Source organism: Micromonospora sp. NPDC005553 (assembly GCF_042871765.1).
GTDB lineage: Bacteria > Actinomycetota > Actinomycetes > Mycobacteriales > Micromonosporaceae > Micromonospora.
Window position 1 is genome coordinate 1,444,170 of record NZ_JBIAJD010000001.1, and the last position, 57,671, is coordinate 1,501,840.

44 protein-coding genes, 1 tRNA gene and 1 pseudogene (1 of these 46 only partly in view) are annotated in these 57,671 nt (G+C 70.6%); 20 read left to right on the plus strand and 26 right to left on the minus strand.

Annotated elements, in window-relative coordinates; all coding sequences use genetic code 11:
* Positions 1-31: 31 nt before the first annotated feature.
* A complete protein-coding gene (locus tag ACFYPG_RS06440; RefSeq protein ID WP_355008373.1) occupies positions 32-388 on the plus strand; it encodes a nuclear transport factor 2 family protein in 357 nt (118 codons plus the stop codon).
* A gap of 267 nt (positions 389-655) precedes the next feature.
* Here ACFYPG_RS06440 and ACFYPG_RS06445 read toward each other — a convergent pair whose 3' ends face one another.
* From ACFYPG_RS06445 to ACFYPG_RS06455, 3 genes are read right to left on the minus strand one after another with little or no spacing between them, the layout of a single operon-like run.
* A complete protein-coding gene (locus ACFYPG_RS06445) occupies positions 656-1,552 on the minus strand; it encodes an NAD(P)-dependent oxidoreductase (RefSeq protein WP_387350688.1) in 897 nt (298 codons plus the stop codon).
* Positions 1,553-1,597: 45 nt separating this feature from the next.
* Positions 1,598-2,230, minus strand: a complete 633-nt coding sequence (gene wrbA, locus ACFYPG_RS06450; protein WP_355008375.1) for an NAD(P)H:quinone oxidoreductase — start codon at positions 2,228-2,230, stop codon at positions 1,598-1,600.
* A gap of 49 nt (positions 2,231-2,279) precedes the next feature.
* Positions 2,280-5,552: a BTAD domain-containing putative transcriptional regulator gene (locus ACFYPG_RS06455; RefSeq protein WP_355008376.1), complete on the minus strand. Its 3,273-nt coding sequence runs from the start codon at positions 5,550-5,552 to the stop codon at positions 2,280-2,282.
* Between the two features lie 166 nt (positions 5,553-5,718).
* Between ACFYPG_RS06455 and ACFYPG_RS06460 the strand changes: the two genes are divergently transcribed.
* Entirely contained in the window at positions 5,719-6,942 is a 1,224-nt protein-coding gene (locus ACFYPG_RS06460; protein WP_387350690.1) for an MFS transporter, read from the plus strand.
* Between the two features lie 98 nt (positions 6,943-7,040).
* Here ACFYPG_RS06460 and ACFYPG_RS06465 read toward each other — a convergent pair whose 3' ends face one another.
* Entirely contained in the window at positions 7,041-7,541 is a 501-nt protein-coding gene (locus ACFYPG_RS06465; protein ID WP_387350905.1) for a zinc-binding dehydrogenase, read from the minus strand.
* Between ACFYPG_RS06465 and ACFYPG_RS06470 the strand changes: the two genes are divergently transcribed.
* Positions 7,507-7,752, plus strand: coding sequence for a hypothetical protein (locus ACFYPG_RS06470; RefSeq protein ID WP_387350922.1), 246 nt, complete (start codon positions 7,507-7,509; stop codon positions 7,750-7,752). The genes ACFYPG_RS06465 and ACFYPG_RS06470 overlap by 35 nt on opposite strands.
* Positions 7,753-8,004: 252 nt before the next feature.
* Here ACFYPG_RS06470 and ACFYPG_RS06475 read toward each other — a convergent pair whose 3' ends face one another.
* Positions 8,005-11,100 carry a BTAD domain-containing putative transcriptional regulator gene (locus ACFYPG_RS06475; RefSeq protein WP_387350692.1) on the minus strand — a complete coding sequence of 1,032 codons (3,096 nt, stop codon included), beginning with the start codon at positions 11,098-11,100 and terminating at the stop codon, positions 8,005-8,007.
* Positions 11,101-11,340: 240 nt separating this feature from the next.
* Between ACFYPG_RS06475 and ACFYPG_RS06480 the strand changes: the two genes are divergently transcribed.
* Both ACFYPG_RS06480 and ACFYPG_RS06485 read left to right on the plus strand, forming a co-directional pair.
* Positions 11,341-11,943: a hypothetical protein gene (locus ACFYPG_RS06480; protein ID WP_387350694.1), complete on the plus strand. Its 603-nt coding sequence runs from the start codon at positions 11,341-11,343 to the stop codon at positions 11,941-11,943.
* Positions 11,944-11,959: 16 nt separating this feature from the next.
* On the plus strand, positions 11,960-12,532 hold the full coding sequence (locus ACFYPG_RS06485; RefSeq protein ID WP_355008381.1) for an OmpA family protein: 573 nt from the start codon (positions 11,960-11,962) through the stop codon (positions 12,530-12,532).
* 1,483 nt (positions 12,533-14,015) lie between these two features.
* Here the strand turns inward: ACFYPG_RS06485 and ACFYPG_RS06490 are convergent.
* The 9 genes and pseudogenes from ACFYPG_RS06490 to ACFYPG_RS06530 all read right to left on the minus strand — a co-directional run bounded on the left by ACFYPG_RS06490 (position 14,016) and on the right by ACFYPG_RS06530 (position 20,785).
* Positions 14,016-14,921: a hypothetical protein gene (locus tag ACFYPG_RS06490; protein ID WP_387350696.1), complete on the minus strand. Its 906-nt coding sequence runs from the start codon at positions 14,919-14,921 to the stop codon at positions 14,016-14,018.
* Complete coding sequence (locus tag ACFYPG_RS06495; protein WP_387350698.1) at positions 14,918-16,015, minus strand: hypothetical protein; 1,098 nt, start codon at positions 16,013-16,015, stop codon at positions 14,918-14,920. Before ACFYPG_RS06495 ends, ACFYPG_RS06490 begins: the two co-directional genes overlap by 4 nt.
* An 11-nt stretch (positions 16,016-16,026) precedes the next feature.
* Positions 16,027-16,473, minus strand: a complete 447-nt coding sequence (locus ACFYPG_RS06500; protein WP_357194291.1) for a DUF4188 domain-containing protein — start codon at positions 16,471-16,473, stop codon at positions 16,027-16,029.
* Entirely contained in the window at positions 16,470-18,011 is a 1,542-nt protein-coding gene (locus ACFYPG_RS06505; RefSeq protein ID WP_387350700.1) for a phenylacetate--CoA ligase family protein, read from the minus strand. Before ACFYPG_RS06505 ends, ACFYPG_RS06500 begins: the two co-directional genes overlap by 4 nt.
* 150 nt (positions 18,012-18,161) lie before the next feature.
* Positions 18,162-18,668: an NUDIX hydrolase gene (locus ACFYPG_RS06510; RefSeq protein WP_387350701.1), complete on the minus strand. Its 507-nt coding sequence runs from the start codon at positions 18,666-18,668 to the stop codon at positions 18,162-18,164.
* 71 nt (positions 18,669-18,739) lie between these two features.
* Positions 18,740-18,844: pseudogene (locus tag ACFYPG_RS06515) on the minus strand (IS5/IS1182 family transposase); the annotation flags it as partial.
* 62 nt (positions 18,845-18,906) lie between these two features.
* Positions 18,907-19,566 (minus strand): hypothetical protein, encoded by a 660-nt coding sequence (locus ACFYPG_RS06520; protein ID WP_387350703.1) that lies wholly within the window; start codon positions 19,564-19,566, stop codon positions 18,907-18,909.
* A gap of 144 nt (positions 19,567-19,710) precedes the next feature.
* Complete coding sequence (locus tag ACFYPG_RS06525) at positions 19,711-19,983, minus strand: hypothetical protein (protein ID WP_387350705.1); 273 nt, start codon at positions 19,981-19,983, stop codon at positions 19,711-19,713.
* Between the two features lie 169 nt (positions 19,984-20,152).
* Entirely contained in the window at positions 20,153-20,785 is a 633-nt protein-coding gene (locus tag ACFYPG_RS06530) for a DUF7002 family protein (protein ID WP_387350707.1), read from the minus strand.
* A gap of 269 nt (positions 20,786-21,054) precedes the next feature.
* Here ACFYPG_RS06530 and ACFYPG_RS06535 point away from each other — a divergent pair, with 269 nt between their 5' ends.
* Positions 21,055-21,648, plus strand: coding sequence for a DUF4240 domain-containing protein (locus ACFYPG_RS06535; RefSeq protein WP_387350709.1), 594 nt, complete (start codon positions 21,055-21,057; stop codon positions 21,646-21,648).
* Positions 21,649-22,140: 492 nt separating this feature from the next.
* On the opposite strand, the gene ACFYPG_RS06540 is transcribed toward ACFYPG_RS06535, so the two are convergent.
* The 3 genes from ACFYPG_RS06540 to ACFYPG_RS06550 form a co-directional block, all read right to left on the minus strand.
* A complete protein-coding gene (locus tag ACFYPG_RS06540; RefSeq protein ID WP_387350711.1) occupies positions 22,141-22,770 on the minus strand; it encodes a hypothetical protein in 630 nt (209 codons plus the stop codon).
* A 534-nt stretch (positions 22,771-23,304) separates the two neighbouring features.
* A complete protein-coding gene (locus ACFYPG_RS06545; RefSeq protein WP_387350713.1) occupies positions 23,305-24,198 on the minus strand; it encodes a CU044_5270 family protein in 894 nt (297 codons plus the stop codon).
* 235 nt (positions 24,199-24,433) lie between these two features.
* Positions 24,434-25,348 carry a DUF4041 domain-containing protein gene (locus ACFYPG_RS06550; protein ID WP_387350715.1) on the minus strand — a complete coding sequence of 305 codons (915 nt, stop codon included), beginning with the start codon at positions 25,346-25,348 and terminating at the stop codon, positions 24,434-24,436.
* A gap of 935 nt (positions 25,349-26,283) precedes the next feature.
* Here ACFYPG_RS06550 and ACFYPG_RS06555 point away from each other — a divergent pair.
* The 3 genes from ACFYPG_RS06555 to ACFYPG_RS06565 are packed head-to-tail and all read left to right on the plus strand — an operon-like array spanning position 26,284 to position 27,794.
* Positions 26,284-26,862 carry a hypothetical protein gene (locus tag ACFYPG_RS06555; RefSeq protein WP_387350717.1) on the plus strand — a complete coding sequence of 193 codons (579 nt, stop codon included), beginning with the start codon at positions 26,284-26,286 and terminating at the stop codon, positions 26,860-26,862.
* The gene (locus tag ACFYPG_RS06560) at positions 26,792-27,079 is read left to right on the plus strand and encodes a recombinase family protein (RefSeq protein ID WP_387350907.1); all 288 of its coding nucleotides are present in this window, start codon (positions 26,792-26,794) and stop codon (positions 27,077-27,079) included. Before ACFYPG_RS06555 ends, ACFYPG_RS06560 begins: the two co-directional genes overlap by 71 nt.
* Before the next feature lie 43 nt (positions 27,080-27,122).
* Entirely contained in the window at positions 27,123-27,794 is a 672-nt protein-coding gene (locus ACFYPG_RS06565) for a zinc ribbon domain-containing protein (RefSeq protein WP_387350718.1), read from the plus strand.
* 7 nt (positions 27,795-27,801) lie between these two features.
* Here ACFYPG_RS06565 and ACFYPG_RS06570 read toward each other — a convergent pair.
* Positions 27,802-27,885, minus strand: a tRNA-Leu gene (locus tag ACFYPG_RS06570).
* A 231-nt stretch (positions 27,886-28,116) separates the two neighbouring features.
* Here ACFYPG_RS06570 and ACFYPG_RS06575 point away from each other — a divergent pair.
* The 6 genes from ACFYPG_RS06575 (at position 28,117) to ACFYPG_RS06600 (ending at position 39,102) form a co-directional block, all read left to right on the plus strand.
* Positions 28,117-30,780 carry a tetratricopeptide repeat protein gene (locus tag ACFYPG_RS06575; protein WP_387350720.1) on the plus strand — a complete coding sequence of 888 codons (2,664 nt, stop codon included), beginning with the start codon at positions 28,117-28,119 and terminating at the stop codon, positions 30,778-30,780.
* Between the two features lie 193 nt (positions 30,781-30,973).
* A complete protein-coding gene (locus ACFYPG_RS06580; protein WP_355008382.1) occupies positions 30,974-33,589 on the plus strand; it encodes a fibronectin type III domain-containing protein in 2,616 nt (871 codons plus the stop codon).
* A gap of 27 nt (positions 33,590-33,616) precedes the next feature.
* A complete protein-coding gene (locus ACFYPG_RS06585) occupies positions 33,617-34,612 on the plus strand; it encodes a MoxR family ATPase (RefSeq protein WP_355008383.1) in 996 nt (331 codons plus the stop codon).
* Between the two features lie 14 nt (positions 34,613-34,626).
* Positions 34,627-35,799: a DUF58 domain-containing protein gene (locus tag ACFYPG_RS06590; RefSeq protein WP_387350722.1), complete on the plus strand. Its 1,173-nt coding sequence runs from the start codon at positions 34,627-34,629 to the stop codon at positions 35,797-35,799.
* Positions 35,793-38,150 carry a transglutaminaseTgpA domain-containing protein gene (locus ACFYPG_RS06595; RefSeq protein ID WP_387350723.1) on the plus strand — a complete coding sequence of 786 codons (2,358 nt, stop codon included), beginning with the start codon at positions 35,793-35,795 and terminating at the stop codon, positions 38,148-38,150. Before ACFYPG_RS06590 ends, ACFYPG_RS06595 begins: the two co-directional genes overlap by 7 nt.
* Before the next feature lie 148 nt (positions 38,151-38,298).
* Entirely contained in the window at positions 38,299-39,102 is an 804-nt protein-coding gene (locus tag ACFYPG_RS06600; protein WP_387350724.1) for a class I SAM-dependent methyltransferase, read from the plus strand.
* Positions 39,103-39,106: 4 nt separating this feature from the next.
* Here ACFYPG_RS06600 and ACFYPG_RS06605 read toward each other — a convergent pair whose 3' ends face one another.
* The gene (locus ACFYPG_RS06605) at positions 39,107-39,898 is read right to left on the minus strand and encodes an SDR family oxidoreductase (protein ID WP_387350725.1); all 792 of its coding nucleotides are present in this window, start codon (positions 39,896-39,898) and stop codon (positions 39,107-39,109) included.
* The gene (locus ACFYPG_RS06610) at positions 39,895-40,878 is read right to left on the minus strand and encodes an LLM class F420-dependent oxidoreductase (RefSeq protein WP_387350909.1); all 984 of its coding nucleotides are present in this window, start codon (positions 40,876-40,878) and stop codon (positions 39,895-39,897) included. The genes ACFYPG_RS06605 and ACFYPG_RS06610 overlap by 4 nt, the downstream gene beginning before the upstream one ends.
* Before the next feature lie 154 nt (positions 40,879-41,032).
* Between ACFYPG_RS06610 and ACFYPG_RS06615 the strand changes: the two genes are divergently transcribed.
* Both ACFYPG_RS06615 and ACFYPG_RS06620 read left to right on the plus strand, forming a co-directional pair.
* A complete protein-coding gene (locus tag ACFYPG_RS06615; RefSeq protein ID WP_387350726.1) occupies positions 41,033-42,253 on the plus strand; it encodes a low temperature requirement protein A in 1,221 nt (406 codons plus the stop codon).
* Between the two features lie 47 nt (positions 42,254-42,300).
* Complete coding sequence (locus ACFYPG_RS06620) at positions 42,301-43,164, plus strand: DUF1028 domain-containing protein (RefSeq protein ID WP_355008389.1); 864 nt, start codon at positions 42,301-42,303, stop codon at positions 43,162-43,164.
* A 36-nt stretch (positions 43,165-43,200) separates the two neighbouring features.
* Here the strand turns inward: ACFYPG_RS06620 and ACFYPG_RS06625 are convergent, their stop codons facing one another.
* Positions 43,201-44,088, minus strand: coding sequence for a phosphatase PAP2 family protein (locus ACFYPG_RS06625; RefSeq protein WP_355008390.1), 888 nt, complete (start codon positions 44,086-44,088; stop codon positions 43,201-43,203).
* 170 nt (positions 44,089-44,258) lie between these two features.
* Here ACFYPG_RS06625 and ACFYPG_RS06630 point away from each other — a divergent pair, with 170 nt between their 5' ends.
* A complete protein-coding gene (locus tag ACFYPG_RS06630) occupies positions 44,259-44,927 on the plus strand; it encodes a DUF3159 domain-containing protein (protein ID WP_387350911.1) in 669 nt (222 codons plus the stop codon).
* A gap of 364 nt (positions 44,928-45,291) precedes the next feature.
* On the opposite strand, the gene ACFYPG_RS06635 is transcribed toward ACFYPG_RS06630, so the two are convergent.
* Positions 45,292-48,198 (minus strand): glycoside hydrolase family 48 protein, encoded by a 2,907-nt coding sequence (locus tag ACFYPG_RS06635; protein WP_387350728.1) that lies wholly within the window; start codon positions 48,196-48,198, stop codon positions 45,292-45,294.
* Positions 48,199-49,047: 849 nt separating this feature from the next.
* On the opposite strand from ACFYPG_RS06635, the gene ACFYPG_RS06640 reads away from it, so the two are divergent.
* Positions 49,048-50,391: a GH1 family beta-glucosidase gene (locus ACFYPG_RS06640; protein ID WP_387350730.1), complete on the plus strand. Its 1,344-nt coding sequence runs from the start codon at positions 49,048-49,050 to the stop codon at positions 50,389-50,391.
* A gap of 79 nt (positions 50,392-50,470) precedes the next feature.
* On the opposite strand, the gene ACFYPG_RS06645 is transcribed toward ACFYPG_RS06640, so the two are convergent.
* The 3 genes from ACFYPG_RS06645 to ACFYPG_RS06655 all read right to left on the minus strand — a co-directional run bounded on the left by ACFYPG_RS06645 (position 50,471) and on the right by ACFYPG_RS06655 (position 54,936).
* Positions 50,471-50,884 (minus strand): roadblock/LC7 domain-containing protein, encoded by a 414-nt coding sequence (locus tag ACFYPG_RS06645; protein ID WP_355008432.1) that lies wholly within the window; start codon positions 50,882-50,884, stop codon positions 50,471-50,473.
* 5 nt (positions 50,885-50,889) lie between these two features.
* A complete protein-coding gene (locus tag ACFYPG_RS06650) occupies positions 50,890-53,424 on the minus strand; it encodes an ATP-binding protein (RefSeq protein WP_355008393.1) in 2,535 nt (844 codons plus the stop codon).
* 99 nt (positions 53,425-53,523) lie between these two features.
* On the minus strand, positions 53,524-54,936 hold the full coding sequence (locus tag ACFYPG_RS06655) for an FGGY family carbohydrate kinase (protein WP_387350732.1): 1,413 nt from the start codon (positions 54,934-54,936) through the stop codon (positions 53,524-53,526).
* A 204-nt stretch (positions 54,937-55,140) separates the two neighbouring features.
* Here ACFYPG_RS06655 and ACFYPG_RS06660 point away from each other — a divergent pair, with 204 nt between their 5' ends.
* On the plus strand, positions 55,141-57,063 hold the full coding sequence (locus ACFYPG_RS06660; protein ID WP_387350734.1) for an anthranilate synthase family protein: 1,923 nt from the start codon (positions 55,141-55,143) through the stop codon (positions 57,061-57,063).
* A 92-nt stretch (positions 57,064-57,155) separates the two neighbouring features.
* On the opposite strand, the gene wrbA (ACFYPG_RS06665) is transcribed toward ACFYPG_RS06660, so the two are convergent.
* A protein-coding gene (gene wrbA, locus ACFYPG_RS06665; protein ID WP_355008396.1) for an NAD(P)H:quinone oxidoreductase crosses the window boundary here: on the minus strand, positions 57,156-57,671 show its 3' portion. 102 nt of this gene lie beyond the right edge of the window; 516 of the gene's 618 nt are visible here — the last part of the coding sequence; its start codon lies beyond the right edge, outside the window — the gene reads right to left on this strand; the stop codon is at positions 57,156-57,158.

Sequence of the window (57,671 nt, forward strand, 5' to 3'; positions counted from 1 at the left end):
CTTGTTGGGGTCCGCTGCGGAGGATCGGTGGATGGATCTCCTCACCGCGGAACGGCAACTTCAAGCCGCTCAGCGCGCCGCTGACGTCGAGTCCCTCGACGCGCTACTGCACCCGCAGGTCGTGGGTGCCGGACCGGACGGCACGGTCTTTACGAAGGAAGACGACCTGGCTGGCTACCGCTCCGGGGCACTGCGAATCACCAGCCTGGTGGAGGAGTCGCTCGACGTCCAGGAAGACGGCCAGACCGGGATGACTCGCATGGTCGCTGCGGTGGATGCCGTTCAGAGCGGTGCCGCCATGTCCGCACGGTTGCGCTACACCCGACTCTGGGTGCGTGAGAACGACAACTGGCGGGTGTTGGCCGCCACCTTCGTCCCGGTCCAGTGAGTCCGTCCACGAAGGACGAGGATGGAGTGCACGACCGCGGTGGCGAGGCGTGGTCAGCAGCGCAGTTTCGTCAGGGCCTTCCCGGTAGCTCGTGGACGACCGGGCGCTGGGCGCATGCCGGATGGCACGCGCCCAGCGCCCGGTCAACGTCTCAGAACGGTGGTAGCCAGCTCGTCCTCGACGGAGGCCGCCGTGGTGGTCATCTTGAGAAGGGCCGGATGACGCTGTGCTCCGTGGCACCGCGTCCCGGGTGCTGAGAGACCGCCGTCAGGGCTTTGTCAGCAGCTCGAACACGCTTGAGAACCCCTGAGCGCCGAAGCCGTCGGCGATCCGGCGGTTCATCAAGTCTCTGACCTCTCGCATCCGCACGGCTTCCACGCCAACGGACTCCCGATGGCTGATCATGTCGTCCATCAGGGCGGCCTGGACGTTGAGCGGGCCGAGATCCGGCGGGTACTCGCCGGCCTTGACCGCGTTGCCGATCGAGGTCAACAGCGGGGGCAGCGCGGCGACGGAGCTGGCGACACGCTCGGCGAACTCCGCTACGTCGACTCCTTCCGCCTGCACCAGCCTCAGGGTGTGCAAGAACCCGATGAGGATCTCGTAGCCCATCGCGACCTGCGCCATGAACTCAACGGCGGCCGAGCCGGCTTCTTCCCCGCGGTAGGTGACGGTGCCCAACTCCCCCAGCGTCGACCCGTGCGCATCGATCGCGTTGCGGGAACCACTGAACGACAACATGACGCGCGGCGTACCGACGTCTGCCGCATCGCCCAAGATCTTGCCATCGAGGTACGTGGCCCCGCGCTCTCTCGCCCAGCGATCGTTGGCCCGTGCCTGGTCGGGAGAGCCACTGGTCAGGTTCACCAAGACCTTGCCCGCGACTGCGGCGTCCACGGAAGCGAGCACCTCGTCGACCGCCCCGCCGTCGAGCAGACACACCACGACGAGCGGGCTGGCGGACGCAGCCTCCGCGGCGCTCGCGGCAGCCGTGGCGCCAGAGTCGACCAGCGGCAGGGCCTTGCTCACGGTCCGGTTCCAGACCGTCGTACGGTGTCCGCGATCGATGAATGTCTGGGCGATCGCCGAGCCCATGTCACCGAGACCGAGCACGGTGACCCGGCTGGCCTGTTCGGTCGGATTCGCGGTGGTCGTTGTCAGCATGACTTTCCTCGTTTCTAAACGGTGATTCGATGCGTCAGGTGGCTTCTACCCGAGGTCGCTCTCCGCCCGGACGGCGGCTGTCAGGCGGGTGAGTCGTGCGCCCTGGAAGCGGGCCGTCTCGAGGACGGCTCTGGCGTACTCCGGATCCCGGGCGGCGCGGCTCTCCACGAGGCTGACGCCGTACGGGTTCCCGCCGGCGGCGTGCGCGGTGTCGTAGTTCAGGTAGCCAGTGGGCAGGATGACAGCCCCCCAGTGGTGGAACGTCTGGTAGAGGCTGAGCAGGGTCGACTCTTGGCCGCCGTGCTCCTCGTAACTGGCCGTGAAGCCGGTTGCCGGTTTGTCGGCCAGTTCCTCTGCCCGCCAGGGGGCGGTCGTGGTGTCGATGAATTGGCGCAGTTGAGAGCAGACGTTGCCAAAACGTGTCGGTGTGCCGAAGGCGTACCCGTCCGCCCACCGCAGGTCGTCCAGGGTGGCGAGCGCAATGTCGGCGGTGGCGTCGAGGTGGGCCCGCCACCGCGGCCTGGCATCGACGACCTGATCCGGTGCCAACTCCGCCACCCGGCGCAAGCGGACCTCCGCGCCGGCGTCTGCCGCTCCGTCTCCAAATGCCTGCGCGAGCCGGTGCACGGTGCCGGTGGCGGAGTAGTAGATGACGGCGATCCTGGCAGCGGTCTGCACGGTTACCTCCTGGGTCGGCTCGGTTCTCGGTCAACCGTGCCGAGCAGGCTTACCGTTCGCTGACGATCCCCTTACCGATGCCGCTGAAATCCTCTTTGTCCAGGTCGAGCTGTGCGCCGCGGCACATCTCGGCAGCGAGTTCCTCGCTACCGAGCGCCGTGCGGAGGCGAGAGGTGATGCGCTGGACGTCATGCTGCTCACCGGGGGGCAACGGCGCTCCGGTGCCCGCGCGAAGCGTGCGGGCCGCGCCGAGCAGCCGTGCGGCGAGGCGATGGTCACCGCCGAGGCTGGTCGCCCCGGCCAGTCCCTCGACGGCCAAGGCGACCGCCCGGGGGTCCCCGGTGGCGCGCGCCACGTCGAGCGACTCCCGGTGGCGGCGCTCGGCGAGGACCGCATCGGCGCGGTGCTCCGCGATGAATCCCAACTCGGCAAGGGCAAGCGCGTAGCCGGGCAGGTAACCGGCGTGCCGGTTCCAGTCGAGTAGGTCCCGCTGCTGGGTCTCGGCGGCGTCGAGGTCACCCCGCCGACGCGCGATCATCGCCAGGCCCGTGCCGGCGAAGGCGGCGGCGGATCGGCTCGACTGTTCCCGCGCGACCTGTAGCGCGCGGTCGTGGCAGGCGGCCGCCTCGTCGAGGTCGCCGCGCAACAGGGCGATCCGTCCCATGCACGCCAGCTGCCGGGACACCGACGTCCACAGCCGCAGCTGTTCGGCGATGCGCAACGCCTCCCGGTACCGCATGGCTGCGCTGTCGTAGTCGCCGTGGATCTCGGCCAGGGTGCCCAACAGGCTCGTCGGATGCACCTGCCCCCAGCAGTCGCCCAGTTGCACGAACAGCGTCCGGCTGGTCTCGCAGTCACGCTGCACACCGGGCAGGTCGCTGCGGTGTACGAGCGCGAGGTCCGCCCGAGTGGCGCAGGCGGCAGCGATGCCCCACTGGTCGCCGTTGGCGCGGAACGTCGTCAGTGCCGCGTCGACCAGGGCGGCAGCCTCAGCCGGATCTCCGGAGCCGAGCATCATGGAGGCGAACAGCCACTGCGCGAACGCCTTCTCCGGCCCGTCGGCGTCCTGGTGGCATTCGAGGATCCGTTGCCGGGGAGCGTTCGGGTCACCGTCACGGGTTGCCAGGGCGGTCAGCCACATATCCGCACGTCGCCGCAGGGCGCCCGGTGCGACGTCGTCCGCACTTTTCGGGACGATGTCCAACGCCGTTCGCAGCGACCGGCGCAACTCCCCGAGCCGACCCCGGAGCAGCCGGTACCAGGCCAACGAGGTCGCGAGCGCCAGGCCCATGCGAGGCTGACCATCGGTGGCGGCGGCGTCCAGTGCCGCCCGCAGGTTGGCATTCTCGGCGTCGAGTTCCCGTAGCGCGCGACTCTGGTCATGACCCCGTAGCCGCCCTGCGGCCTGCTCAGCGAGACGGACGAAACACGCGGCGTGACGGCGACGGGTCGCCGGGAGTTCGCCGGCACTGTCGAGCTGTTCGAGACCGTAGGCAGCCACCGTCTCCGCGAGCCGATAGCGTCGTGGACTCTCGCCGCGCCGCGTCAGGACCAGCGATCGGTCGATCAATCGTGCCAGCACATCGAGGACCTCGTCGGACGCCACTTCTCCGCCCGCGCACACCTGCTCGGCGGCAGCGAGGGTGGCACCGTCGCTGAAGACCGCCAGCCGGCGCAGCACCGCCCGTTCGCCGGGCGACAGCAACTCCCAACTCCAGTCGATCACGGCGCGAAGCCCCTGCTGACGAGGGGGCGCGGTACGCCGACCGGATGACAGCAGTCGGAAGCGATCGTTGAGCCGCGCCGCCAACTCGCCCGGGTCGAGAACGGGCAGCCGGGACGCGGCCAGTTCCAACGCCAGCGGTACGCCATCGAGGCGCCGGCAGATGGTGGCGATCGTGTCAGTGTTCCGCTGATCGACGATGAAGCCCGGCTCGACGGCGCGGGCACGGATCTCGAAGAGCCGAACCGCCGGGGCCGCGGCGATCTGTTCCGCGGTCGCTCCCGGCTCCGGCAGCGCCAGCGGCGGCACCGGCAGGACGACCTCGCCCGGGATCCCGAGCGGTTCACGGCTCGTCGCCAGGATGCGCAGGTCGGCCGCGGCGCCGAGAAGGCTCTCGGTCAGCTCAGCGATGGGCGTCACCACGTGGTCGCAGTTGTCGAGCAGCAGCAGCATCCGCCGGTCCCGCAGCGCGGCGAGCAGCCGATCCATCGGCTCACCTGGCCGATCACCGGGCAGACCGGCCGGGGCATCGTCGCGGATCTCGAGAGTCGCCGCCACCACGTCGACAACCTCGGTACAGGTCACTTGGCCGTCGCAGTGCGGCTGGCCCGCCAGCTCAACGAGCCACACTCCGGCGGGGAACGCGTCGGCCAGCAGACGAGCGGCCTCGAGCGCCAACCTGCTCTTACCCACCCCACCCATTCCGGTGAGGGTCACCAGCCGCCCGTTCGTCAGCCGCTCCCGTACCGCCTTGACGGCCTCGTCACGCCCGATCAATCCGCCGTACGGACCAGGTGCCAGAGGCGCCGGCAGGTTGCTTCGGACCGGAGACGACGGCGGTGCCGGCGGCTGCAGCGCGCGGTCCTGGCGCAGGATCGCCCGATGCAGCTCGGTCAACTCCTGGCCGGGATCGATGCCGAGTTCATCACGCATCTGCCGACGGAACCGCTCGTAGGCGGACAGGGCTTCACGCTGGCGTCCCGAGCCGTACAGGGCGCGCAGGTGCGCGGCCCGTAACCGCTCGCGCCACGGGTGACGGGTGACCAGGTCGGCCAGCTCACCGGCGAGCAAGTGATGCTCACCGAGATCGAGCCGGGCCTCGGCCAAATCCTCCAGCGCCGCCAGGCGCTGGTCGTCGAGCCGCTCGACCGCCTGACGGACGAAACGCTCGTCACCAAAGTCGGCGTACGGGGAGCCGCGCCACAGCGACAGGGCCTCCGTCAGCTCCGCGACCCGGCCCACTGGCTCCCGCTGCGCCCGCGAACGCGCCAACAGAGCCGCGAAGCGGCCCGCGTCGACCGATTCCGGCGAAATACGCAGCCGGTAGCCGGCATCACCGGACTCGACAAGCGCACGGCCACCCGCCCCACCCGACTCCAGCGCGCGACGCAACTGCGACACCTTGGCCTGGAGCGCACCGAGCGGGTTGCCCGGCGCCCGGTCACCCCAGAGATCCTCGATCAGCCGGTCGGGGGACACCGGATGCCCCTCATGGACCAGCAGGTCAGCCAGGAGAGCCCGAACCTTCAGGCCGGGTACGGCGACGGGTTCGCCGTCGGGCGTCCACACCGCGATCTCGCCCAGCACCCCGAACCTCACCGCTTCACACTAGCCAGTCGGCTGTCCCGCCCGCGAAACGTCGATCGACAGTCGGCCCGCTCACCGGCAGGCGGCGCCGACGCCACCGAGGCGAACGTCAGTCGACGAGCAGTCGGCGGTAAGCCACCCCGGCGAGGCTGAACCGAGCCCACACCGGAGGAATGACATGAACTATCTACAACGGCACCGAACCGCCAACGGTCACGGGCAGGTCGCACCACGGCGGGTGGCCACGCCCTGGCTGGCCCTGCTGGCCGGTCCGCTGTCGTATGGGATCGCCGCGCCGGCCCTGCTGCTCGACGAGCTGGCGCGCGCGACGGGCACCGGGGAACGGGCCGCGGCGGCCGGCGTGACCGCCTTCGGCTGGGGGATCGCGTTGGGTACGCCACTGCTGGCGGCGCTACTGGCCCGCCGCGGCGTACGAACGGCCCTGACCGCCTCGGCCGCGCTGCTAGCCGCGGGGACGATCCTCCTCGTGCTGGTGCCGACACTGCCGGCGTTGGTGGCCGGCGCGGCGGTGCAGGCACTGGGATCCGCCGGCCTCAGCGTGACGGCCATGAAACTGGCCGATTCGCCTCGGCGGATGGGGGTGGTCGCCGCGTCGCTGGCGGTCGTGGGGGCCACCGGTCCGCTGACCGGTGCACTGGTAGCCGACCTCCTCTCGTGGCAGGCGGTGCTGGCGTTGCCCCTGCTGGCGGTGGCCGCCGTGCCTGCGGCCCGCCGCGACGCCACACCGCCGGACGGGGTGCCGGCGTCGTTCGATCCGCTCGGCATGGCTCTCCTTGCCATGCTGGTCACCGCGGCAGTTCTGACTCCGCACCGTCCGCTGCTGGCCGGCCCGGTCACCGTCGCGCTGCTGGCGTTGCTCGTGGTCCGGACGAACGTTAGCCCCGACGGCTTCCTGCCCGCCGCAGTGGCGCGCAACGGCCGGTTCCTCGCGGCGTGCGTGCTGGTCTTCACTGTCGGCCTGGTGAACTTCACCCTGCTCTACGCCGCACCGGATCTGCTGCGAGAGCACTCGGGTTGGGACAGCACCCGGAGCGGAGTCGTGCTGCTGGCGCCGTACCTGCTCGGCGGCCTCTGCTCGGGGTTCCTGATCGCGGCGTCCGTGCGGGTGCCACACCGCGTGACGGCCGCCGCATTGCTCGGCGGAGCCGTCGCGGCGCCGCTGCTAGCTGCGGTCGCCTCCGCCGTGCCGCTACTGCTGGTGGCAATGGCACTCGCGTCCCTTGCCGCCGCGACCGGCCAGGGCGTACTCGCCCTGCGAGCGACCGGCGTCGTGCCCGGCCCTCACAAGGCCGAAGCCCTGGGCCTGTTCAACCTTGCCTATCTGCTCAGTGTCGCGTTCGGTCCAGCGATCGCCGTGACGCTCTCGCATCAGACCGGCTGAGATCGAGCCGCGTCCGGCGCGGTGCCGGCAGGCCGCCACGACGAAGACCGCCTGCTGCCGAACCTCCGCCGCCATGGCGCCGTCCTCAGTTCTCCTCATCAGGCGTCGGGGACGCGAACGATCTTGCCCGTCGTTGCCCGCGCCTGTAGGGCTGCGTGCGCCGTGGCGGCCTGCGACAGGGGGAAAATCTGGAAGGCGGGCACCAGATGACCGGCGGCGGCCTCCGCAAGCGCGCGGGCCTCGTCGACGGGCGCGTCCTGGCCCTTCAACAGCAGGGCCAGTGCGTCGGTGAAACCCACGCCGCGCTCCTTCAGCTGTGCCTCCTCGGGACGGAACTCGTCCCGGGAGGCCGCGCCGATCGTGATGTAGCGCCCACCCTCGGCCCGCAGCCCGAAGGCGGCTCGCCCCTTGTCGCCCTCGACACCGTCCAGAACGACCGAGACGCTGCGTCCGCCCAGGGTGTCGCGGACGGTACCCGCCCAGTCCCGCAGGTTGTAGTCCACAGCGAGATTGGCGCCGAGCTCTCGCACTGCCGCCGTCTTGGCCGGTCCGCCTGCCGCACCGATGACCGTGGCGCCCAGGCGGCGCAGGACTGGCATCGACGCGGGAATCGCCGAACTCGTCGCTCTGCTGACCGGTCGGCAGGACAGCACCGCCGAGCAGGTCTGTGACCTCCTGCTCTCCCACTTCGGGAACACCACCGAAGACGACATCGTCCTGGCAGTCGTCCACGCCTGCCCCGACGACGGCGCACCATTGGTGATCGTGAATTCCTCCACCGGCCCCACGCCGGCCGGACCCGGCCGGTGAGTTAGGTCTATGGAACTGACGGTGTTCCCAGCCTGACTCGCCGGTTGTTGTTCCTGGTGAGGAGGCTGCCGTGATGACCACGACACAGAACGAAGTGACTGGACGGAAAGGCGGCTCAAGCCGTCGGCGGAGGCTACAGCACGCGAGCGTGACTCTCAGTCAGGATGCGATCGAGAAGACGACGAAGTTGGTCGAGTCTCTTGCTGAGGTGACGGCCGCAGTCGAGCGGGATCCAGTGTGCAAGTGGTGCGGTCAGGGCAGCGCGTACCCGGTCTCCTCCGCCAGCCGTCCCGCGCGCTTGTCGAGCCGCAGCGCCTCGGCTGCGTCCCCGGCCTCCTCCGCGGCGCGGGCGAGGATGCGGGACACCCGGATCTCGATCGGCTGGTAGCCCGAGCGGGCCGCGAGAGCCAATGCCGCCTGGCCATGCCGGCCGGCGGCCAGCGGGTCGTCGGCCGCCAGGGCCGCTGCGGCGAGGCCGGTCAGAGCGTTCGCCTCGCCCCAGCAGAAGCGGGTACGCCGCGCCAGATCGAGCGCCCGCCCGTGCTGCTCGGCCGCCTCGCTCAGCTGTCCCAACGCCAACAGCACCCGTCCCAGCGCGTCCACCGCCCACGCCTCGGTGCCTTCGTCGCCGATCTCCCTGGTCAGCGTCACCGCCCGCTCGGCGTCGACAAGAGCCTTCTCCGCCCGTCCGGTGTCACACCAGAGCACCGCCCGACCGGCGAGAGCGGTCGCTTCGCCGTAGCGGTAGCCGAGATCCTGGTTGGCGACGAGCGCACGGGCATAGAGGTCATCGGCGCGGGTTTGGTCGCCCCGATCCCGGCGCACATTCGCCAGATCCACCAGGAGCACCGCCACGTTGTAGTGCGCCCCGGCCCGTTCACCCCGCTCCAATGCCGCCGAAAATTGCGCTTCGGCCTCCACAAAGGCTCCAAGCTGCCAGTACGAGAACCCAAGGTTGGCCAGAGACATCGCTTGGCCGCCCTCGTTGCCCGACTGACGGCTGAGCGCCAGCGAGAGCTGGGCGCAGTGAATTGCGGCCCGCGGGTCACCCAGGCGCTGGTGGACCGCGCTGAGATTGTTGAGGATGCCGTTGCGGCCCTCCTCCCAGCAATCCGCTTCGGTGCAGAGCAGTCCGTCGAGCAGGTGTTGACGCGCCTCCTCGTACCGACCGCTGTTGACCTGCACCAACGCGATGCTCTGGTGCATCGCGGCCTGGGCCCGGGCATCGTTCTCTGCCTGCGCCGCGGCGAGTGCCGTCATCGAGGTGATCAGCCACTCATCCCGGCGACCCCGCTGGTGGTAGTAGGCGCGCATCGCGTCGGTGAGGTGCCAGGCGTACCGTCTGGGCCCGTGCAGGGCGGTCTGCTCCACCGCCGCGGTGAGGTTCGCCGACTCGGCGTCCAGCCAGGCTAGGGCCGCGTCGGTGTCGGTGAACGGGTCCGTGCTCAGCGGGCGTGGCAGCCGCACGAAGTGCGGAATGATTCGGCGGCCAGCGACGTCCGCCACGTTCAGGTAGTGGTCGAACAGCCGCTGCCGGGCGGCCTCCCGGGCGGCCTCGACCTCCTCCCCGGCAATGCGGTCCATGGCGTATTGGCGCAGCAGATCGTGGAATCGGTAGCGATCTCCGGGATGCCGCTCCAGCAGGTGCGCTGCGGCCAGCGCGCGCAGCCGTTGGGTGGCGGTGGCCGTCGGCACGTTCGCGAGCGCGCCCGCCGGGCCGGCGGTGATGCTCGGCCCGGGTACCAGACTGAGCCGGCGGAACATCTCCCGCAGCGATGCCGGTAACGCCCGGTAGGACAGGGCGAATGCCTTGGTCACTGCGCCCTCCTCGGCGCCATCAACGGTGAGTCCGCCCAGCAGGTCCCCGTCGGTCAGCTCGCGGACCAGCCCGGCCATGTCCGGTCCCCCCGGCGCCTGGAGGTTCGCCGCGGCGATGCGCAGTGCCAGCGGCAGGTGCCCGCAGAGCCGGGCCAACTCGGCCGCCGCGGTGGCCTCGGCCTGCACGACAGGCTCGCTGAGCAGCGTCGCCAGCAGCCGTATCGACGCCACTGGTGTGAGCACGTCGAGCGGGAGCGACCGCGCCCCGGCGCGCACCACCAACTCGCCGAGGCGGTGCCGACTGGTGACCAGCACCGTGCCCGAGGACGGGAGCAGCGGCAGCACCTGGTCGACGTCACGGGCGTTGTCCAGGACCAACAGCACGTCACGGTCGGCCAGCAGTGAGCGGAACAGTGCCGCCCGGGCGTCCAGGTCGTGCGGCACCGCTCTCGGGTCGATCCCGAGCGTGGTCAGCAGCTGAGTGAGCGCCGCCTGCGGCGCAACCGGGTCACGGTCGGCGTCGAAGCCCCGCAGGTCCAGGTACAGCTGCCCGTCGGGAAACGCCCCGCTGACCCGGTGCGCCCAGTACAGGGCGAGAGCTGTCTTGCCCACCCCGGCAGTGCCGCTGAGCACCCAGATTCGGATACCGTCAGCCGATTCGGTCAGCCCGGCGTCGAGCCGGGCCAACTCAAGGTCCCGGCCGGCGAGGTGCGGGATGTGGTGGGGCAGCCCCGCAGGGCGAGCCAGCGGGGGGCCCGCTCCCCCAGTTGGTCTGGCGGCCTCAGCGGACAACTCAAGGGTCGGGTCAGCACGGAGGATCAGCGCCTCAAGCGTGCGCAGGGCTGCACCCGGATCGAGGCCGTGTTCGTCGGCGAGACGATCGCGGACCTGCCGGTAGGTGGCCAGCGCGTGGTCCGCGCGGCCCTCCCGATACAGGGCGAGCATCAGCTGACCTACCAGCCTCTGCCTGCTGGGTTGCCGGGCCACCGGGTCGGTCAGCTCATCGACGACCTGCCGGGAACGGCCCTGCCGCAGCAGCACGTCGGCCCGATCCTCCACTGCTGTCCAGCGAGCCTCGCACAGACGCGCGCAGAGCAGGTGTCGCACCTGCTCGTCGGCCACGTCGGCGAGCGGTTCTCCGCGCCACAGAGCCAACGCCTTGTCGAACAGGTCCACCGCGGTGTGGTCGTCGACGGTACGGGCCTGCGTGACCAGCGCGGTGAACCGGTGGGCGTCGATCGCCAGTGGATCGACCCGGAGCAGGTAGCCGGGCTCGCGACCGATCAACTCGACCGGCGCTCCGGCCTGCCGCAGCGCGGCGCGCAGTCGCGAGATCAACGCTTGGACGGTGCCTCGGGCACTGCGCGGCGGTTCCTCACCCCACACCAGGTCGATCAGCCGGTCCACCGACACCAGCCGATCGGGCTCGAGCAGCAGCACCGCGAGGACCAGTCGGGGCTGACGCCCGCCGAGGTCTATCCGAGCGCCCTGCGCCCACGCCTCGACCGCGCCCAACACCCGGAACTCCATCGGCCTGTCCCCTCTCCGCGAGTACGCCGGTTCCCCTCTGGTGGTCTGCAAGCCGATTGCAAGGCTCCTGCATTCACTGTTGCGGATCATTACGCCTACTCCGGCCGGCGGTCAAACGTGCCGTCCGGCTTAGACGTGCGGCCGACGCCAGCCGCGCTCACCTCGAACGGGGACGGCGAGTACCTGAACTCACGCGGTCGGCAGCCTGCGGCGACCGACCGGTCCACGGGAAGGAATTTCGTGCTCGTGCGTCAACACATAGTCCGCGCCGGCTCGCTCGCGTTGGCGATGACCCTGGCCCTCACCGGCTGTGGTTTCGACAGGACCCACCAAACAGAGGGTGCCGCCAAGGATTCGAAGGACACGATCGGTGCCGCACCGTCTCAGCCCGAGCCGATCGGCGCCGCCATCGCGAGTCGTGACATTCAGATCGGCGAAAACGGCAACCTCTTTCCGGTCAGGGTGGAGTTATACCAGCTGCGGCGCGACGACGGGTTCGTCAATCTCAGCGTCCGATTGACCCGCACGGATGCCGTGGGCAGCCCGAACCGCTGGCAGATCGCGAGCGCCTTTCAAGGCGACACCATCTCGTTGGCCTTCTCGGGTGTGACGCTGATCGACCGGAAGAACCGCAAGCGGCACCTGGTGGCCCGGACGGGCGAACCGGACGCGAAACCCGGTCAGGTGAAGTACCTCGCTTCGTCCGACCTCCAGTCGGTATTCGTCCAGGCCGGTCAGTCGGTGGACCTGTACGCCATGTTCGGCGCCCCGCCGGATGATGTCACCGCCGTCGATGTTGTCGTTCCCCGCGTTCCGGTCTTCGAAAATGTCCCGCTCGGTTAGCCGGCAGGTGGCGCCGGTGGCGATCGCACTGGCCCTCCTGCTGGTCAGTGATCCGGCAGACGCCTGGTCCGCGCCGAGGTCCCCGGACATGGTTTTGCCCGGACCGACACGTGAGTTCGGCGATCAGGTGAGCAGCCCGATCCTCGACATCCATGCGCCGATCGAGGACGTCTTTCTGCGTACCGAGGACCTCGACGGCAACACCCGGGAGGCGGAGTCCGGTGGGCGCATCGAGCTGACCCTTTCGGCGGACGTGCTCTTCGCATTCGGCAAGGCCGATATTTCTCCGGCGGCTCGTCTCCAGCTGGCTGAGATCGCCACGCGACTCCGCGAGCAGGCCACCGGCACGGTCCAGATCTTCGGACACACCGACTCGGTGGGTAGCGACGGGGCCAACCTGGCGTTGTCCCGCCGGCGAGCTGAGGCGATTCGGGACGCTCTGGCTCCGCGACTCGTCGACAGCAAACTCACGTACGCGGTTGAGGGCTTCGGGGAGACGCGTCCCGTCGCGGCGAACACCGTAGCGGGCAAGGACAACCCGAGGGGCAGGGCCAGCAACCGTCGGGTCGAGATCCGTTTCGACAAATGATCGATTCCGGGGCCATTCCTGCCGCTGACCGAGTCAGGCAGAACCCGATGGACGATGCGCCGCAAACCCGCGTTGAACGCCTTCGCCATCACCTTCAGCGACCGCTTCCCGGCCGCTGAAACCTACTAACCAAGATCGCCGGAACCACCCTTAGCGAGACAGGCAAGTACTAAGTACTAAGGCTGTGGTCGCCGATCTGGCTGAGGCACTTGGGGTTACGGGGAGTTTGACCGACGCGATCGTGGGCGTCTCGTGCGTCTGGTCGCGAGCGGACGAGGTCGATACCGCCGTCCTCACGCTCGCCGCCGAGCATTGCCTGGGGTTTACGAACCGGACTAAAGCGTCGTAAGCCAGAACGCATCGGGGCATACAGTGCTCCCTACGCTCTCGTCGAAGCGCTTTCCGACGATGCCGGACCCGACGCGGTTCCGCTGCCACTGCGACTGAGGCGCTGCGGCTGAACGATCGTGCCGTACGGCTGGCCGAGGAGATCGGGTACGCGTTGCCGTGCGGATCGGCTCCGGATCCGCGCCGGGCGCACCGATCCTGACGACGAGGAGTGCGAGGAAACCGGCTCGGTCCGACTGAAACCGCATGTCTCACTGCTGATTGGCCGGTCGTCTGCTTCTCCCGCAGGGCGCTGCAGGCCGTTTGCAAGCGCGTTACAAGCGTTGGTCGGAAGGGTGTGACGAACAGGAGCATTGCGGCCGGAAGGGGCAGGTGGGCGCTCCGGTGCAGCTCGGGCGGTCCGGTGCGGGGCAGCCTCGAACGACCACGCCGCACCCGACCGTACCGGCCATTGGAATACCCACAGATAGGAAAGACTATGAGGAAAGTAACGGCCAAGCGGCTCACAGCAGCAGGCGGGCACTCGCACTCGCCCTCTACGGCAGCCTTGCTGTCGCGGCACCGGCATCTGCGACGGTCGCAGCCATTCCGAGCGCAACGGCGGTCGAGACGGAAATCGGGACCATGGCAGGGTGCACGGCCTGGACGCCGCACCTCAGGCGAGTCATCGTCGCTAAGGCCGCCGTGCACAGCAGTTATTCGGGGTCGTCCTCGGTGATAGCAACGTGGAAGTTCAGGCAGCTTTTCCGTGTCGACAAGCGGTGCGTGAACAGTGCCGGAAACCTGTGGTGGCACTCGGACTGCTGCGCCGGCGTCAAGGGCTACATCTGGAACGATTACACAGAGGTGGCCGAATGGAACTAGGCCGCGTTTCATAGCGGGTGCTGGCGGTCGACCTTGATTAGGGTTGCGGCGTGTCGGTGATTGATGCGCAGTGAGGTCTCCGGTAGATGGTTCAGCGACCAAGCAGAACCTGAAACCGGAGACCTCGTGGCCACCACACCGGTCACGAGGCGGCGCAGCGCACACCGTGGGCAAATCATTTGTGTCCGAGGGACAACACGACTCGTTGCCCCACCGCCGTTGACGCTCAGCGCAACCCTGAAGCTCGCGCGAGGCTAGCGATCGTAGTGATCTATCGCTCGCCGCGGCGGGCCGACCGGACCGGGGCGATGCGGGGTCGGCCGACGCGAAACACGGCGAGCGGTTGGCCGTCGACCCGCTCGGCGAGCCGACCGGCGGTCGCGGGGCAGTCGATGAGCTGGCTGAGCGGATGGACCGCCACGTCGTGCCGGGCGAGAGCCAGCCACGTACGCAGCAGACGTCGGCCCGAGGTGATCTGGTCGTCGCCGTCGACGGCGAGGAGGACCAGGACGCTGCCGTCGTAGCGCAACAGGCCGCGGCCGCTGGCGGCCAGCAGCGCCGGCAGGCCCAGTCGGCGGGTGACCGGGTACGCGCGCAGCACGGCGGACAGGACACGCGACTCGGTCCGGGACAGGCTGAGCGCCCGGTCCGTGAGTCCGTCCAGGTGATATCGCGGATGGCGCGGACTGAGACGCAGCCAGTCCCGCAACTCGACGGCGACGGCAGGTGTGCGGAACATCCACCGGTCGGCGACGGCCAGGTCCGATACGAGAGCTCGGGTCGGGACGTGCGCGATACCCGGCTCGAGATCGGCGAGGACGGCGTCGTCGACGTACCCGGGTGCGTATGGACCACGGGCGACCCGGCGGGCCTCGATGTCGGCGATCGTGAACGGAGTCGTGTACCTCTGTGCCGCGGGGACCAGTCGTGGACCGGGCGCCACGGTGACGGTGAGGCCGAGTTCGGCGGAGACGATGAGGCATGTCTCGACGAACGCGCCGATACCGAGGGCCAGATCACGCCCGGTCGGGTCGGAGTCGGGCAGGCGGCACGCGGGATCAACATCGATGGCGATCTCGTCGGTGTGGTATTTCGGCCGCCACGGCTGCGTGTTGTGTGCGCTTGGTGCCCGGCGGCAGATCGCCTCGGTAGCCCGCAACTGCTCGACCCAACTCACACCGCTGTTCCTCGCTCGTAGAAGGTGTACCCGTGCAGTGGCCGCCCACCCGCGCGCCGGTACTGAGCGGCCGAAGCGACGTTCGTCCGCTCGACGAAGGTGCTGCGCAGCGTCCGGTAGCCGTTGCGGGCGAGGTTGCGATGCAACTCCCGGGACAGCAGCGTCAGGTACCCGTTGCCCTGCTCATCGGGAACGGTGCCCTTGATGATGAGGACCGCGTCCCGCCGGTACCGGCCGCGGGTGGCGAGAAGCCGGAGCTGATTGAGTACGCCGAGCCGACCGCCGACGCTCATCAGGTAGTCGGAGATGTCCGGCACGGTGACGACGAACGCGACGGGTCGTCCGGCCTTCTCCAGCCAGAGCAGCAGCGCCTCGTCGAGTAGGAACGCCAGGCCGTCGGTCTGCTCCGCCAGTTGCTCGGCGGAGATGTCGGTGTAGTAGTCCAACTGCGCGAAGCTGGCGTTGAGCATCCGGCGCAGGATCGGCAGTTGGCTGCGCAGGTGCCATCGGGAGCCGTGCCGGATGACGAGCTGTTCGGCGGCCATTCGAGCATTGTCGAAGGTGAACCCATGGTCGGTTCCGGCCGGAGCACCGGCAGTGGGCCGAGCAGCCGTGGCCGTATCGTCGAGGTCCACCAGCCAGGTGTCGGCCTCGAAGCGACGGTGGAAGCCGTGCCGCTCGTACATTTTGGGGTAGTAGGGGGGGTTCCACGCCGAGTCCACGAAGCCACGGTCGGCGAAGCCGGAGGTGATGACCCCTCCGGTCTGGTTGGGCAGCAGGGCCACCGGCCCGAACAGGTGTCGACCGTCGGCCCGGGTTGCAACCGCGTCCATGATGGCGGTGAAGACATCGTCGTCGTCGACGAACTCGGTGTGCCCGAACAGTTGTCGTGGGCCGATCTTGTCGTCGAGGGGCGCGCTGCGGTGCATGCTGGTGCGTCCCACGACCTCGCCGCGTCGGTCGCGGACCACGAACAGCTCGGCGGCGTCCCGGTGGGCCGCGATGACCGAAGACACCAGGGGTACGTACCGGTCGGTCGGGTGGAGCCGGAGCGGAAAGTCGACGAATGCGCGCAGGTCGGCCCTTGACTGCACGGGGTCCACTCTCATGCGCGGTGCACCGGCGGCCCGGACGTCTCACGTGAGAGCGGCGTGAACGTAGGTATGTGTGCCATGACGTCGGACTCGGCGCGCCAGATGCCGTTGCTGTAGCCCTCGGGCTCGGCGTTGTAGAGGCGGATGTAGCCGCCTGTCGCGTTCTTCGTGCCGTGATCGGTCACCCAGCACATGAGGTCCCGGTGATGGCGGCTGCGGGCGAACGTCAGGAGCGCGTCACGGTCGCTGAAAAAGGCGATGGTGCCGAGCGTGAACGGGAACTGGTAGTAGACGGTGTGCCAGCGGTATCCGTCCATCCGTCTCATCTGCCGGACCATTCGGATCCAGGTCCGGGTGAGCGTGATGATCGAGCGCGGCCCCCGGTAACGGGTGGCGCCGACGAACATGGCTGTCGCCTGGCCCACCGCGGGCGCGGCGGAGAAGTCGGTGGTCCTCATGCCGGAGCACCCTTCACCAGGTAGACGTTCTTGATTCTGGACGCCGCGTCGGCGAACGGGCCGGTGCCGTACTCGTGGACCTCCACCCGCAGGTCCGCCGCGGACGGGTCCTCGGCGAGGGACTCGGCGAAGTCCCGGCTGACCTCGGCGAGGTGGCGTAACACCCCCGCGTGGCAGGTGTCGGTGAGGGTTCGCCGCTGCACCGGGTTGAGCGCCAGGCCCTCGCGGAGTTGCAGGTTGACCACCGGCCGGCTCTCCAGGTCAGCCTGCTCGGTCACCGCCAGGCAGAAGCTCTGCAGCAGGTGCGCCTGGGGATTGCCCGCGTAGAGGCCGTACTCGACGTCCTGCGGGTAGATGTTGGCGCCCATATAGGAGATCGTGCTGTCCTTGCGGCCGTACAGGAACAGCAGTGGTAGACGCATCCGGTCGACCTGCCAGGCACGGTCCGCGGCGGCCCGCGCCGCGGGGTCGGCGATCGCGGCCAGGACATCCGGGTACGAGATCAGCCGGCCCTCGTCGCCGATGTTGTAGCGGACTCGGGGATTGAGCACCGCCGTGGAGTTGATCGTGCAGAGCACCTCGTGGTCCGCCGTGGTCTCCAGGTAGGTCTCCAGCGGGTTGTACTGGAAGACCATCGGCAGCCGGTGCTCGTCGGCGCCGAGCAGCGCGGTCCGCAGCGCGGCGTCGGTACGCAGCTGTCGGCGGACCCAGACGCTGAAGTCACTCTCCCCGGCCATGCCGATGGTGAGGTCGCTGGCCCCGTAGCCGGAGCGCACCTTGACGAAGCGCTCCTCCAGGTAGTCGCGCAGCGCTTCGGTCATCCCCTCACCGCCGACCAGTCCGCTGATGCGGTATTCGGCCCAGGGGAAGTCATCGACGTCGAGCTTGTCGCGCAGGTGCTTGAGAAACGGTGGGTAGGCGGTGACGATGTAGTCGAAGCCGGGGCCGAAGTACAACAGGGTGTCGACGATCTTCCGCAGGTCGGGTCCCGTGTTCTTGACCATCGCGATCGCCGACATGGCGATGCCGGTGTTGGTCCCGGTGGCCCAGGCGCCCATCGAGTACGCGTTGATGACGAAGCGCCGCTCGGACGGGAATACCATTGTCGCGTAGCCGGCCAGGTTCTTGTGCACCGAGCGCAGCTCCCGGCGGCTGCGGATCCAGTTGAACGGCTGGCCGGACGAGCCCGACGACTCGTCGACCACGCTCCCGGCGATCTCGATCTGCCCGTGCCGACAACGCTGCGCCTCCGGGTACGCCTGCACGTACGACCGCTTGTCGGTGGGCGGGTAGGACGACAGATCGAACCAGCGGAACCGCCAGTGGTGGCGGTGGAGAAAGACGCCGTACGCGGGCACGTCGATCGCGGCGAACTGGCAGGTCATCCAGGCGTGTAGCCGCGCGAAGCGGCCCATGCAGGGACGGTACTGACGTGCCGTGAGCCGCCACACCGCCGGATGGATCCGGTAGAGGGTGTAGAGCCAGGTCAGGGCGAAGCTCGCGGCCCGCAGGGTCCACCGACGCAGGAATGTCACCACGCGGCAACACTAGGGGTCGGTCGAGCCGGCCACCTGATGACGAATACTCAGCCCTCCTGAGTATTCGAACCCCCGCGGGTTGCAACGAGTTCGAGACGAGGCCGGGTCGGCTTGAGGACCCAGCAGTGGGCCATCCCCAAGCTCACTGAACTACTCACTGTTCTCGCTGTTGTTGCCCGGACGGCGCGTCAGTGCCGAATCAGGCCGCCGACCGCAACCGGAGAGACGTGACCGGTCGCCGGAAGGGCTCGCGCCAGCGCAAGACCGACATCGACCAGCGACGACCGGCACAGACCGGCGACATCTGAAATCGATGTCCAGACCGACTCGGCGGTCTCGCCGTTCGCCTCGGGGCCGAAGGACACCACCAGTGATCCGGACCTGGTAAAAGATGCCGACGTTCTGATCCTCGATCCCCAGATGCGCCGCAGCGGCAGGAATCACCCGCGAGTCCACGCCCAGCAGGCGTTCGACCACCGAAACGCAGCCCGTCTCCTCAGCGACCTCCCGCACCACAGCATCGAACGGATCCTCCGCCTGCTCAACCTTGCCACCCGGAAGGGTCCAGTGGGTGTCCCCCGTCGGCGAAACATAATGGGCGAGCAGCACACGCCCCTCCTCAATGCACACGGCATACGCCGCCAGCCGGAAACTCATCCGTGCACCTCCAACCGGACCCTACCGAGCCGGCGACGGCCCTCGCGTGACCGGCGTTCGGCGACGCCCTTTCATGGTGCGTAGCGATTGGCTCCGACGTGGTGCAGGGCGAGGATGGCATGCACGATCGTGGTGGATCGGCGTGGGCAGCAGCGCGGCTGGGTAAGGATCTTCCAGTGGCAGGCCGGCCTCACCGACACCCTGGGCCGGATCCACCTGCCTGCCACCGCAGAAGCGGTCAGTCCGACCGAGGATCGTACTGCGACCACAGAAGGGAAGCGGCGCCGCCAGCGCTGAGGTCTTCCCAGATTGCTTCCCTGTCGAACTCGCCGTCGACGATAAGCCCGGGGCGCAGTGCGTCCGCATAGCTGGCAACAGGATGCGACCCGACGAAGGCGCTGGGTTCGCCGACGGCGACGCCGTCCAGCGACCGACGAAAATCCATGACGAAGGCGTCGAGTACCAACGCGATCGGGGCGTGCGTACGGCCGTGGACAACGAGCCGGCCGCCGGGGTCGTCGCAGTCGCCGAGTACGCCCTCGTCTGCCACCAGATTCCCGCTGATGACAAGTTCCGGCCCTGCGGTGACCCCGCCGAGCGTCACCGCCCGGGCCTCCACATTGCCAAAGACCAGGAAGAACGAGGAGCGGTCGTCGGTCACCCAGGTCAGCTCGCTGACTTGGGTCAGGTCGCCGTCGATGATGACGTGGTACGGCGGCCGGGTGAAGTCAAACGCCGACATCAGGTCCCCGTCGACAGTCCAATCGCCCTCGAACAGCCGAATCTCCTGCTGGTCGGCAGGGTCAGCGTAGGGATAACCAACATGTGCAGACAACGAGAACCGCCGCTCGGCCTCACCGGGATCGATCAACCGATACGCCTCGTGGTCCCACTCCATACACGGCACCCTATCCCCGATGATGCGCGCCGGCGTGGCCCGCTCGGTGGTTCCGGCCGACGTGGGACCGGTGCCGGGCTTGGCATTTCAGGTTCACGCGTGGCACGACGCTCGGGCGGACCGGCGAGGTTGTGGTCGCGCGTGTTACGCCGGCGGCAGCTCGATGAGCGGTCCGCCGCCGGCAAGCCCGGCGTCAAGCGCCAGCTGGCCGGCAACGATCATGATGTCGAGATCGTAGGCGGCCAGCACCGCTGAGGCGGCGTCGAGGCGGCCGACCGTGTCGTACGTGGCGGCCAAGGCACGCCATTCGGCGGCTTCGGGCGCCACGATCGCGGTGGCGTCGTGCACCTCACCAATGACCTCGCCGACGTCGATTGTTGTGGCGGGGCAGAAGGCGATGATGACGGAGGCGTCCAAGAGGACGCGGATGGGTCGGTCGCTCACACGGCGCGGTCGCGCAGGGCAGGCCGCCGACCGATCGTGAGCTCTGGCCCAGTGCTCTGGTTGGCGCCAGCGCTGGCTCCCGCAGCCGCATCGGTCGATCGATCGAGCACGCTCACGACCGACGCGCCTTGTCGGGCAGAACTCAGTCGGGGGTGCCTTCGATCTTGTTGGTCAGGTCGAGGATGTCAGGGACGGCCCCCGAAACGGTGACCTCGACTAGGGCGCCATCGCGGCCGAACCGGCGGCGGTACTCCTCGTAGGGGTAGTCGGCGATCGGCACCCAGGATCGGTGTCCTCGCATGGGGTGGTTCTTCTGCGTCACCGCGCCAGAGTTGAGCCGGCAGAGTTCGATTCGTGGGCCGTGTCGCTCGACGAGGGCGCGGGTGTCGACGTGCAGGACGACTTGGTTCTCGGTGCGGTACTCCTTGGCTTGACGCAGCCGGTCCAGTCGCTCGGCGCTGGCCCAGAAGAAGACCCGAGAGTTGATGGCGGCGAGGTACTCGGCCAGCGAGGAGTCAGGATCGATCTTCTCGGCGATGAATTTCATCGGCTTCTGATCGCGGATCACGGCCGGCGGCAGGCCGGGCGCGCGCAGAACTGTGGACTGCTTGCGTGGTGCGCTCAAGAGTCGCTCACGCTCATCACCGTCGAGGCCGTACAAATCGATCAGTTGCTGCGTGGACAGCAGGCCATGCTGTTGCACCGATGGCCAAGCGGTCGCCGACATTGCGTGGAAGACCTGCGGATGGCGCGCGATCAGTTCCTCGACGTCCATGCCGGCCATCATGCCGAACGTCCACCAGTACGGGCCATCAGCGATCCGGGCGTCATCCTCCCATCACCCCCTTTGAAAGATGAGAGGTCTGCAGCGCTGGCGGTCTGCGCCGCTACCCCTACGCCTGCCGAGACAGCCGATTCTCGTAAGGACCGGCTCGCGCCATCGACGCATGCTCAGGGTCAGGAAGGCTTGAGCGGCTGCTCGCGACTGGTACCTGGGTTGCAAGGAATGAGTTGTGTCAGTTGGTCGTGGGAGACTCTCGCGCCGTGGACGTTGATGAGTTTTGGGCGGTCGTGAAGTCGGCCGGGACGGGTCTCGACGGGCGGACCGGCGACGACGGTGAGGCTGTTGCCGCGGCACTGGTGAGGCGTTTGGCCGCCACATCATCGGAGGGCATCCTCGAGTTCCAGGAACTGTTCGATGAGCTCCATGACGCGCTCCACCGGTGGGACGTGTGGGCGGCTGCGTACCTGATCGGCGGTGGATGCTCGGACGACAGCTTCATAGATTTCCGGGCGGGAGTCATCGCGCTGGGGCGCGAGTGGTACGAGCGCGTCCTGGCCTCGCCCGACGGACTGGCTGACCATCCCGCGGTACGACAAGCGGCGGCCGAGGACGACGACGGCGCGCTGTTCGCCGAGTCGGTGAACTACGTAGCCAGCGAGGCCTACGAGCAGATCACAGGTGGTGACGACGACGCCTTCTACGAAGCGATGAAGGCCCGCCAGCACACTGCCAACGGCATCGACGAGGCCCGCGAGCCCGACATGGGTGAGGACTTCGACTTCGACAACGATGACGAGATGCGGAGGCGGCTACCCCGGCTGGCCGAGCTGTTCCTCGTCCCTGGCGAGCATTGATCTCGGCGGCGGAGCCGCCCTCAGACGCGGCAATGATCCATCGGGCACTGATCACACGGGTGGTCCGACGGCCGCAACCAGCTACACCGTCACGGAACGTGGTTGCGGGCGGCTTCATGGCGGCCGACAACCTGGTGCGTGCCCAGTGCCGGCGGGACCTCCCGGCCCTCGACCAGTCGCCGGCAATCCGCGGGTCATCAAGGAGGAGTCTGTCTAAGCGCGCTGCCGGCACTGGGGTGAGGCGCGCCCATCACGCATTGCCGGACTCCCGGGCACACTGCGAATTGGTAACGCAGCGTGCGCACAAGCCGCTCGGTGTGGACGCCGCTCTACCGCCTCTGCCTGGGTAAGCGCTGACGCCTTCGGTATCCACGAAGAGCTCGTTCGGGCGGCGCGACCGAAGAAGATCAACGGGAACCAACAAGATCGCGCCTGCCGTAGGAGACGAGCACCCGGCCCCGGGCCAAGGAGAGGCCGGGGGCCAAACGATCATCAACTCGGACCTTGGGGATCGCCACCAACGCTTTGTCTAACTCCCTCAATCTCCGACCTAACTTCCCGCGCGATCGTTGTAGATATTAGCCCGCGAGCAACACCTAAATTGCCTCGGCAGCAATTGATGAATGCAACGTGCGCCTGCTCCAGGCGATCACGGTGTTGTGGCCAGCTTTTACGGTCAACCGAACCAGTCTTGAATTTGTCAGTCGTTTCCCAGAATAATCCGTCGATCACCAATGCTGCCTGGACGATGACCGGATCCGCCGCGAGGCTAAGGTTGGCCAGTGCATTGTTCCATCCCGACCATTCGGTTTCGGGCCGCGTGCCCGTCCTAGACCATTTGTAGAATTCATTGTAAATGTAGGAGTAGGCGGAAAGCAGCTGGGCGAAGTAGTCGAGCTGCGCCGTGCGAGCCCAATGCCTTCGCTGGATCTGTCCACTCAGAATAGCGCCCACCGCCACGCTGATCAACGCGGCCAATACCCCGCCGGCCACTGAAAGCACCACCTGCCACAGGTCCACCATGAATAAAGTGTCCGCGACGCCTGCAAATTGATCATGAATGTAGCTGAGCAGTCGGCTGGCGGTGGCTCCGGCCGAGCTCGCCGCCTCGACGGCGGCCATCGCGGCGCGGAGTTCCGATCGGTCTCGGCGTAGAGGGTTCGCGGTGCCGATGCTTACCAGCGTCGCGACCTGGCCGAATGCGGGGGAGGTGTACGGATTGTCCGAGCTACCCTCGAAGTCTCAATGTTTGCAGGTCAGGGGCTTAGTCACTTCTCTCATCCGGACCTAACAGGAGCGTGGGTGCCACACAGCCCTGTTGTGTTTGTGTGACATCCGGCTTCGATTTCACTGCTGACGGGAATCGACCTCGTGAGGCGTGACTCGGGCAGTCCTCGATCGTTGTGATCAGAATTCGTTCCGACAGGATTCCCACAGCAAGCTAGAGCTCTGCCACACGTTGGGTTTGCGGGAGAGCCACCCTCGCGGAACAGGACTGAGGGCAAGGCGCCGGTCCTGCGCCGCCTGAAAGACGCCGGCACACTGCGGACGCCCGCGAGCCGATGGGCCTCGCCGCGTGACCGACCCAACCGTCAGGGCCATTGCCTTGGGTGAGCGTCGTAAAGTGCCGGCGTCGCCTGCTGGTCCGGGGTGGTGTCAGCGTGGTGGGGCGGTGTAGTCGGCTATTAGGTACGACCGATACGTGATCACCGCGGGGATCGTCACGTTCAGCCTCCCCGCCGAGGTGGTCAGCACTTCCTCGTATCCCAACAGCAAGCCGGAGCGTGCATCGACGATCACGGTGTATTGGGCGGGCAGGCCGTGAGCATTGGTGGTGATGGAGAAGGCTTCCCCGGTGCGTCCGGCGCGGTCGGTGACGGTGCCGGTGACCGTGATGCCTGGGAGGTCGGCAAGGAGTGTGAGCACCGCTGCGCGCTGGGCCGGGTTCAGCAGCCGTACCCCGGCGAGTTGAGCGGCGTCCTCCAGGTACTGCACCGGCGCCTGAGGCGCAGACATGTCTGCCCTCAGCCAGCCACGCAGTGCGGCGGCGTCCGTCGGGACCGCACCGCGGAAGCCGCTGTAGAACTCCCCGGCGGCGTAGTCGTGCACCTCCTCCGACGACCCGGCCCGACCACCCCACTTCTTCCACTGTCTACGGTCAGCGTCCGAACGGAAGACCGGCGGCAGATCCTTTTTGACCAAGCGGCCCGCGTCGTCGTCGGTCCGCCAGGACCGCCACTGCTGCGGCACCACAGCGGAAACGGTCCTGCCCCCGGAGACGGAGGAATTCAGGAACCAGTTCGTCGACTCCAGGTGCTCCACCGTCCCGGCGGGCCGCGGCGACATCGGCTGCTGCGCCGCCACGGCGGCCAGCCGCCGAAGCCGGGTACTAGCCGGTTCCACGGTCACCGGCGGCCCGTAGGTGAGCATCACCGGAGTCGCCGCATAGGCCGGCGCCGGCTGGCGGTACAACTCAACCGCTACCCCACCACCGGCCGCCGCCACGACCACCGCACCGACCGCGGCCAGCACGAGCCGACGTCGCGGCACTGGGCGCCTGGCGGACTCCAGCAAGCTCAGCCGCAATGCTTCACATCGGTTTACAGCACACCCACAGGCCCAGCGTTAGGCGACCCGAGACGCCGGCCAACCCGGGAGCAGCAAGGCCCGACCACTTCGACGTCTACTGGAGGTCAACCACCCCGGAGCGCGACCTCGTTGCTGCTCAGCGACCCAAGCAGAACAAAGCCGGCTGAGCTTTTCGTGGCGGACCGGCCGCCAGTCCTTAGGGGGTCCGTTCCTTAGCTTGGGTCAGACTCTGCCGGTACTCGAGTGCCTCGGGGATTTCGTCGTACTGCAGCAGGCTGCCCGTCAGCTCCAGCAGGTACTCCTTGGCCTCCTGTGGGGTGGCGTAGAAGAACTCTCGTCGCTGGTTGATGAGGTTGACCCTTCGGTCGGCTAGGCGGGTGTGCATTTTGGCTTCGATGCCGACGGCGTCCTCGGAGAAGAAGAGTGCGTGGACGTCGAAGTTGAAGGGGACGGAGGCGTCGCTGAGTTCCCGGACTCGGTCCAATGGGTCGAGGCGGCGGGTCATGCCGATCTTGACTACCTTCTCGCCGAAGGCTCCCAGGTTTGAGATGACGTACACGTAGCCAGCGCGGACGTTGGCGGCTCGGTAGTCCACGTCTTCGATGCCGGTGTCGATCTGCGACAGCCGCTCCTGCATTTGGGCGGCGCCGTCGACGTCGCCCTTCGCTTGCAGGGCGGCGAGGGCGTTGGCGTAGTGCTGACGTTCCTTGTCGAGACGGGCACGCTCGCGGTCGATTTCCTGTTGAACCCGTCGCTCCTCGCGCAGCCGCGCTTTCTCTTCGCGCTCGTGTTCCTTCTCCTCGGCGAGTTTTGCCTGGTGGTCAGCCGTGATCTCTAACTCCCGGACTCGCAGCCGGTGGTAGTCCTCCGAGATGCGGATGTGCATCGTCTTGCCTAGCTTGGCGATCGTCGCGGCGACCTTGCCCAGGCGCTCGATGGCCGAGTCAAGCTTGTAGGGCTTCAGGCCCCGTACCAGGTTGTCGGCTTCGGCGTTGTAGGCCCGCAGCAGCAGCTTGGAGAAGTCCCGGACCATCACCCGCCCTTCGGCAGCCGAACCGTTCACCGTCCAGCCAGTCGCGGCGAGGACCGCACCGCCTTCCCGCTTAGCCATGCTCTTAATCTTGGCCTGCAGCCCAGCCAGCGCGCTCTGGTATGCGACCGCGTCTGACAGGGGGTGCCGGTAGTCGTAGACGCCAGCCTCCTGCAGCAGCGCCGTCTCCGGTAACCACGACCTGCTGACTAAGGTCCCGCAGCTGGCGCTCCAGGTCAGCCTTCTGCGCTTGGGCGGTGGCGGTCTGTTCAGTGATTTCTCGCGTCAGCCGTTCCCTGTACTGCTCGAGCTCTACCGCGGGCAGTACTCCGAGGCGGTTCATCTCTAGCCGGACCCGCTCCAGCTCCGCTCTGAGATGTGTCACCTCCGCAGCCAGCTCGCGTGCCTTAGTCCGCGCCCCGAACAGCGGAATCTCAGGATCGTCGGCGCGTTGCGGCGGCACGGTCTGCGGCGTGGGAGAGGGCACCACCGGAACAGCAGGCACTGGCTGCACTACGGGCGCGGCGATCGGTGCATCGGCGATCCACAGCTGCCACCCCGGCGGCGGAGGTCCCTATGCCGGCTCCGGCTTCCACCCAGGACCTGGTGCCCAACCCTGCGGCGGGGTCGGCCAATTCGGCGGAGCGTTGAAGCGATATCCCACAGCTCATCCCCCACAAACTTGCACTAGACCGACGACGCTAGCCCGAGCCACTACGGCCCACACATCGATCACTCGGCCAACAGCGTCCCGCCGACAAGAGCCGCTCAGTGCCCGACCGACCACTCGAGGTCAGATATCCGACTCGGGGGGGGGATGCGGTGCACCTGCCGCTGACTTTCACCACACACTGTCAGTGCCTGGTTCGAACTATCTACAGGGAGTAGCGACTTCCCGTAATCGACGACGCCCTGTCTCGCAGAAGGCCCTCGCTTGGCGTTGACCTCCATTCGCTGTCAAGGAATCGACTCTTTCGGTCATTGGGCGGGCCACTCTGCCATGAAGACCTCGGAACATGTCCTCGGACCGGTATCACTGCCCGGGCCGAGCGGCGACGGCCCGGACAACAGTTGGACTTCTCGCCGCGCTCCGCGACCCCAGACGCGGATTCTCCGCCGTCGTCGTCGGAGAACCCCACCGCGCGTTCTACGGCAACCAGTTCGGTCTCACCGTGCCGCTGTTCGCTCGCTACGGCGTCGAACTGTGGGTACCGGAGATCGGCGGCCCGATCGACCCCGAGAACGAGGCCCACGAACTGGTCATGTCCGTCTTCGGCGGCATGAGCAAAGGCGAACGCAACCGCATCAAGCTGCGCGTCCGTACCGCCATGGCCGCTCAGACCCTGCTCGAAGGCCGCTACCTCGGCGGGCGCCCTCCAGACGGCTACACCCTGCAGGATCTCGGCCCCCACCCCAACCCGGCGAAGGCAGCCGACGGCAAACACCTACGCGGCCTCACCCCCCGACCCGCGGACCGCCCCGATCGTCCGCCAGATCTTCCACGAGTTCCTCACCGGCAGCGGCCTGTACGCCATCGCCGAAGCACTCACCAGCAACCACGTGCCCTGCCCCTCCGCACACGACCGGGCACGTAACCCCCACCGCAGCGGCATCGCCTGGTCAAAGAGCGCCGTCCGCGTCATCCTCACCAACCCCCGCTACACGGGCCGGCAGGTTTGGAACAAACAACGCACTGACGAGGTGCTCCTGGACGTCGACGACGTCGCGCTCGGTCACACCGGAGTCATGCGCTGGAACCCGCGGGACAAGTGGGTGGTCTCCAAAGATCACCCACCCACCGATCATCGATGAGGCCACCTTCGAACAGGCGCAGACCCTGCTCGCACGACACCGGTTGGGTCTGGACCTCCCGCAACGGCAACGCCGCGCCCGCAACCCGTACGTCTTCCGCGGCCTGATCTACTGCGCCGCCTGCAACCGACGGATGCAGGGCCAGTACAACCACGGCGCCGCCTACTACCGCTGCCGCTTCCTCCAGGAATACGCCCTCGCCAACGACGTCTCCCATCCCCGCAACGTCTACCTCCGCGAGGAGACCCTCACCGACCCACTCGACACCTGGCTCGCTACCGCATTCCACCCCGACCACATCGAGAACACGATCACCGCGATGGCAGACGCCCAGCTAGGCGACCACCCAACCCCCGCCATCACCGCCGCCCGCGCGACCATCAACGAATGCGACACGAAACTTCGCCGCTACCGAGCGGCTCTGGACGCCGGAGCCGACCCCTCGATCGTCAGCAACTGGATAGCCCAGACACAAGCTGAACGGACCCAAGCCGAAACCGAGCTGCACACGGGGACCTCCGCCGCACCACGCCGGATGACCCAGGCAGAAATCACCGCGCTGGTTCACGCCCTCGGGAACATCGTCACCGTGCTGCGCGACGCCAACCCCGCCGACAAAGCCGAGGTCTACCGGCAAATCGGACTCCGACTCACCTACAGACCGATACGCAAAAGGTGCGCGCTGCAATCGATCTCAGCGCACACCGTGGGGTAATGATTTGTGTCCGAGGGGGGACTTGAACCCCCACACCCTATACGGGTACTAGCACCTCAAGCTAGCGCGTCTGCCATTCCGCCACCCGGACCTACACGTTCAGCCTACCTTGCCGACCAGATGATCTTTCATCCGGTGGTCAGCACAGCGGGCCGCACGGGGAGTTACTGTACACGGCACTCGTGGATCATGCACATCGCCTTCCGGCGCCTCTCCCCTGGCGCTTCCGCCGCTGCTCAAGCCGCCCAGAACGGCCGCACCGACACACCGTCGGGGCGTGTCCGGGTAGCGTCCGGCGGCCCTGTGACGGCAGCATTGCCACGTGTCCCATCCCTCCCCCCTGGCAGGCGCCCAGCACCGAGCCCTCGCTCTGCGCGCCGCGGGCGACCTCAGCGCCGCCCGGCAACTGCTCGCGGAGGTCGTCGAATCCGCTCCCCCGCCGTACGGTGACGACCATCCCGAGGTGCTGCACACCGCGCACCTGCTGGCACGGCTGCACCGGGAGGGGGACGATCCGCTCGCCGCCCGCCGGGTGTTGGAGGAGGCGTTCGCGGCGGGCGAGCGGCGCTGGCAGCACTCCGACCCGCTGATGCTCGCCCTCGCCTTCGAACTCGCCGAGGTGGCCGAGGAGCTCGGCAACCGGCACGAGGCCCGCCGCAACTACACCCGCGTCGCCACCGCCGGGCCCGCCGCGCTGGGGGAGAACCACCCGGCGGTACGCGCAGCCCGCGACTACCTCGGCCCACCCCCGCCGCCCCCGGGCGAGCAGCACCCCGCGCCGACGCCTGATGCTGTCTCGGCCGCCCCGGTGACCGAGCCGGGCGCCCGGTCGGCGCTGTCCGGCCCGACCCTGTCGCTGGCGACCCTCGCCGCGATGCGGCCCTCCGCCGACGGCCCGCCGCCCGCCGTCTCACAGTGGGCGCCGCAACCGCCGGCCGCACCCCAACAAACCCCTCCGGCGGTACGCGCACCCGCCACACCCCCGTCGCCCGGCCACGCCACCCCGGCACCGGTGCCAGCCCCTCGGGCGACGCCCGTTCAGCCGGCATCTCCGTCGACGCCGGCCGAGCAGCGGTCACCAGACCGAGCGCCGTCCGGGCCGACCGTGGCACCACGCCAACGAGTGGGCGGTCACGCGACCCCGCCGGTGGCGGACGTGCCACCCCCGGCGTCGACCCCAACCGTCCCGAACCCAACCGCCCCGGCGTCGACGACCCCGCCGGCGACACCGGCGGTGCCGGCACCTCGCTGGGACAACCCCACCATCCGGGTACGCCAGATCGAGCCGCTGCTCGCCGAGGAAGCCGCCCGAGCCGCCGCCCGGCCAACCACGGCGAGCGAATCGCACAACGTGTCCGGCGCGGAGGCGACATCATCGGGCAGCCCCTCCCCGACCGTCGGCCAACCAGGGCCGGCGTACCCGGTGAGCGAACCACCTGCCCAGCCCATCAGCGCACCGCCGGTGACCCCGTCTCCGATCTCCGCGCCCCCCAGCCAGCCGTACCCGGTCTCGGGACCGCCGGCCCACCCATACCCTGTCTCCGCACCGCCCGGCTACGGCCCACCCGTGTCCGCAGCACCCGGTCACACCTACCCGGTCTCCGCACCGCCCGGCTACGCCCAACCAGTGTCCGGACCCCCCGGGCACACCTATCCGGTGTCCGCACCACCCGGCTACGCCCAACCAGTGTCCGCACCACCCGGGCACGCCCAACCCGTGTCCGCACCACCCGGCTACGGCCCACCCGTATCCGCTCCACCCGGGCACACCTACCCCGTGTCCGCGCCGCCCGGTTTCGGGCCGCCCGTCTCCGCGCCTCCGGTGAGCGCACCACCCGTACCGCCCTGGGGGTTGACCGCGCCGCCCTGGAGCAGCAGCGCCCCACCGCAGCCCCTGCCAACTCCAGGTGCCGACTCCCCCACCCAGAGCACTACGGCTGCGCAGACAGTCACCACCGGGCAGGCCCCGGTGGTTGGGCAGACCATGATGGACGCGGGCGGTACCGGCGCGGACGTCGACTCTGGCCTGGGCATCCTCGACGCCCCGGTGACGCCGACTCAGCGGGTTCCTGGTGCGCTGTCCGACCAGACCGTGGTGTTGCCGTCCGTACCGTCGCAGCGCGGCCCGGCCGGGGTGGACACCAGTCCGGGCTGGCCCGCCGCCGCACAGGCGAACCCCGCCGCCGCACAGGCGAACCTCACGGCCGCCCAACCGCATCCCACCGCCGCGCCAACTCACCGAGAAGGCACCCAGGCGAACCCGGGCATCGCTGAGGCAGGCCCCATCGCCGCGCAGCCGAGCCCCGCTGCGCAGCCGGCTTGGCCCCCGTCCGTCGGCGCCGACCCGGCGCTGGCACCGCCAGCCGCACCGCCGCCGGTTCAGCAGTACCACCACCAGCCGCCCCAGACGCCGTACCCGGCACAGGACCAGCACCAGCACCAGACGCCGTACCCGGGTCAGCAGTACCACCCGGTTCCGGACGCGTACCGGCCGGCGTACGCCGATGACAGTGGGTCGACGGGCCGCAACCGGGCGGCGCTGGTCGGCGCGGTCGTGGCGGCCGGGGTGGCCGTCGTGGCGGTGGCGGGCCTGGGTGTGGTGATGCTGACCCGCGACGATCCGCCGCCGACCGGTACCGCGCCGACGGCGGCGGCACCGACGGCGGCTGGGCTTCCGCCGGGCGATCTCAAGCTGCGGGACGATTCGACCACTATCACGTTGACCTGGACGGACCCGACCGGCGGCGCGGTGCCGTTCATGGTCGCCGCGGGTCGGGCCGGGCAGGCCCTGGGCGTGATGGCCACCGTGGACCCGGGCCGGACCAGCTACACGGTCAACGGGTTGAACTCCCGAGTGGATCACTGTTTCACCGTGTTGGCGGTCTACTCCACTGACAGCTTTGCGACTTCCGGACAGGTTTGCACCGCGCGGGAGCGCGGAGCCACGTCGAGCGGGGAGCCCTCCGGCCGGGCGTCGCCGCGCTGAGTCGCGCCGAAACCGCGCCGAGTCGAGCGGGAACCGGGCTGAGCTGGACGTCCACAACGCACACTCTCGGTATCCACAGGGGTGACGGTGCGGGTTCCCCCGCCACCACCAGCGCCATATGATGGCACCCGGCTCAGGGGAGGGGTCGCCGGAAGGCGCGCCACCTGCCACGACTCAGGGGAGGCAGCCGGCTGTGGCCAGCATCGACGACGCCGTACAGTCCGAGGCCCCCCGCTCCCGGTCCCGGCTGCGCGGAGGGCTGGTGACCGTCGGCACGGTGGCGGCGCTGTTGGCCGCCATGGGGCTGACCGTCCTCGGGTTGGGCGCGGCGGACAACGCGGTGGCCAACTACGACGCGAGTTCCTGGCTGTGGAGCACGGCGCGCAGCGAGCTGGCCCGGGTCAACGGGGTCACCGCCCGGGTGGACACCCGCACGGAGATCCCGGGTGCCCGGCAGCATCGGATGCAGATCACCCAGACCGACCGGCTGCTGATCCTGCGGGACCTTCAGAGCGGGCAGGTCAGTTCCCTGGATCTGGCCACCCTCCAGCTCAGCGCGACCACCCGGACCACCCCCGGCCTGGGCGTCAGTGTGGCCCTGCACGAGGACGCGGCGTTCGTCGTCGACGCCGTGCAGGGCATCGTCCGGCAGCTCGACCCGCGATCGTTGACCCCGGTCGGCGAGCCGGTGCGCTATCCGCCGGGCATCACGGGCGGCACCTTCGACGGTAAGGGTCGACTCTGGATCGCGGTGCCCAGCCAGGGCACGGTCTCGGCGATCACCGCGGCCAAGCTGCCGTCCGCGCCGGCGACAGCCAGCGCCGGGCTCAGCCCGCAGCGGGTCGAGTCGTACGACGTCGCCGACGCCAGCCACGAGCTGGTGGTCTCCACCCTGGACGACGGGGTGGCGGTGCTCGACCGGACTGCCGGAAAGCTGGTGCGGGTGCAGCGCGGTGAGGTGCACCCGACGGCGCTGACGCTGTCCGGCCCGGCGGCGCTGCCCGCGCGCACCAGCGGCCCACGGGTGCCGGTCACGGTGACCGCCGACCGGCGGGTGCTGCTGGTGGGTGACGGTGGGCAGGAGAGCGCGTTCACCGTGCCGGGTGAGGGGGACCGGCTCAGCCCGGCGGTGGCCTGGGCGAACCGGGTCTACTGCGCCGACGAGGCCACCGGCACCATTTACTCCTTCGACGCGGCGGGCCAGCTGGTCGAGACCATCCGTGGGCGGGCCAACGGGCCGCTGGAGCTGGAGGTCCGGGAGAACCACCTGTTCATCAACTCCCCCGACTCGGCGACCGCCCGGGTGGTGGACGACAAGCACCAGGTGCGCGAGGTCAACAAGTACGCCAACGACGTGCTCGGCGGTGACCCGCCGCCGGTTCCCCCGCCGCCGCCTCCGCCGAAGAAGCCGCGGGTGGGCAAGCCGAGCGCGCCGCGCAGCGTCACCGCCGCCGCCGGCAACGCCCAGGCGCGGGTGAGTTGGCGCCCGGCCGCCGCCAACGGCGCAGAGATCATCAAGTACGTGGTGCAGGGCGCCGGGCAACGCCTGGAGGTGGGCGCGAACCAGCGGGCGGTGGAGGTCAAGGGTCTGACCAACGGCGAGACGTACCGGTTCGCTGTGCACGCCGTCAACGCCAAGGGCGACGGCCCGCCGCGCAACAGCAACCCGGTGACGCCGACGGCGGCGGTGCCCGACCCACCCGCGAGCGTCACGGCGCAGGAACGGCCGGACGGCACGGTGCTCGTCAAGTGGCCGGCGGCGAACGGGCAGGGCAACACCATCGCGAGGTACGCGGTGACGGCCAGTTCGGCGGGGACGAACGCGCCGGCCGGTGAGTCGACCAGGACGGAGCTGGTGGTGCCCGCCGGTGACCTGGAGTTCGGCACCCAGTACGCGTTCACGGTGGTGGCGGTCAACAGCAAGGGCGCCGGGTCGGCGGCGTCGCCGGTCAGCAACACAGTGGTGCCGTTCGCGGCGCCCGGTCGGCCGCTCGACCTGCGCGCCGGCACGGTAGCCAACCAGCCGGGCGCGGTGACGGTGCAGTGGGCGCCGGCCGAGGCCAACGGTCGGCCGGTGACGAAGTACCTGGTGGACGTCGGTGGGCGGGTCAGCGAGGTGACCGACACCCGCACGACCGTCACCGGGCTGGGCAACGGCCAGAACGTCACGGTGAAGGTGAAGGCGGTCAACGAGGCGGGGCCGGGCCCGGAGGCCACCGCCACCGCCCGCACGGTGGCCGAGCCACGGGTCACGGTGACCGGGTCGTCGTCGACGGCCACCGGGGCGACTGTCACGTTCACAGTGGACGCCGGTGGCGGTCAGGCCACCTGCACGCTGACCACGACTGGCGAACCGGCGAAGGCCGGGGCGTGCTCCAGCATCACGATGACGGGCCTGACGCCGGGCACCACCTACACGTTCACGGTGACCGCGAGCAACGCCGCCGGCAAGGGCACCGCGAAGAAGGCGCAGGCCACCCAGGCGCTGTTCGGCATCGCGACCTGCAACAACGGACCAGACGGTGACCAACGGACCTATTGCGACAAGGAAGTTGACGGCCGCAACGGCAACGAGGTCTTCAAGGTCACCCGGCAGGACAACGACCAGCAGGCCGGCTGGGCGAAACCCGGCACCCGGCTGAAGGCGTACTGCAAGAAGTCGGGCGAGAACGTCGACTCGTGGATCTACAACAACCAGAAGCAGAGCAACTGGTGGGTGCAGGTCGAGTTCAAGGGGAAGAACTACATCCCCTGGGCCTGGCTCAACCTGGAGGGCGGCGATGACATCAAGGTCCTGCCCACCTGCTGAACCACCAGGCGAGGAGCACCACCGACCGTGAACACCCACGAGCCGCTCACTCAGCCGGAGGTGCAGGGCTTCGCCGCTCTGGCCGCCCGGCTGGCCGAGAACGTCAACGCTGTGGTGCTCGGCAAACCGCAGGTGGTGCGGCTGGCGCTGACCGCGCTCTTCGCCCAGGGTCACGTGCTGCTGGAGGACGTGCCCGGGGTCGGTAAGACGACCCTGGCACGGGCCATCGCCGCCACGGTCAAGGGTGAGTGGCGGCGCATTCAGTTCACGCCCGACCTGCTCCCCTCGGACGTGTCCGGCGTGACGATCTTCAACCAGGCGACCCGGGACTTCGAGTTCCATCCGGGGCCGGTCTTCGCCAACATCGTCATCGCCGACGAGATCAACCGGGCGTCGCCGAAGACCCAGTCGGCGCTGCTGGAGGTGATGGAGGAACGCACTGTCACTGTGGACGGGGTCCGGCACCCGGTGCCGTCGCCGTTCCTGGTGGTCGCCACCCAGAACCCGGTGGAGATGGACGGCACCTACCGGCTGCCCGAGGCGCAGTTGGACCGTTTCCTGGTGAAGCTCTCCGTCGGCTACCCGGACGAGGCCGTCGAGGTGGAGGTGCTGCGCGGCGCGACGGTGCGGTCCCCCGAGGCGCTCGCCCCGGTCACCGACACCGCCACCGTCGGCGAGATGGTCCGGATGGCCCGCCGGGTGCACATCGCGGAGCCGCTCTACTCGTATGCGGTCCGGTTGGCCGCTGCCACCCGCACCCATCCGCAGGTGCGCGTCGGCGTCAGCCCCCGGGGCGTGATCGCGTTGACCCGTGCGGCGTGCGCGTACGCGCTGATCGACGGGCGGGGCTGGATCATGCCGGAGGATCTGAAGGCGCTCGCCGAGGCGGTCTTCGCCCACCGGCTGCTGCTCACCCCGGACGCTCAGGTGCGCGGGATGACCCCCGCGGAGGTGCTGCGCCAGGCCGTCGCCTCGGTGCCGGTGCCGCTGCCGTCGGGGCAACCCGCTCCGGTGCAGGGCTGACCGGCAGCAGCGCGATGGGAATCACCGCCCGTGGGGTCGGGCTGCTCGTCGCCGCCGTGGTGCTGCTGGGGGCGGGTTTCCGGTTCGCGTACCCCGAGTTGACGTTGCTCGGCGCGGCGGCCGGCGCGGCCGTCGGCTACGCCGCGCTGGTCGCGGCCTGGCGGCCCCGGCTGACGGTGACCCGCCGTGCGGACCCGGACCGGGTGGCGCGTGGCGAGCCGGCGAGCATGGCGTTGACAGTGCGCAACACCGGGCGGCTGCGCTCGGCGAACCTGCTGGCCGAGGACCGGTGCGGCCAGCGGAGCGTGCCGGTGCCGGTGCTGCGCCTGCGACCCGGTCGGGACACCGAGGTCCGCTACGACGTGCCGACCGACCGTCGTGGGGTGGTGCCGGTCGGGCCGCTGCGGGTGACCCGCCGGGACCCGCTGGGGTTGGTGGCGCTGGCCCGCCCGTACGGTGCGGCGGTGCCGGTCTGGGTGCACCCCCGGATCCATCCGCTGACGGCCGTGCCCAGAGGCGCGGGCCGCAGCCTCGACGGTCGGGTGGACGGTGTCCCGCACGGGTCGATCACGTTCGACTCGTTGCGGGAGTACGTGGTCGGCGACGAGCTGCGCCGGGTGCACTGGCGCACCAGCGCCCGGGTGGGTGAGCTGATGGTGCGGGAGAACGTGGACACCAGCCTGCCGCGCCTGGTCGTACTGCTGGACAACCGTTCCGTCGCGCACCCGCAGCGGGTCGGCGGGGTGGCGGAGTCGTTCGAGTCGGCCTGCGAGGCGGCGGCGTCGGTCGTCACCGCCGCGCACCGCGCGGACCTGCCGGTGCTGCTGCTCATGGTCGCCGCCGAGCCCGCCGAGGCCACGACACCCGGCGGCGAGGCCGGCGGCGCGCTCGGGCCACTGGACCGGCTCGCCGCCGCCGAGCTGTCCGACGACGGTGACGCGCTGCGGGCGGCCACCACCCGACTGCGGCAGGACCGCTTCGGCGACACGCTGATCTTCCTGACCGGGCCCGGTGGCCGCGACGAGTTGGGGCACCTCGGGGCGCTGCGCGGGGCGTACCCGTCGGTGGTGGTCGCGGTGTTCGGCGCGGCCGAGCCGACGCCGCCGGGCACCGCGGGTCTCGTGGTCGTCGACGCGGCCGACGGCGCGCAGTTCGCCGCCGAGTGGGACGGGGTACGCCGGTGGTGACGCTCGCCGTGCGGGTGCTGCGGGCGGCGGTCCTGCCGCTGGCCCTGATCGGGCTGACGGCGCTCGCCGGGGTGGTGCTCGGCCGGGTGTACGCGGGCAACCTGCTGACCTGGCTGGTGATCGGCGCGGCGGGGGGTTCGGTGCTGGTCAGCGTGGCCGCCCGGCGGCTGCCGTCCTGGTTGGTGGCACCGGTGTCGGTGGCCGCGATGGCCGGCTGGACACTGTGGTCACTGCGACTGGCCGCCACCCGCGCCGAGTTGCCGGGCGGCCTGCTGGAGGTCAGCGCGGACGCCGCCCGCAACGGCATCCCCCGGCTGCTCACCGCGATGATCCCGGTGGAGCCCACCCCGGACACCGTGCTGGTGCCGGTCGTCGCCGCCTGGCTGGCCGGGCTTACCGGCGCGGAGGTGGCGCTGCGCACCGGCCGGGTGCTGCTGGGCTATCTGCCGGCGGCGGGGCTCTACGCCGCCGCCCTCTACGTGGTCGGCCCGAACGCCGAACCGGCGGTGGGGTCGACAGTGGTGTTCGTCGCGGTCGCGGCCCTCGGCCTGGCCACCCCCACCCGCACCGCGGCGGGCGGCGGCGATCCGAGCGCCGAGCTGACCCCCGGGGTACGCGCGGCGGTGCGACTGCGCCTGGCCACCAGCGCGGCGCTCGGGGTGGCACTGGTGGTCGGGCTGGTGGCGTTGCTCGGCCCGGTCGTCGCCGAGCAGGTCGACGGCCGGCCGGTGGACCCGCGCCGGTACGTGGAGCCGCCGCAGGTGCAGACACTCGACGAGAACCCGCTGATCCGCATCTCCGGCTGGGCGCTGCACCCGGAGCAGAAACTCCTCGACGTGAGCACGGAACGCCCCGACGCACCGCCCGCCGGCCCCCCGCCGGAGGCCGATCCCGCAGCCGACACCGCGCGCAGTGTGCGGATCCGGTTGGCGGTGCTCAGCGACTACGACGGGGTGACCTGGCGCGTCGGCGCGACGTACCGCAACGCCGGGCGGATCCTGCCGGCCGCTGCCGTGGCCCGCGACAGCACAGTGCGGACGGTCCGGCAGCAGATCAGCGTGGCCGAGTTGAGCGGTCGGCTGCTGCCCGCCGTGGCGACACCCCGGGAGGTCAGTGGGGCGCGGGTGGCGTACGACCCGGCGAGCGGGACGCTGATCCGACCGGAGGGGTTGACGCCGGGGCTGCGGTACGCGGTGACCTCCGCCGAGGAACGCCCCGACCAGAATCTGTTGGCCAGTGCGAACGTGCCCGCCGGCGACGAGGTGGCCCGGGTGCTGCGGGTCGCCGACGGGGTGCCCGACCCGATGCGCCGGCTGGCCACCCAGCTCGCCGAGGAGAACGGTGCCCCGTTCGCGCGGGCGTCGGCGATCGAGCAGTTCCTGGCCGAGCACTACCGGGTGGTGGCGGACGCGCCGAGCGGGCACGCGTACCCGAACCTGGGTTTCTTCCTGTTCGGGCCCCGCAACGGCGGCGGGCAGGAGGGCACCTCGGAGCAGTTCGCGGCGGCCTTCGCGGTCCTCGGCCGGCTCTCCGGGCTGCCCACGCGGGTGGTGGTGGGCTTCCGGACCAGCGGGCAGGGGCCGGTGCTGGCCGGTGACGCGTACGCCTGGCCGGAGGTGCTCTTCGACGGGCTGGGCTGGGTGTCGTTCGACCCGCTGCCCCGCCCCGACAACGAGCCCCGACCGGTGGAGGAGGACTTCCGCCCGACGCCGGAGGACCCGCCCCCGTCGGAGGCGCCGGCACCGACCGCCGAGCCCAGCGCCTCACCGGAACCGGCGACCGCCGCCGACGCCCCGCCCGGCAACGACGGGGTCTCCACGCCGGTGCTGGTCGCCGGCGGCAGCGGCGGCCTGCTGCTGGTGGTGGGGGCGCTCCTGCTCACCCTGCTGGCGATGCGCCGCTCGCTGACCCGCAGCCGGCTCGTGCGGGGCGACCCCGGCCAGCGCATCGCCGGCGCCTGGCGGGAGGTCACCGACGCGCTCCGGCTGGCCGGCAGACCGGTCGGCGACGACCTGGCCGCCACCGAGGTCGCCGGCCACGCCCGCCAAACCCTCGCCGACGCCCGTCTCGCTCGGAGCGGAGGTGACGCGGTCGGTGACCCGGGCGCCGTCGCGCCCACCGGCGACACGGCGGCGGCGGACCCGTCCGGCCCGGCCGTCGACGAGTTGGCGGCCCTGCTCAACCGGGTGGGCTTCGCCCCCGACGCCGCAACACCCGACCAGGCGGCTCGCGCCGCCGAGGTGGCCACCGCCTACGTGACCACCCTGCGCTCCACCCGCCCCTGGTGGCGTCGCCTGCTCTGGTCCGTGCACCCCACTCCCCTGCGCCGCGCCCGCCGCTCCCCGCGGTGATCAAGAGCTTTGCGTCGGCAGCGGGCCTCCTTCTGACGCAAACTTCTTGATCACCGACGGCAGAGTCAGCGACGGCCCTCCGGGGGGCCCGGGGGGGGGGGCGGGAAAGACGTTGGCGCGGGGGGTGTCCAACTACCAGCATCAGAGCGTGGATCAGCATTCGAGCGACATCGTCGACTACTACACGCAGCACTACCGCGAGGACCAGCGGCTCACCGCCCGCCCGCAGGCGCGACTGGAATGGATCCGCACGACGCAGCTCCTGCGGGATCTCCTGCCCGGTCCGGGTGCCCGGGTGCTGGACATCGGTGGGGGCACCGGCGAGTACGCCCGGGCCCTCGTCGACGCCGGCTACGACGTCCGCCTCGTCGACCTGGTGCCCAGCCACGTCGCGCAGGCCCGCGACGGGCACCCTCCGGTCGAGGCACAGGTGGGCGACGCGCGTGCGCTTCCCGACGCCGACGACTGGTATGACGCCGCGCTGCTGCTGGGCCCGCTCTACCACCTGGTACGCCGCGCCGACCGGCTACAGGCCCTCAGCGAGGCGGTCCGGGTCACCCGCCCCGGCGGTCTCGTCGTGGCCGCCGTCATCTCCCGCTTCGCCGGCCCGTTGGACTTCGCGGCCACCGGACGACTCGACGAGAGGCTGCTCGACGAGGCCAGGGCGCTGCTGAGCGACGGCGTCAACGATCCGCGGATCGGCTTCACCCACGCCTACTTCCACCGGATCGAGGAGATCACCGACGAGTGCGCGGCCGCGGGGCTGACCGATGTCGTCGTACACGGGGTGGAGGGACCGGCCTGGACGGCGGCGGAGGCGGCGGCGAACGGGCCGGCGCCGGACGTCGTCTTCGCCGCGGCGTTGGACCTGGCCCGGCTCTACAGCAGCGAGCCGGCGCTGATCAGCTCCAGCGCCCACCTTCTGGCCGTCGGGCGCGTTCCAGCGCGGTAGCGGGTCAGGTGGTCAGCCGGCGGATGAGTTTGCGCATGCCGGCCTGCCAGCCGTCCGGGTCCTCGGCGCGACGTCGCGCGTAGTCGGCGACCTCGGGGTGCGGCAGGATCAGGAAACGTTCCTCGGCCAGCCCGGCGACGGCCGCGTCGGCGACCTGGTCCGGGGTGAGCACCGCACCGGACGCGGCGACCACCCGGGCGCCCAGGTGAGCGTCGGCGAGCCCGTCGGCGAGCATCGGGGTGTCCACCCCCTGTGGGCAGAGTGCGCTGACCCGGATGCCCCGGTCCCGGTAGGTGATGGCCAGCCACTCGGCGAACCCCACCGAGGCGTGCTTCGTCGCGGTGTACGGGGCGTCGCCCACAGCCGTCAGCACACCCGCCGCCGAGCAGGTGTGCAGCAGGTGCCCGCCGCCCCGGGCGAGCATTCCGGGCAGCACCGCGCGGGCCGAGTAGACGTGGGCGAGCACGTTGACCCGCCAGGCGCGGTCCCAACCGGCGTCGTCGACCTCCACTCCCCCGCCGGTGGTCACCCCCGCGTTGGCGCAGAACAGGTCGATCCGGCCGTACCGTTGCTCGGTGTCGGCGACCAGCGCGCGGACCTGCTCCTCGTCGGTGACGTCGAGGGCGCGGGCGTGCGCGACCGGGCCGATGCCTTCGGCCACCGCGCGGGCCGCGTCGGCGTCCAGGTCGGCGACCACCACGGCGGCGGCCCCCTCGGCGACGAATCGGCGCGACAGGGCCGCGCCGATGCCGCCGGCCCCGCCGGTGACCACCACGATCCGGTCGGTGAGGTTCACGCGGACGCCTCCACGACGTTGGTGCCCAAGCGGGCGATGAGGCTGAGCAGCGCGCTCGCGCCGCCGTCGGTGACCTCGGGGGTGGGCAGCAGCGCCATGACCGGTACGTCCACCCCGTTGTCGGCGTAGCGGTGCACCTCGGCGCGGCACCGCTCCGGTGAACCGTGCAGCACCAGCGCGTCGACCACCTCGTCGGGTACTGCCGCGTTGGCCCCGCGCCGGTCACCGGCGGCCCAGGCCGCCCACATGGGCGCGAGCGTCTCGTCGCGGCCGAGCCAACGGTGGAACTCGGCGTACGCCCCGACGGTGAGGTAGCTGGTGATGAGCCGACGGCCCAGCGCCCGGGCGTACGCGGTGTCCTCGGTGGGGCAGACGAAGATCCGGGCGGCGACCTCGAAGCCGGTGCGGCGCTCGCCCAGCTCGGCGAGGGCGCGCGGCACGTCGTCGGCGCTGAGCCAGTTGAGGATGACCCCGTCGGCTTCCGCGCCGGCCAGCCGGAGCATCCCCGGGCGCAGCGCGGCGAGCAGGATCGGTGGTGGCGTCGCCGGTGGTGCTTCCAGCGTGAACCGGCGGATGGTGAACGTGTCGTAGGCATCGTCGACGGTTTCGCCGGCCAGCGCGGCGCGCAGGAACCGCAGCACGTCGCGGGTGCGGCGGAACGGCTCGTCGAACGGCACGGCGTTCCAGTCCCGGACGAGCACGGGTGAGGACGCGCCGATGCCGAGCGAGAACCGGCCCGGCGCGGCCTCGGCCAGCGCCGCCGCGCTCATCGCCAGCAGACCGGGGCCTCGGGTGAAGACCGGTGTGATCGCGGTGCCGAGCCGCAGCCCCGGCTGCCAGGCCGCGGCGAGCGCCAGCGGGGTGAACGCGTCGGTACCGGCGACCTCTGACGACCAGACGTCGGTGAACCCGGCCCGGTCGAGGGCCGCGTAGGCCGCGTCGTGCTGCGCCAGCGCGATCCCGCTCAGCGGCACCGTCATGCCCCATCGATTCGTCACCGGTCGATCGTGCCCGTTGACGCGGGCCCGAGCAAGATCCCCGGGTTGGGCAGAATCGCCGGTTTCCGACCGTGCGTGGCGGTGGAAAGTGCTACCACTTCGAGGTGGACCGGACCGACGGCGCAGGCCGCTGACCATGGGTTTCAGGGCGGCAGGACACCTGGAGCCGGTCCCCGGGGCGGCCACACCGGGCCGGGCCACCTTCCTGGAGCTCTTCTTCGATCTGGTGTTCGTCTTCGCGCTCACCCGGATCTCGGCGCGCGCGTTCGAGGACCTGACCGAGGAGTCGGGTCGGAAGTACATCTGGGAGGCGGTCACCGGCAGCGGCAAGACACTGCTGTTGCTGCTCGCGCTCTGGGCGGTCTGGCAGGGCACCGCGTGGACGACCAGCCGCTACGACCCCTACCGGGTGCCGTTGCAGACCGTGGTGATCACCGCATTGGTGTGCAGCATGCTGATGGGGGTCGCGATCCCCCGGGCGTTCAGCGAGACCGCGCTGATGTTCGCGGTGGCGTACGTGATCGCGCAGGTGACCCGGCCGGTGATCCTGTCGATCGCGCTGGGCCCGCACCCGTACCGCCGGCTGAAGGTGCGGATGTCGGTGATCTTCGCGCTGAGCGGGGTGCTCTGGATCGGCGGCGCGATGCTGGGCACCAACGGGCAGGTGGCGCTCTGGTCGGCGGCGCTGGCGTTCGAGTACCTGGCGGCCCGCTGTGGTTGGCCGGTGCCCGGCCTGGGCCGCTCGACAATCTCGAAGTGGGAGATCGCCGGCGAGCACCTGGCCGAGCGGTACCAGCAGTTCTTCCTCGTCGCGCTGGGCGAGACGATCCTGGTGGCCGGTTTCGCGTACAGCAAGGGCCCGTACGAGACCGGGCACGCGTGGGCGTTCGCGCTGGCGCTGGCCACCTCGATCATGCTGTGGCGGATCTACGTGCAGCGGGCCGGGCGGATCCTGGGCGAGGCGGTGATGAAGGCCCGGCACCCCGCCAACATCGGCCGTTCCGCTGCCGACACCCACCTGGTGATGGTGATCGGTCTCGCTTCCACAGCTGTCGGATACGAGCTGATCATCGAGAGTCCGCTGGAGCGGATCCCCGGGCCGTGGCTGGTCATGGTGCTCGGCGGTCCGGTCCTGTTCCTGGCCGGGCGTTCCCGCCTGGAGTACGAGGTGTTCGCACGGGTCTCCCCGTCCCGGTGGATCGCCCTCCTGGTGCTGCTGGCGTCGGCCGTGCCGCTGCGGCACCTGCCCGGGGTGGCCGCGACAGCGGTCGGAGCGGTGGTGCTGGCCGCTGTCGCGGTGGCCGACGCCCGTCGGGCCTACGGCGCCCCACCGGAGGCCGCCGCGCCACCGTTCTGAGCCTCGCGTGCCCGCGTCACGGCGGCGCGGAAGGCTAATCTCGGCCGGTGACCTTCTCCCTCGTCGCCCGCTCTGCCGACGGCCGCCTGCACGGCGTCGCCGTCGCCAGCAAGTTCCTCGCCGCCGGGGCGTTGGTCCCGGCCGCCGCCGCCGAGGTCGGTGCGCTGGCCACCCAGGCCCACGTCAACCTCGCCTACCGCCCGCAGGGCCTCACCCTGCTGCGCACCGGGGTGGCCCCCGCCGACGTGGTGGCCGGGCTGATCGCCGCCGACCCCGAGCGGGAGCACCGCCAACTCGGCGTCGTGGGGGCCACCGGTGCGGGTGCCACCTGGACCGGGCCGGCCTGCCATCCGTGGGCCGGCGGGCGGGCCGGCGACGGTTGGGCCGCACAGGGCAACATCCTCACCGGGCCGGAGGTCGTCGACGCTCTCGGCGCGGCCTGGCAGGCGGGAGCGGCGCTGCCGTTCGCCGAGCGGCTCGTCGCCGCGCTGCGGGCCGGCGACGAGGCTGGCGGCGACAGGCGGGGCCGGCAGAGCGCCGGTCTGCTGGTGGTCGAGCGCGGCGGCGGGTACGGCGGCACCAGCGATGTGGTGGTCGACCTGCGCGTGGACGACCACCCGGACCCGGTCGCCGAGCTGGGCCGGCTGCTCACTGTGCACACCATGCTGTTCGGCCGACCCGACCCGGCCACCCTGCTCGACCTGAGCGGCGCGGTCGCCGCCGAGGTGGCGGCGTTGCTCGGCGCGCTGGGCCACAGGGTGCACGAAGACGGCACGGAAGCGGCGTTGATCTCCTGGGCCGGGTTGGAGAACCTGGAGGAGCGGCTGGTGCCGGGCCGCATCGACCCGGTGGTGCTCACCCATCTGCGCGGTGTCGCCCCGCACGTCCCCGCACCCCGCGCCGCGAGCTGACCCCGCTCCGCCGCCCAGGTGTCTACGCCGGCTGGCTCAGCCCTTGACCCGGGGCACCAGCCGGTGCACGACGGTGAGCGCCAACGCCATCACCACCGCCATCGTGCCGGCGATCCCGGCGGCGCTGCCCGCGTACCCGACGAACAGGGGACGGCGGGCCAGCTCCTCCGGCCCGATGTCGCGCAGGTCGAGCAACCAGGACAGGGCGAGCCCGCAGGCCACCAGGGCGAGCGCACCACCGAGCCCGAGCACGAGCGCCGCGACCCGGTGCGCGTCGCCGGGGGCGATCTCGGCCTGCTCCCGTTGAGTGACCAGCAGCAGCAACCCGGCCAACGCCGCCCACACACCCACCACCAGGTACGCGGCGGCGGCGTCGCTGGGTCGGTGCCAGCCGGCGGAGAGGGTGGCGACTCCGGCGACGGCGGCGTACCCGGCACCGATGAAGGCACCGACGGCTCGCACCTTGCGCGGCAGCACGAGCATCAGCGCGACCGCCACCGAGGCGGCCACTGTGGCGTGCCCGCTCGGGAGGCTGTTGCCCACCGCGGCGCGCTCCGGGTCGACACCGTAGTCGGGCCGGTTCAGCCCGTACTTGAGCAACTGGGTGGTGACGTTGGCTCCGGCGATCAGCAGGGTCGCGGTGATCGCCAGGGCGATCCGCCCCCGGATCAGCGCGATGAACCCGATCGTCGCGGTGGCGGCCAGCAGCGAGACCACCGACATCGCGTTGAGGATCTTGTCGACGGGACCGTCGATGGTGTCCTGCCCGATCCGGTTGCCGGTGAGGGCGACCGTGTCCACCCACTGACCTATCTCGGAGTGCACGGCCACCCGCCACACGGCGAGGAAGGCGGCCGCCTGGACGAGGGCCAGTACGACCAACCAGACCGCGGTCCAACCCCGTGCCGTCGCGCGCATCCGCACACCGTAGCGGCAGGTGTCAGCGGTCCGACCGGTGGCCCGCCACCATTCGCCGGTTAGGTTGTGCCGGAGGCGAGGAGGCGGTGGTGAGCGGAGTACCCGAGCGCGACAGCGGCCCGACCGAACCCGGCCCGGAGCAGGGTGAAGGCGACGATCCGGGGTCGGCGGGGCCGGTGCCGACGGGCGGTGACACCGGCCCGGGTGGGCCGGCGCGGGCCGAGTCGCTGACGGATCTGCTGGGCGGGCGACGCGGGGCCGTCGACGCCACAGTGCCGCCGCTGGCCTTCGCGGTGGGCTGGCTGCTGGGCGGCGAGTCGTTGTGGGGCGGGGTCGGCGCGGCGCTGGCCGTGGGCGCGGTGGTGGCCGGCGTACGGCTACGCCGGGGTGACCGGCCGCGTTCGGTGCTGATCGGGCTGCTGGCCGTCTGCGTCGCGGCGTTGATCGCGGTGCGCACCGGCCGGGCCGAGAACTTCTTTCTGATCCAGGTGCTGTCGAACGCCGCGAGCGCTCTGGCGTGGACGGTCAGCATCGTGGTGCGGTGGCCACTGCTCGGTGTGCTGGTCGGCGCGGTGCTGGGCCAGCGGGCCGGGTGGCGGCGCGACCCGGCGCTGCTGCGCGGGTACTGCCGGGCCAGTTGGGTGTGGACAGTGACCTACCTGCTGCGGCTGGCCGTGTTCGTGCCGCTCTACCTGGGTGGGCAGGTGCTCGCGCTGGTGGTGGCCCGGGTGGCGCTGACCTGGCCGCTGGTCGCCGCGGCGCTGGCGCTGAGCTGGCTGGTGCTGCGGCGCTCGCTGCCGGCCGGGCACCCGGGGTTGCGTCACCCGGTCGCGCCGCCTCGCTGAAGACCCAGTCCCGCGCGGCCAGACTCGGCGCGGGAAGCGGCCGGACTCGGGGCGGGCAAGCGGCCGGACTCGGGGCAAAAAAGTGGAGAGGCCGCCACGGGGGGAGCGGCCTCTCCGGTGACGTACGTTACTCCGTCACAGACCTCGGTGTGATCCCGCGACGGCCCGAATTTCTGGGCTTTTTCGCGGCTGGCTCCAGTCCGGGCGGTGGGGTGGGCCAGCCGATCCGCTGCGTCGGCCAGATGGCCGGCCCACCCCGGCCTGACCGTGGGTGTCAGGCCGTCCCGCCGGCCCCGGTCCGTCGTTCCCCGGACCGGGGCCGCATCCCGGGGTGGGCGGTCCACGCCACCCACCCCGGGTCGTCTCAGCCGTTCGGGAACATGCTGCCGTAGTCGGCGTACGCCATGGCGACGTCCGCCTGTGCCCAGAACCGGTGGTAGTTGAACTCGGGCTCCGGACCACCGTTCAGGTACGCCTGCACCTTGGGCCAGTCCGGGTCGTTCTTGTAGAAGGACCGGATGTCGAGGAAGCTCTTGCCGGCGGCGATGGCGTCGCCGTTCGGCATCTTCCCGGTCCAACCCGACGGAACGTAGAGGCCCTGCCCGGTGGACGCGTTGTAGACGTCGTCGAAGCGCCGGTAGTCGCCACGCTTCTCGGTGGTGGAGACACCCTTGGCGTCGCTGGCGGCCGACAGCGCGTCGAGCAGCCCCTTGGCGGTGGTCTTCGCCGCCACGTTGCCCGACTTGGCCGCGTACGCGATCAGGATCCGGGCGTAGGCGGCGGTGACACCGACGTCCTGGCCCTTGCTGATGACCTCGACGTGCAGGCCGGTGTTGGGCTGCGGGTTGGACGGGTTCCAGGTGGTCGGCTGACCGGTCCACGCCATGTCCGACGGGATCGACCAGTTGGTGCCGAGGGTGGTGTTGGCGATCGCCCAGGGCACCCACTTGTCCAGCAGCGCCTTGGCCTTCGCGTTGCCGGTCTGCTGGTACAGCTCGGCGATGCGCTGCATCGACCAGGCCTGCATACCGAACCACTGGTTCGACGGCGGGTCGTTGTAGACCGGGTCGACGTCGTAGAACATGCCGTAGAAGGTGCTGGTCCCGGCCGGCGGCTGGGCGTAGCTACCGTCCCAGCTGTTCGTGGCGCCACCGGCGATGCCGCCCTCGGCGGACTGCAACCAGGTGTAGAACTCCAGCTGCCGCTCGAAGCTCTTGGTCCAGTCGGCGACCGCCGTCGACGACTGCGGCTTGAGCTCCGGGGTGTTGGTCAGCGCCCAGGCCGCGAACGGGTTCTGGTAGCCGAAGTGGTTGTGGCTGGAGCCGATCCGCCAGGACCAGTTCTGGCTGGCGTCGTACGCGCCGCCCCAGGCGTAGTACCAGGACAGCAGGTAGTGCGCCGAGTCCTTGCCGCTGCCGGCGGGGCAGGTGCTGGCCCCGACGCAGTTGCCGATCTTCTTGAAGTACTTGTCGAACATCGCGTACCGCAGGTAGTCGCCCATCTTGGCGGCCTTGGTGATGGTGGCCGCGACGTCGGCCTGCTTGTTCTGCGCCTTGGACCAGGTCAGCGCCCAGTACGCGGCCTGCACGGCGCGGGCGTCGGCGTCCGGGGCGTTTGTGTACTTCCACTGCTTGGCGGGGGCGCCGGTGTCCTTGACGAACAGGTCGAGGTAGCCGTACTGACCGCCGTGCTTGAAGGTGTCGCAGGAGGGCTGCGGGATGGTCTCCCACACCGACTCCTGGGTGCCCCGCTGGAAGGTGTTGATGTAGGCCGGCTTGGTGGTGCCGTCACCGCAGCGGCCGAAGCCGTAGGTGTTGTCGACGTCCATCAGCCAGTGCATGCCGTAGATGTCGCCGGTGCCGTAGGTGGACTGCAACTCCGAGCGCAGCGGGTCCTGGCCGACCGAGACGTTCGGGTTCAGCGCCGACGGGTACTGGCTGGGCAGGTTGTACTCCGCGGCGTACTGCGGGGTGCCCGCGGAGCCGGCGGTCGGCTGGTCGGCGTGCGTGGGGATGATGTACTTCTCCATCACCGTCCAGGCGTTGTTGAACGGGGCCCAGTTCTGGGTGACCTTGCCGTAGTAGGCCTCCAGCCAGAGCCAGAAGCTGAACGCCTCCGAGGTGGTCTCGTGGCCGTGGTCGGGCGCCTCGACGATCAGCGTCTCCACCGAGTGGTACGGCACGCCCTCGGGGCTGAAGTAGCCCGAGTTCTTGATCTTGCCGTACTGCTCGAGGAACTTCGCGGTGTAGGCGTTGTCGCCGCCGGGGGTGTCGTTGTCGATCTCGGTGGCGCTGACCGCCAGCGAGGCGAGACCGGTGGCGGACGCGGTGATGGTGGCGGCGCCACCGACGGTGTCGGCGTCCTCCGCCGCGGCGACCGTGACGGTGACCCCGGTGTTCCAGTTGCTCGGGGTCAGCGTGACGGTGGCCGGCGAGACCGTGACGTCGGTGTCACCGGTGCGGGTGAGGGTGACCGGCACATTGGCCGTCGGGGCGGAGCTGAGCTTCAGGTTGAAGGTGGCGCTGCCACCCTCGGCGACGCTCACCGCGGACGGGGTGGCGACCAGTGTCGGGCCGGTGGCGGCCCCGACGGTGAACGCCTTCTCGTCCACCCCGATGCCGTTGGCGTTGTCGTACGCCTTGGCCTGGACGGTGTAGCTGCCGGCCGGCAGGTCCTCCTGCGTGTACGCGTACGGGGCGGAGGTGTCGGTGTTGATCAGCAGGCCGTTGCGGTAGAACTCGACCTTGCTGATCGTCCCGTCCGGGTCGCTGGCGGTGGCCGTCAGCGGCACGTCGGCCGGCGCGGTGAACGGCCCGGTCGGCAGGCCGAGGGAGACCGTCGGCGGCTGGTTGGCCGGGGTGCCGTTGCAGGGGGTGCCGTTGAGCGTGAACGAGGTGGGCTTCGGGTTGCTGCCCGAGTGGGCGCCGTTGAAGCCGATGGTGGTGGAGGCCCCGGTGGCAAGGTTGCCGTTGTACGACTCGTTGGTCGCGGTGACCTCGCTGCCGGTCTGGCTGTATCTGGCCGACCAGCCCTGGGTGACCCGCTGACCGCTGGTCGGGAAGGTCCACTTGAGCGTCCAGTTGCTCACCGGGTCACCCAGGTTCTTGATGGTGACGTTCGCGGTGAAGCCGGTGTTCCAGTCGTTGGTCGCGTAGACCACGTCGCAGGCCGGTGCGGCCTGTGCGGCGCCGGCAGGCACTGTCACCCCGCCGATGGCGAGCAGCGCGGCGGCGGCGAGCGCCACGCGGCGGCGTATTGCCAGTTGTCTCATGTGCGCGGTGTCTCCTCGGACCAGGCCGGGATGGTCCCCGGCGAGGCGCCTGCCCGCGAGGGTGGTGGTGGTCCGCGGGGATGTCGAGGCGCCGGGAAGGTGGTCTTCCCCGGGCCCGGCCGGGGGTAGGGCGGTCGCGGCCCGCACGGGAGGGGGTCCCGCCGGCTGCGCTCGGGTGACCGTGACCGGAGCTGGCGCTGCCGGTTGCCCTCGGTGGACCCGCACTCACGCGATGTGGCTCCTGTCGCGTCGAATCGACAGTGTGCCATGGAAGCGCTCCCACAACAAGCGCACGGAGTGCTGGATCAGCTCCTTGTTTCGATCTCGTTTTGGGTCTTTCACAAAGGCGTGACGGGCGTTACAGTCGCAACATCGGTCGATGGGAGCGCTTCCATCGACAAGGTTCCAACAAGAAGATCGCTGGGGTCGTTCTGACGAGCCCAGGGAACCAGACCGAGGGCCGACGACGGGCCAGCCCGGACGCCGTCGTCAGCCATCGTCCCGCCACAGGGAGGGAGGTGGAACCAGAGCCACTCGCGTGGCCCGGCTCCCGCGCGACACGCACGGCAGGACCCAAATTCCGCCCGTGTGTGTGCAGTTACGGTGGGGACGGGGGTTGCCCTCCCCCGTCCCCACACTAAACCCCCGTACACGATAGGAAAAGAGGCCGACGGGACAGGCGCGCCGCGCCGCCCGGACGGCCTCGTTCGCTGCTCGGGGCCCACACCCGCCTCCCAACCGCCAGCGCCGGCCGTTCTGACGGCCGGCTGACCGGCCGGCAGCGTCTGCCCTATCATGGGAGCGCTCCCGAATCTTTCGGCGGTGGCCCCGTATCCATGAGGAGAATCCATGTCGATACCTACCGGGCCCGCCGGCCCGCTGCGCTTCCCGGACAACTTCGGCTGGGGCGCGGCCACCTCCGCCTACCAGATCGAGGGCGCCGCCAAGGAGGACGGGCGCGGCGAGTCGGTCTGGGACACCTTCAGCCGCGTCCCAGGTCGCACCCGCAACGGCGACACCGGCGACGTGGCCATCGACCACTACCACCGCTACGCCGAGGACCTCGACCTCATGCGCGACCTCGGGTTGCGCAGCTACCGCTTCTCCATCTCCTGGCCCCGGATCCAGCCCGACGGCACCGGCACGCCCAACCAACGCGGCCTCGACTTCTACCGCCGCCTCCTCGACGGCCTGCACGAGCGCGGAATCACCCCGATGGCCACCCTGTTCCACTGGGACCTCCCGCAGGCGCTCCAGGACGCCGGCGGCTGGGAGTCACGCGACACCGCCCACCGCTTCGCCGACTACGCCGACGTGGTCTTCCGCGCCCTCGGCGACCGGGTGCCGGCCTGGCTCACCATCAACGAACCCAAGACCGTGGTACAGAACGGCTATCTCACCGGCCACCACGCCCCCGGGCGGCAGGACCCGGACGCCGCCTACCTGGTCGCCCACCACCTGCAACTCGCCCACGGGTACGCCGTCGCCGCGCTGCGCGCCACCGGCAGCGACAGCCGCATCGGCCCCGCGCTCAACCTGCACCCCTGCTACCCCGCCGACGACTCCCCGCAGGCTGCCGCGGCGGCCCACCTCTACGACGCCTACGAGAACCGCCTCTACCTCGACTCCCTGCTCAAGGGCAACTACCCGGAGGACCTGCTGGCCGACCTGGGCCCGCAGAGCCGGATGGCCCAGGGCATCCGCGACGGCGACCTGGAGACCATCTCCGCGCCGGTCGACCTGTTGGCGGTGCAGTACTACACCCCGATCTACGTCACCGGCGACGGCGGCACCACGCACCGCTGGGAGACCTCCGAGGCCGAATGGCAGCAGATCTACCCCGAGGGGATGTACGACCTGCTGACCCGGATCACCCGCGAATACGGGCCGATCCCGCTCACCATCACCGAGAACGGGCTGCCCACACCGGACACCCTGGGCGCGGACGACACCGTCCAGGACACCGGGCGGATCAGGTTCCTGCGCGACCACCTCACCGCCGCGCACCGGGCCATCGCCGAGGGAGTGCCGCTGGAGAGCTTCCACGTCTGGTCACTACTCGACAACTTCGAGTGGGACCAGGGTTACGACCAGCGCTGGGGCCTGGTCTACGTGGACTACGCCACCCAGCGTCGGGTGCTCAAGAACTCCGCCACCTGGTACCGCTCGGTCATCGCCGACGGCGGCTTCTGAGCGCGCCGCCACCCGGACGCCCGGGCCCGGACGGCTCGGCTCGGGTGAGCCGCGACCGTCCGGGCCTCGGCCGGCTCACTCAGCGGGGCAGCGCCTGCTGCAACTCCGCCCGCAGGGCCGGGGTGAGCATCTCCCCCGCCTGCTTGGCCAACCGGGCCATCTCGTAGCCCACCACGCCGATGTCCGCGTCACCGGCGGCCAGCGTGGCCAGAATCGAACCGTCGCGGATCTGCATCACCAGGAAGTAGCCCCGGCCCATCTCGACCACCGTCTGCTTGACGATATCGCCGTCGAACATCGAGGCAGCGCCCGCGGTGATACTCATCAGCCCGGAGGTCACCGCGGCGAGCTTGTCCGCGTTGTCACGCGGCAGGTGATCGGAGATCGCCACCAGCAGCCCGTCGGAGGAGACCACCACCGCGTGCGCCACACCCGGCACCCGCTCCGCGAACGCGCTCACCAGCCAGCTCAGGTCACGCGCCTCCTGGCTCAACGTCGTCACTGTCGTCGTCCCCCTTCGTCGTGCCCCCCGGACGGTGGCACGGGTATCTCGGTGGTGTCCTCAGCCTCGGCGCGCCGTACTCCGCTGTAGAGCCGCGAGAGCATGCCGCCGACCGCCTCCGGGTCCGGGTCGGTGCGGGTCGGTGCCGTCTTCGGTTGCGCCGAACGGGTGACCGCGCTCAACTGCGCCATGGGCACCCGCACCGGCAATCCCCGCTCATTGGTGCCGGCGGTCACCGGGATCGTCGGTGGCGCCGCCGCGGCGGGCACCACCGGCGCCGGGCCCTGCCGCGAATACCAGCCCCCGCCGGCACCGCGAGCGGCGGCGGGGGTCAACACGTCCTCGGCGCGTACCGGCACCGGGCGGCCCTGACGCGGCACGCCGACGCCCGGCGGGCGGCCGGCCACCGGCAGGTCCCGCACCGCGCCGTTCACCATCGGGGCAGCGGCCGGCCGGGCGGCCCCGGGCTGCGGAACCACCCCTCGTGCCGCGCTCGCCGCCAGCATCCGTGCCGACGGGGGCGCGTCCAGCTCCACGCTGCCCGGCGGCGCCAGCAACTCCGCGGGCAGGGCGAGCCGGGCGACCAGGCCGTCCTCGCCGCCCTGCAACCGCACACGGACGCTCAACCGGGCCGCGAGGTGACTGACCACGAAGAGCCCCATCCGCTCCACCGCCGCGACGTCCGCGGCCGGAGGGCTGGCCAGCACCTCGTTCGCCTGCACCAACGCGGTCGGGCTCATACCCAGACCGCGGTCGACGATCTCGATCAGCGCACCGCCCGCCTCGACCCGGGCGGTCACCACCACGACGGTGTCCGGACGGGAGAAGGCCGTGGCGTTCTCCAGCAGCTCGGCCAACAGGTGCACCAACTCGCCGACAGCGTGCCCGACCACGTGCACGTCAGCGACCGACTCGATCCGGACCCGCTGGTACTGCTCGATCTCCGCGGCGGCGGCCAGCAGCACCGCACCGAGCCCGACCGGCCGGTTCCACCGGCGGGTGGAGTCGGTGCCGGCGAGCACCAGCAGGCTCTCGTCGTTACGGCGCATCCGGGCGGCCAGGTGATCGAGCTTGAACAGGTTCTCCAGCTGGTCCGGGTCGCTCTCCTCGCGCTCCAGGTCGTCCAACAGCTCGAGCTGACGCTCCACCAGCACCTGGCTCCGGCGGGCCAGGTTGACGAACATCGCGTTGACGTTGCGCCGCATCAGCGCCTGCTCGACGGCGACGGTGACCGCGCTGCGGTGCACCGCCACGAACGCCTCGGCCAGCTCGCCGATCTCGTCGAGTGAGCGGACCACCGCCGGCGCGACGTCGATGCGCGGCACCCCGCCGGTGACGGTCTTCAGTCGGTCCAGGGCGTCGGGCAACTCGACCTGGGCGATCCGCAACGCCTGGCTGCGCAGCAGCCGCATCGACCGGGCGACCGAACGACCGATGAGCAACGAGATCAGCAGTGCGGCCAGCAGGACCGTTACCACCCCGCCGACGACCAGCAGGGTCGTGCGCAGCTGATCGTCGCTGGCCTCCTCGGCCTGCCGGACAGCGTCGTCGAGCACCCCCGCCTCAAGCTGACGCAGCAGCTCCTGACGCTGCTGGCTGGCCGACCACCACTGCTCCGACGGCAGCACCTGCGGCGACGCGCCGCCGGAGGACAGGCTGCGCTCCTCCAACCCGGTGGCGACCAGGAACATCGGCGACACCGAGGTCTCGTCGTAGCGGCGGATCTGCTCACTGGTCGCGGCCACCCGGAACGCGCCGAGCGCGGTGAGTTGCTGACCGCGCAGGTCGGCGAGGATCACCCGGTCCTCGGTGCCGTACGCGCCGGCGCGGGCGGCGGCGTAGAGCTGGGCCCGCACCCGGGAGGAGAGCTCCTTGACCCGGGCCAACTGGACGTAGCGCAGCACGGAGTCGTTCAACGCCGGCTGGTTCTGCCCCGGCGTCGGCTCGGCGAGCAGGTCGAGCAACGCCCCGACGGCCCGGTGGTAGTTGCCCAGGATGGTCTCGGTGCTGAGCACCGCAGGTGGGATCGCCGAGCGGATGTCGACCACCTGGTCGTACGCCTCCAGCGCCTCGGAGAAGGCCACCCGCCAGGACGCGTCCGCGTCGGCCAACGGCTCGGCGGCCCGGCTGAGGTCCACGATGGCTTTGTCGGTGGCCGCCTGCAACGGCTTCAGGTCGTTCGCCGTGGCCTGCCGGTCACCACCTTTACGCAGCTCACCCAGCTCCCCCGCCGAACGGTCACGCTCCTCCTGGAGCTGGTGCACCGCCGCGGTGATCTGCCGGCCGATGCCGACCTGACTGGAGAAGTCGTTCAACGCCGTCGTCCGCCCCACCAGGGTGCTGGTCTGCACCCCGGCGAGCAGGAGGAACGCCATCGACGGCACCAGCAGCACCGTGGCGAGCTTCGTGCTCATCCGCCAGTCGCGCAGCCGGAACGGCGACCGCCGTCGATGCGGAACGACTCGGACATCGAAGCGACGTCGGCGATGGTTCGACACCGCGCCGTTCGCCGGGTCGGGACCTGCCGCCACCCTGCCTCCTCCGTCCTACCGCGTCCACCGCGGTCGGGGGAGCGCAGTCCATCCAACCAGGCTCGGTACCGCTGTCAACGGCCCGGGCGAGGCCGAGGTTCAGGAAGGATACTGCGGGTGGGAACGTCCTGCCGTGGTCGGTAAAACCAGCTCGTCCGTCCGGCCGATGTCGGCGAGCTGGATCGCGTCACCGAAGCGCCCCAGCGCCACCAACGCGGCACCGGTGGCGCCGATCTCCGGGTTGCGCTGATGCGAGACCGGCCTCGGGGCGAGCGCGGTCGCGAAGGCCTGCCGCCACCACACCGAGGCGGCCACCGCACCGCCGCCCAACACCACGCCGACCGGTTTGTCGATTGTGGACTCCAGCACCCCGAGATCCTCGGCTACCAGCTCACACAACCCCTGCATCAGCCCAGCCAGGATGTCGACCGAGGTGGTGCTGAAACTCAGGCCGCGCAGCTCACCACTGCCCGCCGGGGCCAGCCCCGGCGCCCGGTCGCCACCGAAGCGGGGATTCGCCGGCCGGCCACCACCCGTCGGCACCAGCGCCAGCGCCGCGTCCAGCTCAGCGCCCCGAGGCAACCGCAGCTCCCGGTCCGCCCAGGCGAAGAGGTTGCCCCCGTTGGCGTACGCGGCCCCGGTCACCACGTGCTCGTGGTCGACCCGGTAGCGCCACAACCGTTCGGGCAGGCGCGGCATCGGCTCGCCCGCCGGGATCCGCTGCATCAGCCGTACCGCAGCGGAGGTGCCCACTGTGACGGCGGCCCGGCTCGGGTCGACGCAGCCCGAGCCGACGTTCGACGCCCCACCGTCGCCCACCGGCGGCGACCAGCGGGCCTTCGCCAACTGCGGCCACCGACGAGCCAGGTCGACCCGGAGCCGGCCGTGCCAGTCCAGCTCGCCCAGCGGCGGCAGCTCCGCCGGCCGCGCCTCGGCCAGCGTCAGCGCCTCCTCGTCCCAGCTCATGGTGCGCAGATCCAGCAGACCGGTCCCGGAGGCCTGGGAGATCGACATCGGTGCCGAGTCGAGCAACTCGCCCAGCACGTACTCGGGCAGACCCACGAACCGGGCGATCGGGGTGCCGGACTGCTCACGCAACCAGGGCAACCGCATCGACCAGTACGAACGGTGCCACCAGCAGCCGGTGCGCTGGTGGAAGCCGTCCGGGTCGGCCGGCCCGGCGGTGCGCCCGACCGGGGCGGGCCGGGTGTCCAGCCAGGTGACCACCGGGCCCATGGGGGCGCCGTCGCGGTCCAGCGGGAGCACCGAGTGCCACTGGGCGGAGACCGCCACCAGGCCAACGTCGTGCAGGTGCCCCGAGTCGGCCAACTCGTCCAGGCACTCGACCAGGCTGGCCAGATAGTCCCGACCGGACAGCGTGCCGGTGCCGTCGTCGCCGATGGCGAGGTCGACCTTGCGGCGGGCCAGAGCGCCGGGCAGCGGCTGGGTGTCCGCGTCCAGCACCAGCCCGCGTACCGAGGAGGTGCCCAGGTCGAGCGCGAGAATGTTCATCGCCGGTCAAGTTACCCCGTGCCAGCCGGCCGACGGGCGCGTAGGGTGGATCACATGCTCGCGCAGTTGACCGTTTGGTGGCCCGCCGACCCGGCGGCCATCTCCCGCGCGTAGCTCCATCCACGCGGCCGCCATCGAGGCGGTCGCCGGATCTCCCGGCTCAAGGGCCGCCCGACGGCGGCACCCAGCCCGACGGAGACTCCGATGACCCACCTGACCGACCTGCTCGCCGCCGTCGCCAGCGGCGTCGACCCCGGCCCCTTCGCGCTTCTGCGCCGTGAGGGCGCGGACGACCTGGACCTGTTTGCCGGCCCGGTCGACACCGTCGAAGAGCTCACCGACCTTCCGCTGCCGGCGGGCCCGCCCGGGGCGCGGACGCTGGCCCTGGTGCCGTACCGGCAGATCACCGAGCGCGGCTTCGCCTGCGTCGACGACGCCGCCCCGCTGGAGTTCCTCCGGGTCCGCGAGCATCAACGGATCACGCTGACCGACGCCCTCGCCGCGCTGCCCGACGAACCGGTGCGCACCACCGACGCGGGCTTCGACGTCAGCGACGACGAGTACGCGCGGACCGTGCAGCGGGTGCTGTCCGAGGAGATCGGCCGCGGCGAGGGCGCGAACTTCGTCATCCACCGCGCTCTGCACGCCACCGTGCAGGGCCCACCGCTGAGGGCCGCGCTGGCCGCGCTACGCCGGCTGCTGATCGCCGAGCGCGGCGCGTACTGGACGTTCGTGGTGCACACCGGCACCCGGACGCTGGTCGGCGCGAGCCCGGAGCGCCACGTCAGCGTCGACGACGGACTGGTGATGATGAACCCGATCAGCGGTACCTTCCGCTGCCCCGGTGGCGTCGCGGACCGGGCGGCGCTGCTGCGTTTCCTCGCCGACCCGAAGGAGATCGAAGAGCTGTACATGGTGCTCGACGAGGAGCTGAAGATGATGGCCGCCGTCGCCGAGCAGGGTGGGCAGGTGATCGGACCGCACCTGAAGGAGATGTCGCACCTGGCGCACACCGAGTACCTGCTCGCCGGGCGGGGCACCCGCGACGTGCGGGAGGTGCTGCGCGAGACGATGTTCGCCCCCACCGTCACCGGCAGCCCGATCGAGAACGCCTGCCGGGTGATCGCCCGGCACGAGCGCCGGGGCCGGGGCTACTACGGGGGCGTACTGGCACTGCTCGGCCACGACGAGGCCGGCCGGCAGACTCTCGACGCCCCGATCCTGATCCGGACCGCCGAGATCTCCCCCACCGGCCGACTGCGGGTGCCGGTCGGCGCGACCCTGGTCCGACACTCGACGGCGGCCGGCGAGGTGGCCGAGACGCACGCCAAGGCCGCCGGGGTGCTGGCCGCGCTCGGCCTCGGGCCGGCGGCGTCCGTCGGCGACCGCGGGCCGGTCGCGCGGCTGGACGACGACCCTGCGGTACGCGACGCGCTGGCCGCGCGCAACGCACCGCTGGCGCGGTTCTGGCTGGACCAGCGGTCACCGGACGCGCCCGGACTGCCCGGGCTGGTCGGCCGCCGAGCGTTGATCGTGGACGCCGAGGACACCTTCACCAGAATGCTGGCCCACCAACTGAGCGCGTTGGGTCTCGCGGTGACCACCCGCGCCTGGCACGCGAGCGGCCCGGTCGACGACTACGACCTGGTGGTCGTCGGTCCCGGGCCGGGCGACCCGGGCAGCGCGGAAGAGCCGAAGATGCTGGCGCTGCGCACGTTGCTGACCGGGCTGCTGACCACCAGCCGGCCCACCCTCGCGGTCTGCCTCGGCCATCAGGTGCTGGCCGGGTTGCTGGGGCTGACGCTGCACCGCCGGGACGCGCCCTACCAGGGGTTGCAGCGGGAGGTGTCGGTGTTCGGCCGCAGCCGCCGGGTCGGGTTCTACTCGACGTTCACCGCCCGCTCCGACGCCGACCGGCTGGCCACCGCGTACGGGCCGGTGGAGCTGGCCCGCGACCCGGACGACGGCGCCGTGCACGCCCTGCGGGGCCGCGGCTTCGCCGGGGTGCAGTTCCACGCGGAGTCGGTGCTCAGCCCCGACGGGCTCGCCGTGCTGAGCGAGCTGCTGACCGACCTGCTGCCCGCGTCACGCCCGGACGAGCTGTCCGCGATCGGCGAAGGCGCATAGTCGGCCCGGCCCGGGGGTAGGGCTGGATGGACCGGTGGCGCGGACGGGCCGAGAGCCCCCGCCCGTGCCACCGGTCGCCCTCGTTCGTTCGGTCAGCCGGCCAGGCCCGCCTTCAGCGCGGTCCCCAGCAGCACCGCACGACGGGCGGTGAGCGCGCAGGCCCCGAGCGCCACGGCGTCCGGGGGGATCTCCCCGTTGTTGCTGGTGTGCGAGGCGCCGTACGGGTTGCCGGCGATGAACTGACTGCTGTCGGTGTAGCCGGGGGCGACCACGACTCCACCCCAGTGGTAGAAGACGTTGAACAGCGAGGTCAGGGTCGTTTCCTGCCCGCCGTGCACGGTGCCCGACGAGGTGAATCCGGCATAGACCTTGTTGACCAGCGTGCCTTGGCTCCACAGGGGGCCGGTGGTGTCGATGAACTGCTTCAGCTGCGCGGCGATCATGCCGAATCGGGTCGGCGCGCCGAAGATCGCCACATCGGCCCAGGACAGGTCGTCGATCATCGCCTCGGGCACGTCCTGGGTTTCCAGGCTGTGGGCGTGCCAGCCGGCGTTCGATCTGATTGCCTCGTCCGGCGCCAGCTCGCGCACCTTGCGCAGACGCACCTC

Bases quoted from the DNA above. Each gene is read 5' to 3' on its own strand.
- ACFYPG_RS06440 (WP_355008373.1), top strand. From the start codon at position 32: ATGGATCTCCTCACCGCGGAACGGCAACTTCAAGCCGCTCAGCGCGCC.
- ACFYPG_RS06445 (WP_387350688.1), bottom strand. From the start codon at position 1,552: ATGCTGACAACGACCACCGCGAATCCGACCGAACAGGCCAGCCGGGTC.
- ACFYPG_RS06460 (WP_387350690.1), top strand. From the start codon at position 5,719: ATGAACTATCTACAACGGCACCGAACCGCCAACGGTCACGGGCAGGTC.
- ACFYPG_RS06470 (WP_387350922.1), top strand. From the start codon at position 7,507: ATGACCGTGGCGCCCAGGCGGCGCAGGACTGGCATCGACGCGGGAATC.
- ACFYPG_RS06465 (WP_387350905.1), bottom strand. From the start codon at position 7,541: ATGCCAGTCCTGCGCCGCCTGGGCGCCACGGTCATCGGTGCGGCAGGC.
- ACFYPG_RS06475 (WP_387350692.1), bottom strand. From the start codon at position 11,100: ATGGAGTTCCGGGTGTTGGGCGCGGTCGAGGCGTGGGCGCAGGGCGCT.
- ACFYPG_RS06500 (WP_357194291.1), bottom strand. From the start codon at position 16,473: ATGAGGACCACCGACTTCTCCGCCGCGCCCGCGGTGGGCCAGGCGACA.
- ACFYPG_RS06510 (WP_387350701.1), bottom strand. From the start codon at position 18,668: ATGAGTTTCCGGCTGGCGGCGTATGCCGTGTGCATTGAGGAGGGGCGT.
- ACFYPG_RS06520 (WP_387350703.1), bottom strand. From the start codon at position 19,566: ATGGAGTGGGACCACGAGGCGTATCGGTTGATCGATCCCGGTGAGGCC.
- ACFYPG_RS06530 (WP_387350707.1), bottom strand. From the start codon at position 20,785: ATGGACGTCGAGGAACTGATCGCGCGCCATCCGCAGGTCTTCCACGCA.
- ACFYPG_RS06540 (WP_387350711.1), bottom strand. From the start codon at position 22,770: ATGGCCGCCGTCGAGGCGGCGAGCTCGGCCGGAGCCACCGCCAGCCGA.
- ACFYPG_RS06550 (WP_387350715.1), bottom strand. From the start codon at position 25,348: ATGGCTAAGCGGGAAGGCGGTGCGGTCCTCGCCGCGACTGGCTGGACG.
- ACFYPG_RS06555 (WP_387350717.1), top strand. From the start codon at position 26,284: ATGTCCTCGGACCGGTATCACTGCCCGGGCCGAGCGGCGACGGCCCGG.
- ACFYPG_RS06590 (WP_387350722.1), top strand. From the start codon at position 34,627: ATGGGAATCACCGCCCGTGGGGTCGGGCTGCTCGTCGCCGCCGTGGTG.
- ACFYPG_RS06610 (WP_387350909.1), bottom strand. From the start codon at position 40,878: ATGACGGTGCCGCTGAGCGGGATCGCGCTGGCGCAGCACGACGCGGCC.
- ACFYPG_RS06615 (WP_387350726.1), top strand. From the start codon at position 41,033: ATGGGTTTCAGGGCGGCAGGACACCTGGAGCCGGTCCCCGGGGCGGCC.
- ACFYPG_RS06635 (WP_387350728.1), bottom strand. From the start codon at position 48,198: ATGAGACAACTGGCAATACGCCGCCGCGTGGCGCTCGCCGCCGCCGCG.
- ACFYPG_RS06640 (WP_387350730.1), top strand. From the start codon at position 49,048: ATGTCGATACCTACCGGGCCCGCCGGCCCGCTGCGCTTCCCGGACAAC.
- ACFYPG_RS06655 (WP_387350732.1), bottom strand. From the start codon at position 54,936: ATGAACATTCTCGCGCTCGACCTGGGCACCTCCTCGGTACGCGGGCTG.
- ACFYPG_RS06660 (WP_387350734.1), top strand. From the start codon at position 55,141: ATGACCCACCTGACCGACCTGCTCGCCGCCGTCGCCAGCGGCGTCGAC.